Below are 53,871 nucleotides of genomic sequence, written 5' to 3'. Positions count from 1 at the left end.
TTGTCCGGCAGCGCGTTGCGCAGCGGGTCCGTCTTCTGGTCCCAGTGCTCGTTGCGGATCAGCACCAGCTGCTTCTTGCGCGTGTAGCTCTCGATCTTGTACGGACCTGAGGAGACCGGACGGTTGTCGTACGCCGTCTTGGTGTCCTTGGCCTTCGGGACCGGCGAGAAGACCTTCATGCTCGCGGTGCCGTCGAAGGAGGAGACCGGGCGGTTCAGCTTGAAGATGATCGTCTTCTCGTCCGGAACCTCGATCGCGGTGCAGCCCTTGCCACCGTTGTTGCCGGCAACGTACGGACCCTTGTAGCCCGGGCAGGCGAGGTACTCGTGCGCGTACGGCGCGCCCTCGGCCATGTCGGCGGAGAACGAGCGCTCGGCGTTGTACTTGATGTCGGCCGCCACGATCGGCGTACCGTCCTCGTACTTGAGCCCGTCCTTCAGCTTGAAGGTCCAGGTCTTGAAGTCCGGCGACGACTCGTAGCTGTCGGCGAGGTCCTTCTCCAGGATGATCTTCTTCGCCTTGGCGTCGTACCGGTAGTCCGTCAGCGTCCTGCCGATCAGCTTGCCGATCATCTGGGAGTCGGTCACGAAGTTCCGTGCCGGGTCGAGGTGCTCCACGTCGCTGACGTGGTAGACGGTGACGGTGCCCCCCTTGGCACCGGCCGTGTCCTGTCCGGATGGCGTGCCCGTTCCTTCATCCCCGCCGCAGGCTGCCGCCGTAAGGGTCAGAGCGAAGCCGAGGGCGATCGCCCCGGTTCGTTTGACGTGATGCATGGCCAGTATTCCTTCCTGTATGACGTTCGACGCCGGGTCACGGCGGCTTGGTGAGAAGTGCTCTCCGTCATGTCGCGGTCATCAACTCACGTATTCACAAAGGGGCGCAATGACAGTTCGGCCAGGTGACCGGATCGTGACCCCTATCAATGCCTTTCCGAAACCCACGGCTACTCTCAGTAGCCGTTAGATCACATCGCGTTCCTCCGGGAAGTGGCAGGCAGCCTTGTGTCCGGGGGCACCGATCTGCAGCAGCGGAGGCTCCTGCTGGGCGCAGATCTCCTGCGCCTTCCAGCAGCGTGTCCGGAACCGGCAGCCCGACGGAGGGTTCAGCGGGCTCGGGACGTCTCCGGTCAGCCGGATCCGCTCCCGATGGGCGGTGGCGTCCGGGTCGGCCTCGGGAACCGCGGACAGCAGTGCGTGGGTGTACGGGTGCCGGGCGTGGTTGTAGAGCTCGTCGCGATCAGCCGTCTCGACCACCTTGCCCAGGTACATCACCGCGACCCGGTCGGAGATGTGCCGGATCACCGACAGGTCGTGCGCGATGAACAGGTAGGCGAGGCCGAACTCGTCCTGCAGGTCCTCCAGCAGGTTCACGATCTGGGCCTGGATCGACACGTCCAGCGCCGACACCGGCTCGTCGCAGACGATCAGCTTCGGGCGCAGCGCCAGCGCCCGGGCCACGCCGATCCGCTGCCGCTGGCCGCCGGAGAACTCGTGCGGGTAGCGGTTGTAGTGCTCGGGGTTCAGCCCGACCCGCTCCATCAGCGCCTGGACACTCTGCTTCGTGGTGCTCTCGCGCTTCACCTTCTGGATGTCGAACGGAGCCGCGATGATGGCGCCGACCGTCTGCCGTGGGTTCAGCGACGAGAACGGGTCCTGGAAGATCATCTGGATCTCCCGCCGGTACGGTCGCATCTTGGCCCGGCTCAGGTGGGTGATGTCCTGGCCCAGAAACGTGATCTTCCCGCCGGTGGGCTCGTCCAGCCTGGTCACCAGGCGTCCGGTGGTGGTCTTCCCGCAGCCCGACTCGCCCACCACGCCGAGCGTCTCGCCGGCGTGGATGGTCAGGTCGACACCGTCGACCGCCTTCACCGCGCCGGTCTGCTTCTGGAAGATGATGCCGCGGGTGACCGGGAAGTAGCGCTGCAGCCCGCTCGTCTCGAGCAGCAGCTCGCCCTGCGAGGGCTGCTTGGCCGGCGCCTCTTCGGTCGATGTCGTCGTCACGATCGCTCCTCGCACGTCACAGGTTCGGCTTGATCTGCTCGGCGAACAACTGTTTGCGCTGCTCGGAGTCGATGTGGCACCGAACCCGGTGCCCGCCGGTGTCGATCTGGAGCAGCTCCGGCAGTTCAGCGGTGCACGAGTGCCCCTCGACGTACTGCTGGTAGTCGCAGCGCGGCTGGAACGGGCACCCCTTGGGCAGGTTGATCAGCGACGGCGGCGTGCCGCGGATCGACTTGAGCCGCGCGTCACCGCTGCGGTTCACCCGCGGGATCGAGCCGAGCAGGCCCCAGGTGTAGGGCATCTCCGGCCGGTAGAAGATGTCCCGGACGTTCCCCGTCTCGACGACCCGGCCGCCGTACATGACCACCACGTCCTGGGTCATCTGGGCGATCACACCGAGGTCGTGGGTGATCATGATGATGGCGGAGTTGAACTCCTTCTGCAGGTCCATCATCAGGTCGAGGATCTGGGCCTGGACGGTGACGTCGAGCGCGGTGGTCGGCTCGTCGGCGATCAGCAGCTGCGGATCGCACATCAACGCCATCGCGATCATCGCCCGCTGCCGCATACCGCCGGAGAACTGGTGCGGGTAGTCGAAGTACCGCTTGTCCGGCGACGGGATGCCGACCCGGTCGAGCAACTCGACGGCACGCTTCTTCGCCACCGACTTCGGGGCGTCGTTGTGCACCAGGTAGGCCTCGGTGAGCTGGTCGCCGACCCGGTAGAACGGGTGCATCGCCGACAGCGGGTCCTGGAAGATCATCGCGACCTGCTGCCCGCGCAGCCGGCGGATCTCCGGCACGGACATCGACACCAACTCGGCGCCGTCCAGCCAGATCTCACCGCTCACCTGCGCCCGGCTGCCCTTGTGCAGGCCCATGATGGCCAGACTGGACACGCTCTTGCCCGAGCCGGACTCGCCGACGATGCCCAGCGTCTTGCCGCGCTCCAGGGTGAAGCTCAGGCCGTTGACGGCCTTCACCACACCGTCGTCGGTCGGGAAGTGCACCTGCAGGTCCTTGACCTCCAGGAACGGCCGGCCGGTACTGGCGGCTGCCGGTGCGGTACTCGTCACGGACTCGGTCACTTGGTCTCCTCGCCGGGTCACGACAGCCGCACGCGCGGGTCGATGATGGCGTACAGGACGTCGACGATCACGTTCGCCAGGACCACGAAGATCGCGGCGAACAAGACGACGCCCATGATCGCGGGCAGGTCGTTGCTGAGCACGGAGTCGATCGCGAACTTGCCCAGCCCGGTGATGCTGAAGATCTGTTCGGTGATCACCGCCCCGCCGAGCAGTCCGCCCAGGTCCAGGCCGAAGATCGTCACGATCGGCGTCAGCGCGGACCGCAGCCCGTGCTTGAACACCACGGTGCGCTCACCCAGACCCTTGGCCCGGGCGGTGCGGATGTAGTCCTCGTTCATCGTGTCGATCATGTTGGCCCGGGTGAGCCGGGTGTAGAGCGCCGCGAACACCAGCGCGAGCGTGATCCAGGGCAGGATGTAGAACTGCAGCCATTTCACCGGGCCGACGGTGAACAAGGCCGCGTTGGCCGTGTCCGGGAACGGTATCCACTGGAGTTTGACGATGAACAGGAACAGCAGCAGGTAGCCGAACACGATCGTCGGGAAGGACACACCGAACAGAGCGACGCCGACGCTCAGCTTGTCCAGCGCCTTGCCCTTACGCAACGCCGCGAGCAGTCCCAGCATCACGCCGAAGAACAGCCACAGTACGGCGGCACCGGTGGCCAGCCACAAGGTCGCCGGGAACGCGTCCGAGATCGAGTTCCAGACCGGGATGCCGTTCTGGTACGACTCGCCGAAACACGGCCACGCGCACGTCCGCTCGCTGCCCTCGGAGCCGATCGTCCGGCCCCCCGGGCTCACCAGGCCCTGCATGTAGGTGCCGTACTGGACGATGAGCGGATCGTCGAAACCGTACGTCTCGTTGACCTGGGCAACCGTCTCGGCGTTGCAGTTCTTGCCGCAGATCAGCAACGCGGGATTCGCCGGGGTGGCCCAGAACAGGAAGAACGTGATCGCGCTGATCACCAGGAGAATGAGCACCGTCTGGAGCAGCCGGCGGATCAGATAGCGGCCCATCGGTCAGCCCCTTCCGGCACGCGGGTCGAGGGCGTCGCGGACCGAGTCACCGAGCAGGTTGAACGCCAGCACGGTGATGAACAGCGCGAGCCCGGGGAAGAACAGGTAGAGCGGATTGCTCTCGATCCAGTCCGACGCGTCGGCGATCATCCGGCCCCACGACGCGGTCGGCTCCTTGATCCCGACACCCAGGAACGACAGCGCCGCCTCGGCGGTGATGTAGTTCGGGATCAGCAGGGTCGTGTAAACCAGCAGCGTCGGGAGCAGGTTCGGCAGGATCTGCCGGAAGATCACGTAGATCGGACCGGCGCCGAGCGACCGGGCCGCCTCGACGAACTCCCGCTCGCGCAGCGACAGGGTCTGTCCCCGGACTATTCGGGCCAGGTACGCCCAGCCGAAGAAGCCGAGCACGAACATCAGCACGCCCATCCGAAGCTTGTTGTCGTCCGGGATGCCGAACAGGTCCTGGCCGCGGGAGGCGATCACCGGCGTCAGGGCCATGATGAACAGCAGGGTCGGGAAGCTCAGCATGATGTCCATCAAGCGGCTCAGCAGCGTGTCGACCCAGCCCTTGAAGTAGCCGGACACCATCCCGATCACGGTGCCGAGAATGACGGCGATGACCGTCCCGCCGAGCGCGACCAGCAGCGAGACGCGGGTGCCGTACACCAGCCGGGAGAACACGTCCCGGCCGTTCTGCGGCTCGACACCGAGCCAGTGCTCACTGCTCGTGCCGCTGCCCCACAGCCCACCGATCGGGATACCGCCGTCGCGGGTGTTCAGCAGCGGCTGACCGTCCGCGTCGGTCCGGTTGAACTGATCCGGCGGGAAGCCGTTCAGCTTGACGATCAGCGGGGCGAAGACCGCCACCGCGATGATCAGCAGGATCACGATCGCGCTGACGACCGCGATCTTGTCTCGCTTCAGCCGGGCCCAGGCGATCTGACCGAGCGACCGGCCCTCGATCTGCTTCGCCTCGGAGGTCTCGGCTAGCGCATCGGCCGGCAGACCGCCCTCAGGGGACTGCTGCGACTCGGATACCCCCAGCGTCATTACCTGTCACCAGTCCTTCGCGATGAGTGCACCCCGGCGCCACTCGGCTTTCCCGAGATGCCGGAACCCTATGCATCTCGAAGTATGGACGCCAAGGGTGCTGAAAAGCAGTCACCGAATCGTGACGGTTCAAGATTTCTTCGTCATCCGGTCCCGGACCGCCGCCAGGAACGGCCGGTCCGCGGGCAACCAGTCCAGCCCGCCGAGCTCGCCCGCGCCCACCCAGCGGATCTCCCGGTGTTCATGCGCAACCGGTTCGCCCGCGGCCAGCTCGGCGGCGTACACGCGGAGCGCGTACCGCTCGTTGATCGGTACGGCGGGACCGAGCGACTCCCCGACCACGACCTCCACGCCCAGCTCCTCGGCGAGCTCCCGGGCGCCGGCGACCTGCTCCGTCTCCCCAGGCTCGACCTTGCCACCGGGGAACTCCCAGCCACCGTCCGGCCCGTCCCTCAGTGCCGCGAGCACCTGGCCTCCCCGAACCACCGCGACCCCGATCACCACTTGCCGCTCGGTCATGGGGCCTCGCGGCCTGGACTGAGGAGCGTAGGGAGCGAAGCGACTGGAGCGACGAGGGAAGGCCGGGAGTCAAAGCCCCATGACCCGCCGCGCGGCAGCGCGGCAATGTGCACGGTCATGGGGCCTCCCGGCCTGGACTGAGGAGCGTAGGGAGCGCAGCGACCGGAGCGACGAGGGAAGGGCGGGAGTCAAAGCCCCATGACCCGCCGCGCGGCAGCGCGGCATTCAACACGGTCATGGGGCCTCCCGGCCTGGACTGACTGGGTTCATCCAGGCACTGTGCCAGAAGTGTCGGCGGACAGCGGGATGATCTGAGGGTGCCGTTGCAGAACCGGGTCCTGCCCACTCAGGAGATCGTGGCCGAGCCGGGCCGCGGCCTGCTGATGGGCAACCGCGGCACGCTGCACGGTCCCGATCGCCGCCTCGGCACCACCCGCTGGCGGTCGAAGGCGTGGATCTGCTGCGTCCTCGACTGGAAGGGCGTCAGGCGCGACCCGATGCCGCCGGGCCGCTGGACCGCACTGTTCTTCTTCGACGAAGCAGTCGCCCTCGCGGCCGGCCATCGCCCATGCCATCACTGCCGCCGCAGAGACTTCCTGCGGTACGCCGGTGCCTGGGCCACCGGCCGCGATCTCGACCAGCGGCCGCGGGCCGCCGCGATGGACGCACAGCTCCACGTCGAGCGCGTCGACCCGCGCACCAGACAGCAACGCACCACCATCCAGGACCTCGACGAGCTCCCCGACGCGGCGATGATCCGGTACGACGGTCGCCCCGCGCTGGTGCTCGATCACCGGGTGCTGCCCTGGTCCTGGGAGGGGTACGGCGATCCGGTCCGGCCACCCGGGCTGCACGAGGTCGCCGTACTCACGCCACCGGCGAATCTCGTTGTACTGAAGGCGGGATTCACTCCATTACTGCACCCGACCGCGCACAGCAACTGAGGCAAGCCTTACTAGAAACACGCCGTACCGAAGGGTCTTCCGTTGCGCGGCTGCCAGAGGCAAAGTGTGCGCATACTGACCGCTACAAAACAATCACTGGAGTCGGCATGGGTGCTGAGTTACACAGTGGGGGCAACAGCGGCGTTGCCGCGGTCGTCCGCGCGCTCGAGACGCTGCATGCGGCCGTCGGGAAACTCAGCCAGGAGTACGGTGACACCCTCGGCATTCGCCGGTTGGTGTCGGACGTGGCCAGGCTGAACGATGATCTGGCCGAGCTCGGCCCTCCCGACCCCCGCCACAGACCCGGACCGGTTCCGGAGGAACTCGAGGAGATTCCCGACGTGGAGTATGACGCGTCCATGTGGACAGACGCGGAGCAAGAAGGCTTCGGCGCGCCGGATCGGCACGCTCCCTGATGACGACTGGAGTGAGCGCACCCGGTCGCGCGCAGATCGGGGTCAAGACCGCACGAACCGACCGCTGGTGGCTGGCGCCGTTGCGGATCGGGGTGATCCTGGCCTTCTTCATCGTCTACGCGACGGTCCGGATCTTCATGAACAAGTGGTACTGGGTCGATCAGTACGAGTACCTCACGCCGCTGTACTCGCCCTGTATCAGCGATTCCTGTGTCCCCGGCTCCAGCCACCTGGGCACCTGGTTCCCCAAGTTCCCGGTGTTCCTGCCGTTGAGCATCATCACCTTCGTGGTGCTGGCCGGCTTCCGCGGCACCTGCTACTACTACCGCAAGGCGGGCTACCGATCGCTGTTCTTCGCACCGGCCGCCTGCGCCGTCCCCGAACCGCACAAGAAGTACACCGGTGAGCGCAAGTTCCCGCTGATCGCCCTGAACCTGCACCGCTACTTCTTCTACGGCGCGCTGGTCTTCGGTGTCCTCAACGTGTACGACGGCATCCTCGCCTTCCACGGCAAGGACGGCGGCTTCGGCATCGGCCTGGGCACGGTGATCATCTGGGTCAACCTGGTGATGCTCTGGCTCTACACGCTGTCCTGCCACGCCTGCCGGCACATCGTCGGCGGCCGGCTGAAGAACTTCTCCAAGCACCCGCTGCGCTACCGGTACTGGACCTTCGTGTCCAAGCTGAACCCCAAGCACGGCACGTTCGCGATGACGTCGCTGTTCACCGTGATCCTGACCGACGCCTACATCATGGCGGTCTCGGCCGGCTGGTTCTCCGACCTGCGCATCTTCAACTGAGCAGCATCTACTTCTTGGGACCTCTTCTCACATGACTGAGCTCGAACGACACACCTACGACGTCGTCGTGATCGGGGCCGGCGGCGCCGGCCTGCGCGCGGCGATCGAGGCCCGCGAACAGGGCAAGCGCACCGCGATCGTGTGCAAGTCGCTGTTCGGCAAGGCGCACACCGTGATGGCCGAGGGCGGCTGCGCGGCCGCGATGGGCAACGCGAACTCCAACGACAACTGGCAGGTCCACTTCCGCGACACCATGCGCGGCGGCAAGTTCCTGAACAACTGGCGGATGGCCGAGTTGCACGCCCAGGAGGCCCCGGACCGGGTCTGGGAGCTGGAGACGTACGGCGCCCTGTTCGACCGGACGCCGGACGGCCGGATCAGCCAGCGCAACTTCGGCGGTCACACCTACCCGCGGCTCGCGCACGTCGGCGACCGCACCGGCCTGGAGCTGATCCGCACCCTGCAGCAGAAGATCGTCTCGCTGCAGCAGGAGGACTTCCGCGAGACCGGCGACTACGAGGCCAACCTCAAGGTGTACGGCGAGTGCACCGTCACCGAGCTGCTCAAGGACGGTGACGCGATCTCCGGAGCCTTCGGGTACTGGCGCGAGTCCGGCCGATTCATCCTGTTCGACGCGCCGGCCGTCGTGCTGGCCACCGGCGGGGTCGGCAAGTCGTTCAAGGTCACCTCGAACTCGTGGGAGTACACCGGTGACGGGCACGCGCTGGCGATGCGGGCCGGCGCGACGCTGATCAACATGGAGTTCATCCAGTTCCACCCGACCGGCATGGTCTGGCCGCCGTCGGTGAAGGGCATCCTCGTCACCGAGTCGGTCCGCGGTGACGGCGGCGTACTGAAGAACTCCGAGGGCAAGCGGTTCATGTTCGAGTACGTGCCGGACGTGTTCCGGGCGCAGTACGCGGAGACCGAGGACGAGGCGGACCGCTGGTACAAGGACCCGGACAACAACCGGCGGCCACCGGAGCTGCTGCCGCGTGACGAGGTCGCCCGGGCGATCAACTCAGAGGTGAAGGCCGGTCGCGGTACGCCGCACGGCGGGGTGTTCCTGGACGTGTCGTCGCGGCTCCCGGCCGAGGAGATCACCCGCCGGCTGCCGTCGATGCACCACCAGTTCAAGGAGCTCGCGGACGTCGACATCACCGCCGAGCCGATGGAGGTGGGCCCGACCTGCCACTACGTGATGGGCGGCGTCGAGGTCGACCCGGACACCGCGCAGTCGAGGGTCCCGGGCCTGTTCGCGGCCGGCGAGGTCGCGGGCGGGATGCACGGGTCGAACCGGCTCGGCGGCAACTCGCTGTCCGACCTGCTGGTGTTCGGCCGGCGCGCCGGCATGGGTGCGGCGATGTACGTCGACGGTCTCGGCGCGGAGCGGCCGAAGATCTCCGAGGACGACATCGACGCGGCGGCGGCCGAGGCGCTGGCGCCGTTCGAGCTCGAGGGCGGCGAGAACCCGTACTCGATCCACCAGGAACTGCAGCAGGCGATGAACGACCTGGTCGGCATCATCCGCAAGGAAGAGGAGATGGAGCAGGCGCTCGGCCGGCTGGCCGAGTTCCGCGGCCGGATCGCGAAGATGACGGTGGAGGGCCACCGGCAGTTCAACCCCGGCTGGCACCTGGCGCTCGACCTGCGCAACATGCTGACCGTCTCGGAGTGCGTGGCGAAGGCGGCGCTGCAGCGGCAGGAGTCGCGCGGCGGTCACACCCGCGACGACTACCCGAGCATGTCGGCCGAGTGGCGGCGCAAGCTGCTGGTCTGCGTGCTGGACACCGACGGCGGGGTGAACGTGACCGAGAAGGAGCAGCTCCCGATGCGGGACGACCTGCTCGAACTGTTCGAACTCGACGAGCTGAAGAAGTACCTGACCGAAGAGGAGCTGCCGGTTCATGACTGAGCGGAGCGAAGGCATCATTGGGCACAGCGAGCTCTGCTCATCGGCGCCCGCAGCGAAGCGAGGACGCCGATGAGCTACAAGGGCAAGTTCCGTGTTTGGCGGGGTGACTCCGAGGGTGGTGAGCTCAAGGACTACGAGGTCGAGGTGAACGAGGGCGAGGTCGTCCTCGACGTCATCCACCGGTTGCAGGCGACCCAGGCCCCGGATCTCGCGGTCCGGTGGAACTGCAAGGCCGGCAAGTGCGGCTCCTGCAGCGCCGAGATCAACGGCATGCCGAAGCTGATGTGCATGTGCCGGATGAACACGTTCGACGAGGACGAGGTTGTCACGGTCACGCCGATGCGTACCTTCCCGGTGATGCGCGACCTCGTCACCGACGTCTCGTACAACTACACCAAGGCGCGCGAGATCCCGGCCTTCACGCCGCCGGCGGACCTGAAGCCGGGCGAGTACCGGATGCAGCAGATCGACGTGGAGCGCTCGCAGGAGTTCCGCAAGTGCATCGAGTGCTTCCTGTGCCAGAACACCTGTCACGTGATCCGGGACCACGAGGAGAACAAGGAGAACTTCTCCGGCCCTCGTTTCCTGATGCGGATCGCCGAGCTGGACATGCACCCGCTCGACGCCGCCGACCGGCAGCACGAGGCCCAGGAGCAGCACGGCCTGGGCTACTGCAACATCACCAAGTGCTGCACCGAGGTGTGCCCCGAGCACATCAAGATCACCGACAACGCCCTCATCCCGATGAAGGAACGCGTCGTCGACCGCAAGTACGACCCCCTGGTCTGGCTGGGCAACAAGATCCGCCGCCGCCCCGCCTGACCCACCCCTCCGGCCCCCTGGCCTCCCCCGTGAGCCAGGGGGCCGTCATTTGGCTGGCTGACCCACCAAGTGATGGGTTTGCCACCCTGATTCCGGGTGGCAAACCCCCTCTATGAGTGGTCTGCCAGCGAAACGATCCCAGGGGGCGTTCACTCGTGTGGGTGAGTCGGTGGGGGAATGCAGCGCCTAGGGTTCCGGGCATGGACGTCGTACTCATCGGGTTGATCAACATCGCCATCTTCATGGCTGTCTTCGTGCCGGTGGCCCAACGGCTGCTCGGGGTGCGGTTCGGCCTGGTCCGGCTGGCGGTCGGTACTGGGCTGACCCTCGCGCTGTTCAATCCGATCGCCGAGGGGCTGGTCGGGCCGCCGCCGTTCGAGGGGTCGAACGCGGCCGCGATGGCGTTGCTCATCCTCACCACACTCTGCTCGGTGCTGTCCGGCCTGATCTTCCTGGTCCTGGCCGAAGCGCTCGTCCCGACCGGTTCGTTGCCCCGGGCCCGCGACCTGCGGCGCGACCTGACCGGCCGGATCGCCCGGACCAAGCGCTACCTGCAGATTGTCCGGATCGCGATCAGGCACGGCCTCGGCCCGTACCTCCGCGGTCGTCGCCGTCCCGGTCGCGAGAACGCCGCCGGTCAGGCCGAGCTGGCCCGATCGCTGCGGCTGGCCCTCGACGAGGCCGGCGTCACGTTCGTCAAGCTCGGCCAGGTGCTGTCCACCCGCAGCGACATCATCCCCGCCTCGGTCGCCGACGAGCTGAGCCGCCTGCAGGACCAGGTCTCCCCGGCGCCGTGGCCCGAGGTCGAGGCCGTCCTCGCCGACGAGCTCGGTGCACCGCCTCACCAGTTGTACGCCGACTTCGACACCGAGCCGCTCGCCGCCGCCTCGGTCGCCCAGGTCTACACGGCCCGGCTGCCCGACGGACAGGGCGTGGTGGTCAAGGTCCAGCGACCCGGCATCGCCGCGGTGGTCGAGCGGGATCTCGACATCGTCCGGCGGCTCGCCCGGCTGCTGGAGCGGAACACCGACTGGGGCCGGGCGATGGGCGTCCGCGCCCTGGCCGACGGGTTCGCGGACGCGATGCGCGAGGAACTCGACTTCACCGTCGAGGCCGGCAACATGACCACCGTCGCGGCCGGCCGATCAGTTGCCTCGAACAACGAAATGGTCGTGCCCGAGCTCCACCCGCACGCCTCCACCCGCCGGGTCCTGACCATGCAGCGGCTGGACGGCATCGGCCTGGGCAACGCCGCCGGAGCGATCGCCGACCGCGGCCTGGACGCGGCCCGGCTCGGCCGCACGCTGTTCGACTGCTTGCTGGGCCAGGTCGCGATCGACGGTGTCTTCCACGCCGACCCGCATCCCGGCAACTTCCTGCTGCTGACCGACGGCCGGATCGGCATGCTGGACCTCGGCTCGGTCGGCCGGCTCGATCCGGCCACCCGGGAGGCGCTGCAGCGGTTCCTGCTCGCGATCGACCACGGTGACCCGGTCGCGGCGACCGATGCCCTGCTGGAGATCGTCTACCGCCCTGACGTCATCGACGAACGGAGTCTCGAGCGCGCCGTCGGCCAGTTCATGACCCGTCACCTCGCCGCCGGGGTGGCGCTGGGGCCGGCCATGTTCAACGACCTGTTCAAGATCATCACCTCGCACGATCTCGGCGTACCGCCGGAGGTGGCCGCGGTGTTCCGTGCCCTGGCCACCGTCGAGGGCACCATCTCGCGCATCTCCCCTGGCTTCGACCTGGTCGCCGCGTCCCGCCAGTTCGCCACCGCGCACGTGACCGACCGCCTCGCTCCCGACGCGTTACGCCGTACGGCGACCGAGGAGCTCGCGACGTTGTTGCCGATGTTGCGGCGGCTGCCGCGCCGGATCGACCGGATCGCCGCCGCGGCCGAGAGCGGCCGCCTGAACCTGAACGTTCGCCTGTTCGCCGACGACCGCGACCGCCGGCACGTCACCACGCTGCTGCACCAGGTCCTCCTCGCCATTCTCGGCGCCACCGCCGGCCTGATGGCGGTGCTGCTGCTCGGTACGCCGGGCGGTCCGCGGATCACCGACTCGATCACGCTGTTCCAGCTGTTCGGCTACAACCTGCTGGTGATCTGCGTCGTCCTGGTCCTGCGCGTCCTTGTACTGGTGTTCCGCCTTCCCGACAGCAGCAGGACTTGACTTGAAGCTGACTTGAACTTCAACGATATCCACCATGTCCTCGGTCAACGCGCCCGTCGCGCCCCCGCCCCGGCTGTTCAGCGGCCGCCACCTGCCACTCGTGCTCGGCGTGATCGGCCTGGTCACCCTCAGCGCGCTGGAGAACCGTGCCGTCGGTACGGCGTTGCCCACCATGGTGCGGGAGTTCGACGCGCTGGGCAGCTTCGGCCTGGCGAACGCGGCCCCGAACGCGAGCTTCCTGATCTCGCTCGCGATCGCCGGCCTGTGGTCCGACCGCCGCGGCCCGATCCCGACCCTGCGCACCGGCGCGATCGCGTTCACCCTGGCTCAGCTGCTGGTCGGCACCGCGTCGGCGATGCCGATGATCGTCGCCGGCCGGTTGCTCAGCGGCTTGGCCGAGGGGTTGCTCGACGTTTCCCTGATGGTGCTGGTCGCCCGCGCGCTGCCCGCCGTACTGCGGCCGAAGATGTTCTCCCTGTTCGCCGCGATGTGGATCCTGCCGTCGCTGTTCGGCCCGGTGCTGACCGGGGTGGTGACCGAGCAGTTCGGCTGGCGGTGGGTGTTCCTCGGCGCGGTCCTGCTGATCGTGCCGAGCTGGATGCTGCTGGGCCCGGCCATGCGGCAGACGCTGAGCACGCCGGCGCCCGAGCGCAGCGCTGAGGATGCGGCCGCGCTCGAGGCCGGGCGGGCGGCGCTGCCGTGGGCGCTCGCCGCCTCGGTCGCGCTGTTCTCGATGACGCTGGCCGGTGATCACCTCGAGGCGCATCCGGTGATCGGCGGGATCGCGATCGTGGTGGCGGTGGTGGTGCTCGGGTTGGCCGCCGTACGGGTGATGCCGCAGGGGACGTTCGTGGCGCGGCGAGGGTTCCCGGCCGTGGTCGCGGTACGAGGGCTCGGCAGCGCGGCGTTCGCCAGCGTCGGTGCGTACTTGCCGCTGCTGCTCACGCTCCAGCATCACTTCAGTCCGTCGCAGGCCGGCGTGACGCTGTCGATCACGGGCACGAGTTGGGCGTTCGGGTCCTGGCTGCAGGGCCGGGAGCACGGCATCCAGCGAGTGACCGTACTGCGCACGGGGCTCGCGTTGATGACCGGCGGACTGCTGGTCACCTCGCTGCTGGCGTGGACGGACGCGAGCACCTGGTTCGGGCTGATCGGCTGGGCCTTCGCGGGGATCGGCATGGGCCTGAACTCGTCGTCTCTGTCGGTGCTGACGCTGGATCTGTCCGACGCCGGCAACTCCGGTCGCAACAGCAGCGCGGCTCAGATGGCCGCCTCGATGAGCATCGCCACCGCACTCGCTGTCAGCGGCACCCTCCTCGCGCTGAACGCCTCGAACCCCCAGCCCTGGGTCTTCGGCGCCATCATCACCGCAGGCGCGGCCCTTGCCCTCGTCGCCTTGCTCACCGCTACCCGGGTACGGCGCCCGACATCAGCCTGACGATCGCCGCCTGTGATTTCTGGATACCCGGCGCCTCCTCAGAGAGTTCATCAACCGACGAGATCCGGCATAGAGGTGATGCTTGCTTGGATGAGCTAGAGTTTGCTTGTGCGAGCAAAACGGACGGTGACCGAGCAGGCGCGGCGGGCTCAGATCGTGGCGGCGGCGATCGAGGTGATCGCTGCGTCGGGATCGGCTCAGGCGAGTTTCAAGGCGATCGCGGAGCAGGCCGGGCTGAGTAGCACCGGGCTGATCTCATATCACTTCGCCAACCGGCAGGAGCTGCTCGAGGAGGTCGGCCGGGAGATCCTGGCGACCTTCGCCGGCTTCGTCCTCGAGCACACCGAGGGCGTCGAGGGGCCGGCCGAGGTGCTGCGCGGCTTCGTCGAGGCGAACATCGCGTTCCTTCGCACCCACCGCTCACACGCGGCCGCACTGGTCCGAATCAAGCAGGACGTGGTGCCCGCCGAGCTGGCGCGATCGGACCAGGACCGGTTGGCCGACGTACTGCGGCTCGGTCAGGAAAGCGGCGTACTCCGGGAGTTCGATCCGCACCTGGTTGCGGTGTTCATCCTGTCCGTCCGGGACGGGATCATCCGCCAGCTCGAACTCGAACCCGGTCTCGACCTCGATGCCGCCGGCCGGGAGTTCGCCGCGCTGGTCGACCGCACCACCCGGAAGGCCTGAGATGCGCGCGATCGCACTGACCCTGTCCCTCGTCGCGACACTAGTTGCCTGCAGCAAGGATGAGGCGCCTCGAGTGGCCAGCCAAGGCCCGGTCGTCCACACCGACACCGGCGACGTCCGCGGCACCGTGCACTCCGACCGCCGCGTCTTCCAAGGGATTCCGTACGCCGCCGCGCCGGTCGGCGAGCTCCGGTGGGCACCCCCGCAACCGGCGAAACCGTGGACCGGCGAACGCGACGCCACCAAACCCGGCAGCCCGTGCCCACAGCTGAAGAGCCCGATCGCCGACCTGTCCGGCACGAACGAGGACTGTCTGTTCCTCAACGTGACCACCCCGGCCAGGTCGGGCGAGAAGAAGCCCGTCATGGTGTGGATCCACGGCGACGGCGCGATCGGAGCCGGTCATTTGTTCGACCCGGCCCGGCTCGCGGCGAACGGCGAGGTCGTCGTGGTCACGTTCAACTTCCGCCTCGGCGTCTTCGGCGGCTTCGGCCATCCCGAGCTGAAGGACTCCGGCACGATCGGCCTGCAGGACCAGCGCGCCGTACTGCGCTGGGTCCAGCGCAACGCCGAGGCGTTCGGCGGTGACCCCGGCAACGTGACCCTGTTCGGAGTCTCGTACGGCGCCACGTCGACCAGCGCGCACCTGATGTCGAAGGCGTCGCACGGCCTGTTCGACAAGGTGATCATGCAGAGCGGCTTCACCCTGATGGACATGCCGGCCGGGGCCACCTACCCCGACTTGCCCGCCCTCCCCTGGTACGGCTGGACCACGACGAAGGACGCCCAGACCCAAGGCGTTGCCCTGGCCCAGCAACTAGGCTGCAAGGACCTGGCCTGTCTGCGCAAGGTCCCGGCCGCCAAGCTGCTCGCGGCGCCGCAGGTGATGAACATCTTCCAGCCGTATGCCCTCGGCAACGACCAGCTCCCCTCGGATCCGGCGCAAGCGCTGGCGAACGGCGACTTCGCGAGCGTCCCCGTGCTCTCCGGTACGACGCGTGACGAGCACACCACCTTCGTCGCCTTCTTCCGCGAGTTGGCCGGCAGTCCGGTCACGGCGGCGGCGTACCCCGGACTGCTCCGGACCGCCTTCGGCGACGCCGCCGTCGCCATCGAGAAGGAGTATCCGCTCACCGACTACGTCACACCGGCGGTGGCCTGGGCGGCTGTGATCACTGATCGGATGTGGGCCCAGGCCCAGCTGAAGCAGAACCAGTTGCTCTCGGCAAAGAATCCGCTGTGGTTCTACGAGTTCGCGGACCGCAACGCGCCGCTGGACATCCCGTTCCCGAAGGGGTTCCAGGCCGGCGCCTGGCACGCGGGCGACGTACAGTACCTGTTCCCCAGCGGCACGACCGGGATGACGCAGGACCAGCTCGCCCTGTCCGACGCGATGATCGGCTACTGGACCAACTTCGCCCATCGCAGTGACCCGAACGGCGACGGGTTGCCGGCCTGGCCGAAGTTCACCACCCCGGACACGGTCCAGTCACTCGCTCCGACTGCGATCCGTCCCGTCGACTACGAGAAGGAGCACCGCCTCGCCTTCTGGAAGGCGCTCGGGTAGGAAGGGTCTAGAGTGTGGCGCATGGCTGAGCTGCTGACCGACGACCAGATCGACCAGGCGATCCGTGACCACCTGCCGCAGTGGAAGTTCGCGGACAACGCGTTGGTCCGCAGCGTCAAGCGGGAGACGTTCCTGGACGGGATCCGCCTGGTCGCCACGGTCGCCCAACTGGCCGAGTCGATGAACCACCACCCGGATATCGACATCCGCTACACCACCATCACCTTCCGGGTCACCAGCCACGACGCCGGCGGCATCACCGACGACGACCTGGTCCTGGCCCGCCACATCGACACCGCCGCCGGCTGACCTCACACCGACTGACGCACTCCACCAGGGTGCCGTCGGGATCACGGACGTACGCGAGCCGTCCAACCCCAGGAAGCTCCTGCGGATCGCTCGCAGCGCTCCCACCCGCATCGGCGACCGCAGCCAATGTCGCGTCCAGATCGTCGACCTCGACCCAGGCGATCGCCGGCTGCTGCTGGTACTGCCGGCTCATGATCGCCCCGTCGATCCCGTCACCCTCCCCGGTCGACGCGACCAGATACCCGCCGATGAACGGCGAAGCTTCCGTCGTCCACCCGAACGCCTTGGCGTAGAACACCGCCGTCCGGTCGACATCGGTCGAGGTCAGCTCGACATGGATGATCCGTCCCACTGATCTTTCTCCTTCGCTCACGAGGTTGTGCCCTCAGCCTGACTCGGCCGACCTCGTGGCGTCTTGCACAGATCTCTCATGCATCAGCGCCGCGATCCCGTGCTGCACCTCTCGGAACGACGACGCGCTCACCCCGGTGTACCGCTTGAAGTCCCGGGCCGCATGCGCCTGGTCGTAGTACCCGTGCAGCGCGGCCAGCGTCGCGGCGGCATCCGAAGGTCCGCCGAGCAACCCGCCGGCAACCCCGAGCGCCGCAACTCCCCACGGCTTGAACTCCACCCCCGCATAGCTCGACGGACCGGACTGGGTGAGAACGTGCGGCCTGGTCATGATCCCGAAGAGCGACGCGTCGTTGATCCACTCGGTCCCGGTCACCGGGTCGTGCCGCCGACCGGGCTCCGCCAGCGCGATCGCAAGCGCGGGGCGACCGTTCGGGATGAGGATCTCCCGTCGTACGTCGGCCGACCCGGGAGCCTCGACCATCCAGTAGTGCTCGACGACATCACGCTGCTCGTCGGGCGGAGGAACGCGGAGGTAGGCGACCACGACCTCACGATATGACCGCCTCACGTCATGCCGTGGGTCCGCCACCGGATGCGCCGAGGAGCGGTAAGTCTCTGCCTCGTGCGGATCGGATACCGTTGGCGAGTGACGACTGCCGAGGAGTACTGCCTGCTGGGGTTCAGCGACGAGGACCGCCAGGCTGCCGAGGCCTTCGAGGCCGACCCGGTCGTGGTCAAGGACCTGGCCGACCAGCTGCGGGCGGAGCTCGGCAAGCTCGGCAGCGAACCGCAGCTGCGGATGCCCGAGGACCCACGCAACTCGGTCCAGGCCTTCCTCGACACGCTCCCCGACGTACGGCGCTTCCACGCCGAGCGAGGGATCCCGGACGAGATCAGCTGGGCGTCACTCGCCGACCTCGGCCAGCAGCTGAAGGTGCATCGCCGGACCTTCGGCGAGTACGGCCTGGAGACGCACTGGTGGATGACGATCCACTGGACCGGCCAGCTCTACGCGCTCGGCCGGCTGCAGTTCCTGCTCCACCAGGTGCCGGACGACAACCCGGTGCCCGGGACCGAGCCGGGCGAATGGGTGATCGGCGTACACATCCCGGAGACCGGCCCGCTGACTCCCGAGCTGGTCGACGACAGCTTCGCGAAGGCCCGCGAGTTCTTCCCGCGCTATTTCCCGGAGTATCCGGTGAAGACGGCGACACTGTGGTCCTGGCTGATCGATCCGTACCTGCTCGACAACCTTCCGCCGGAGTCGAACATGGTCCGCTTCGGCCGCCGCTTCACGCCGTACGGGACACCGAACGACAGCCAGGACAGCGCGATCTTCTTCACCTTCCGTACGCACGGCCTCGACCGGCTGGACGAGCTGCCGCAGGACACCACGCTGCAGCGACTGGTGGTCGGCCGGATCAAGGCCGGCGGCACCTGGCAGAGCGCGTACGGTTACCTCCGCCTTTGACCTAGAGCCTCCTCTAGCATCTAGCGTCGGTCGTATGACGGTCACGCTGATCACCGGCGGCTCGAGCGGCATCGGCGCCGCCGCGGCCCGGCAACTGCTCGCACTCGGTCACCGGGTCACGGTCACCGGCCGGGACAAGTCCCGTCTCGACGCCTTCGCGGGGAGCGCCGGCAGTCCGGCCGAACTGCTGACCGTGGTCGGCGACGCGGCCGAGCCCGCGGCGGCTGAGGACGCCGTGAACCGGACGGTCGAGGCGTACGGCCGGCTGGACAGAATCGTCGCCAACGCCGGCTACGCGACCCATGACTCGATCGGCGACGGTGATCCCGAGGGTTGGCGGCACATGATCCTGACCAACGTCCTCGGCCCGGCCTCGCTGATCCACTACAGCCTGCCCGCGCTACGCGAGAGCCGTGGGCGGATCGTGCTGGTCGGCAGTCTGGCCGGGCATGTGCACACCCCCGGCAACATCTACGGCGCGACGAAGTTCGCCGTCACCGGGCTCGCGGAGAACGTCCGCCAACTCGTCACCGGCGACGGAATCGGCGTCACGCTGGTCTCGCCAGGCGCGGTCGAGACCGCGTTCTCCGATCCTGTCGGCGGCCTGGAGCCCGGCCGGCCGCGGATCAGCGCCGAACAGCTCGCGGCCACGATCGTGTTCGCGTTGACTCAACCGGCCGAGGTCGACCTCAGCACGCTCATCGTCCGGCCGATCGGCTCCGCGAGATAGGGACCGAACGACTGAGCTTCCGGGAGTTAGCGCAGTACGACTTCGCCGAAAGGAACGTCGAGTGGTGCCTGCGGTTGTCGCCGCAGTGCTACAACACCGAGGCGGAGCTGGACCTGGTCGCCACCGCGATCGGCGAACTCGCTACCCGGTGGTGACCTTGGCGGCGCGGCGCTTGAGCGCGATCCGGCGGGAGGTCTCGATCACCAGGCCGATCAGGAACGCCAGGCTCAGGCTGAAGCCGAGTGCCTTCAGCGAGTCGTGCGCGAACGCGTCACCGCCGATGTACCCGAGCAGAGCGACGTACGTGTAGGCGACGGTCACGCCGGCGAAGGTGAACACGAAGAACTTCTTGAACGAGTAGCGGGTCGCCCCTGCGGTCAGGGTGGCGACCATCCGCGCACCCGGGATGTAGCGGACCGTCATCAGGATCAGCCCGCCGCGGGAGTGCAGCGCGGCCGACACCTTGTCGTACACAGCCTGTCTGCGCTCCTGGCGCTTCATCCACCGATGCAGCGCCGGGCCGGAGCCACGGCCCATCAGGTAGCAGACCGACTCGCCGATGACCGAGCCGAGCATCGCCAGCACGATCACGAGCAGCAGGTTCTGGTGGCCCGCGGCGGCGGCCATCCCGGCCGTGACCACCAGGCCCTCGCTCGGGATCACCGGGAACACGGCGTCGATCGCGGCCGCCAGGAACAGAACGAGCAGCAGCCAATGTGAGGCCATCGCGACACTGAGCAGCTGTCGCGCCGCCTCCATCAACTCTGTCACCCGGAAAGAATGCCATCCGAAGTCAAGTACGCCGCAATCCCATCGCTGTGATTCAGCCCGGATTCACCGGATGTTCAGCGCACTTCGGCCTCGCGTGCGGTGACGGCGACGCTACGTGCTGTGCGAGCTCGGTGCGCGAGTGGATGCCTGCCCGGCTCCTGGCTGATCTGCTGTGAGCCCTTGACAGACACTTAACCAGTTGGTGAAGTGTTCTCCGTGCTGACGACGACCTTCGGAGCGCTGGCGGATCCGACCCGACTGGCGATCGTGAGCCGGCTGAGCCGGGGCGACGCGACCATGGGCGAGCTCGCCGAGCCGCACCGGATCACGCTGCCGGCGATGACGAAGCACGTCGGGGTGCTGGTGGACGCCGGGCTGGTGACCCGGCGCAAGGTGGGCCGGACGGTGGTCTGCACGATCCGGCCGGAGGCGTTCGCCGAGGTCGAGGACTGGCTCGGCGACGTCACGACGTACTGGAACAGCACTTTCGACCGGCTGGAAGAGTTGCTGCGAGGAGGTGGGGATGGGACCTGACTTTCGGATCGTCAGGGTGCTGCCGGCACCCATTCGGAAGGTGTACGACGCATGGACCCGGGTGGAGCTGCTCACCCAGTGGTACTGCCCCAACCCGGACCTGGAACTGAAGGTCCAGGCGGACGTCCGGGTCGGGGGCGACTACGTGGTCGAGATGGGTCCACACGTTGTCCGCGGCACCTACCTCGAGGTCGAACCGCCCTACCGGCTCGCCTTCAGCTGGAAGTGGGACGGCGGGGATGACGAGGCGACCCGGGTGGAGGTCGAGCTGACCGAGGTTCCCGAAGGCACCCGAATGCTCCTCACCCACACCGGCTTCGCCACCGACGAGGACGCGGCCAACCACCGCCAGAGCTGGGAGCCGGAGCTCACCCGACTGGCCGCACTGCTCAACGCTCAGCAGCCCGACCCCGCAGCCGGTCGTGGCTGACGTCCAGGGCGAGGCTCGCGGTCTGCGGGCTCACCGACAACAACGCGAGCCCGTCACCTGACAACACCTCGCGCAGATGCCGGGTCAGGACCTCAACCCCCGACCGCTGCCACCCGGGTGATTCCTAGCGCAACCACCCCGACCGGCCACGGCCGCGCGACGGGGCATACCGGGCCCGGGGCTGCCCGGAAAGAGTCGAGCCCCGGGCGGCAACCCGGGGCTCAGGCGGATGGATGGACAGTTGGCGGAATCAGCTGCCGGACTTGCGCCGGAATTGGCGCCTCTGCTTGTCGTTGTGCGCCTCGCCGACGCCCTCACGCCGCGACCCGGACCCCGGGTGCGCGGTGTGATGCGCGTTCTTCTTCTCGAGCGCTTCACGGAACTTCTTCTGCAGATCGTCCGCCGGCTTGCTGGACTTGTCGCTCATACCGTCTCCTTCACAAACCGTCAGGCGTACACCCCCAACCTAGCCGCCCGTGACCCCCACCCGCGACCCGATTACCCACGACCCGTCTCACGCCCGGGAAATTCCCAGCCGGTGACGCCGCGGATTGTTAGGTTCGAGTCCGACGAAAGGGGATGCGCGTGCTGGTCAGTGGTGAGGCAATGCTCGGAATCGCGCTGGTCGAACTCGGACTGGTGATCATTCCCGGGCCCAACATGATCTACCTGGTGTCGCGATCGGTCGCGCAGGGCCGCCGCGCCGGGCTGATCTCGCTGGCCGGCGTCGGCGTCGGCTTCCTGGTCTACCTGCTCGCCGCCAGCGCCGGCCTCGCCACCCTGTTCGCACTGGTCCCCGAGATCTACCTGACGCTGAAGCTTGCGGGTGCGGCGTACCTGCTCTGGCTCGCCTGGAACGCCTTCCGTCCCGGCGGCAGCTCGGTCTTCGCGACCCAGGAATTGGAGCCCGACCGGCCGCGGAAGCTGTTCGGCATGGGCCTGCTCACCTGCCTGCTGAACCCGAAGATCGCCATCCTCTACATCTCGCTGCTGCCCCAGTTCCTCGACCCGTCGCGCGGCCACCTCGGCGCCCAGAGCCTGATCCTCGGCCTGGTCCAGCTCGCCGTCGGCGTCGCGGTGAACGCGATCTTCATCATCACGGCCGGCTCGATCGCGATCTTCCTCGCCCGCCGCCCGACCTGGATGCGCATCCACCGCTACCTCACCGGCACCGCCCTCGCCGTCTTCGCCATCCGCCTGGCAACCGACCGAGCCAGGCCCCTCGCCACCCACTAGCACGACGACTTGGCCTAGTACGACGACCTGTCGGCCTATCCGCCTGGTGTGACGACGTGTCGGCCTGGTGCGATGACCTGTGCTGTCGGCCAGTGCGACGACCTGTCCTGTCGGCAGTGCGACGACTTGTCGGCGCGGACCGCGAGCGTCGACTGCGCGGCGTGCGCCGGCCCTGCTCGTCTAATTGGCATGCGGGGTGACGATCGACTCCCGGATACTGCTGGGCGTGCCGATGCATCCTGGACAGTTGGACGTGACCACCGATCTCGTGACGCGGCTCGTTCGGTCACAGTTCCCGGCGTGGCGCGGCCCCACGATCAGCCCGGTCCGCTCGCACGGCACGGTGAATGCCCTGTTCCGGATCGGCGATGACCTGGTCGCACGATTCCCGATCCAGCCCGGTGACCCGGCCGCGACGCGCAAAGACCTCGACGACGAGGCTGACGCCGCCCGCCGGCTGCACGCGATCTCGCCGTACCCGACGCCGCAGCCGGTCGAGATTGGCGAGCCCGGCGAGGCGTACCCGCTGCCGTGGGCCGTCTACAGCTGGCTCCCGGGAACGATCGCGTACGACGCCGACGTCGCCGGCTCGATCGGATTCGCCGAGGACCTGGCGACGTTCGTGCGCGCGCTCCGCGCTGTCCCCACCGAAGGCCGCGTATTCACCGGCTCGTGGCGTGGCGGCGTACTCACAACTCACGACGGCTATGTCGCCGAGAGCCTGGAGCGCAGCCGCGGGATGATCGACGTCGACGCCCTCGGAGGCCTCTGGGCAGACCTCCGGACGACGCCGCGAACCGAACCGGACGTCTGGGCCCACCGCGACCTGATGCCCGGCAACCTGCTCGCCGAGAACGGCCGCCTGGTGGGCGTCATCGACGTCGGCACGTTCACCGTCGCCGATCCGGCCATCGACCTCGCCCCGGCCTGGAACCTCCTCGACACCGACGCCCGCGCCGCGTTCCGATCGGCTCTCGGTAGCGACGACGACGAATGGCGCCGCGGCATGGGCTGGTCCTTCGCCCAGGCCATCGGCTGCCTTTGGTACTACGTCGAGACCAACCCGGTCATGTCCCGCACCGCCCACGACACCCTCACGGCGCTGCTCACTGCTTCGAGCTGACGAACACGAACTCCTTTCCCGGCCGATCCGGCGCCTCCCGTACGTCGTCCACCACGAACCCGACGGTCTGCAGCGACTCCTCCACCTCCGACCGCTCCCGGAACCGCAGGGTCGAGTCCGACGTCACCACCGCACCATCCGAGGCGAACACGTAGGTGCCCCTGAACGACACGAACGGCAGCTTCACCTCGACCAGATCTGACCACCGCTCGACCTCACCGACACCGGGCAGCTCCGTCACCATGTGCGTATGCTCGCGGGTCCACTCCTCCCACGCCCGCCGCGCCGGATCCCGCGTCTCGAACACGAACCGTCCCCCGGGCCGCAACGCAGCCCATACGCCGCGCAGCGTCGCCAGCCAGTCCTCGTCGGTGAGAAACACCTGCGCCACGTTCCCCGTCATCACGGCCAGGTCGACCTCGAGCGGCGGCAACGTGGTCGCGTCGCCGTGAATCCATCGCACCTGATCTGCAAACTCCTTGCCCTTAGCAACCTCCAACGACGCCTCGGCCGGATCCACCCCGACCACCTCGACCCCGAGCCGACCCAGCAAGCAGGCCAACTCCCCAGTCCCACACCCGACATCCAGCACCCGCGACGCCCCGAACTCCCCCACCATCGCGACGTAATGCTCCAGATCCCCGCGATCCGCGTCCATCGCGTCATAGATCGCAGCCAACCGAGGCATCCCGAACAACGCATCCACCATGCCCCGACCCTAGGCCGCCCCCTCCGCCACCTGCCACGCAATTTGTGGACGCTACGAAACAGCGATGGCGAGCAACTGCCGGAGGGATGTGCAGGTCATGGGGTGGTTGAGGAGGTCGATGGACTCGCGTTCGGCAAAGTTGGCGCGGTCGGGGTCGGCGGGGTCGATGGCTTCGCAGATCGCGTTGTACGTCCAGTTGAGCCAGCTGGTCACCGCGGTGGCGAAGGAGGACAACGTGAGATCGGGCCAGCGGCCAGTTGTCTGGAGGTAGCCGTCGCGGAACGCCGCGATCGCGGTGGGATTGATCGACGGACGCCAGGCCCAATGCGTGAGCGCCCAGGCGACTTCGAACTCCGGCGTGAGTGATCCGGCGAAGTCCCATTCGGTGACCACGAGTTCGTCGTTGTGGCTCAGGCGGACGTGTTCGGGGTTGAGGACCTGGTTGCAGAGAATGAACTCGGCCCCGTCGACGTCGGCCGTGATCGTCTGCAGGTCCTGGATCGTTGGGAGGAGCGCGGCGAGTTGGCCGGCCCACGGCTTGTCCGCCGCCCGCGCCCGCCGAATGAGTTCCGCCCACTCGGCGTCCGGCCTCCGCCACGTGACGTATGGGTGAAGCGGCGCCTCACTCGGGATGGCCAGCGAGTGCAGGACGCCGAAGATCTCCCCCACCCGACGAGCCACGCCCTTCGGCGTCGGACTCACCGGCGACGGACCGACCTCGATCCACTCGTGAACTCGCCAGTTCTCTCCCCGCACGTTCTCGATCAGCCGGCCTTCCGGACTGCGAACCGGAGTCGGAGCAGTGATCCCCGCAGCGACCGCCGCATCACGAAGCCGTGCACCGATCTCGGCCTGATCCGCGGTGATCCACGGATATACGGTGACGGCCAACCACCGCCCGCGATCAGTACTGATCGACCAGCACCGCCCCATCAAATTGAACGAGACCGGCGCCGCCGCCGCGGTCACCCGACCAAGCCCGAACGCGGCAGCCAACGCCTCCGCAAGCCGATCAGGTACGACGGGCGCCGCCGCGGCCCGACGTTCTGCCTCGGACTTCAGCTCAGCCCAATCACGCAGCCCGTACTCAACAGCCAACGTCCGTTGCGCCTCCGCCAACGACGCACCGGGATTCGACTCACGCAGCACGGCCAGCAAATCCTTGGCCTCTTGACGCAGAAACCCCACACTCGGGCTGTCAGGCAGATGTCTCACGACGTGTCCTCTCAGACCCGGACTCGCACAGGCCAAAGAAGAACGCCAATCTCAGGGTGGCTTCCAGCCTTCCGGCGAGTCTCGACGCAGCCCCAACCACGCACCCCGAACCTACCCGCCCCACCACACCCCAAGCAACGACCAAATGGTCACGCACTCCAGCCCGGCGAAATCCGGTGCGCGAAGTCCCCAGCGCAAGGATTCCGGCGGCGGCCCACCTCACTCAGTGTGGTTCCTGCCAGGCGACGTAGCCGGGTGTGCGGTGCGCGATCTCATCCAGCACAGCAGCCGGCACGTTGTCAGGCATACCCCAGCCGATATCCGTGAACTCGGCTGGCCCATGAGGCGTGCCAAGGCGCTCCGCCGCTGTCCCACTGGCGATACATCCGAAATAAACCTCGTCCGCCTGGCGACCGAAGACGGAACCCACATAGCGGAATCCCGTCAGTCACCACAGAGGTCACAGGGGGATTCGCTCGCCTCGGCAGATCCGGTACCGACCGGATCTGGGTGGTACCGGAAGCCGGGGACTGTCGTCACAGCTCGATTCTCGGAGACCTGTCAAGCCGCAGGGGTCACACGTTGAACCTGAACTCCACCACGTCGCCGTCTTGCATGGTGTAGTCCTTGCCCTCCATGCGGACCTTGCCGGCGGAGCGGGCGGCGGTCATGGAGCCGGCTTCGAGCAGGTCGTCGTACGAGACGATCTCGGCCTTGATGAAGCCGCGCTGGAAGTCGGTGTGGATGACGCCGGCGGCCTCGGGTGCGGTGGCGCCGCGCTTGATGGTCCAGGCGCGGGCTTCCTTCGGGCCGGCGGTGAGGTACGTCTGCAGGCCGAGGGTCTCGAATCCGACCCGCGCCAGCACGTCCAGGCCGGGCTCGTCGATGCCCATCTCGGCGAGCATCTCGCGGGCCTCGTCCTCGTCGCCGAGCTCGACCAGCTCCGCCTCGAACTTCGCATCCAGGAAGATCGCCTCGGCCGGCGCGACCAGGTCCCGCATCTGCTGCTTCAGCGGCTCGTCCGACAGCTCGTCGGCGTCGCAGTTGAAGACGTACAGGTACGGCTTGGCCGTCATCAGCATCAGCTCGCGGATCGCGTCGCGGTCCACGTCGGTGGCGATGATCGGCGTACCGGCCTCGAGGTGCTTCTGCGCGGCCCGGACCGCCTCCAGCACGACCGCGCTCTCCTTCTTCAGCCGGGCTTCCTTCTCCAGCCGCGGGATCGCCTTCTCGACGGTCTGCAGGTCGGCCAGGATCAGCTCGGTCTGGATGGTGGAGATGTCGTCGGCCGGCGAGACCTTGCCGTCGACGTGGGTGACGTCGTCGTCGCGGAACACCCGGGTGACCTGGCAGATCGCGTCCGACTCGCGGATGTGGCTGAGGAACTTGTTGCCCAGGCCCTCGCCCTCCGACGCACCGCGGACGATCCCGGCGATGTCGACGAACTGGACCGTGGCGGGGATCACCTTCGCGGAACCGAACAGCTCGGCCAGCTTGCCCAGCCGCGCGTCCGGTACGCCGACCACACCGACGTTGGGCTCGATGGTCGCGAACGGGTAGTTCGCCGCGAGCACATTGTTCTTGGTGAGCGCGTTGAACAGGGTGGACTTGCCCGCGTTGGGGAGCCCGACGATTCCGATGGTGAGTGCCACGGGCGTCAAGGGTACGCGGCCTACCCCGCCGTACCCCAATCCGCGGTCCGCCGAGCGGTTCGCCGGTCAGATCAGGAACGCCTCGAGCTCTGCGCCGTACCAACGGCTCGTCCGGCCCAGCGGGCGCATCCCCAGACGGCGGCAGACCGCCAGCGATGCGGTGTTGTCCGGGCGGACGACCGCGTAGATCTCCTCCAGACCGCCCTTGAACCCGTGCGCGATCGCGCCGCGGGCGGCCTCCGTCGCCAGGCCGCGGCCCCAGGCGTCGGGATGGAGGTGCCAGCCCACCTCGGACTCGCCCTTGCCCTCGGTCCCGTCGGAGGGATCGGGCAGCGGGACGAGCAACACAGTCCCTGCGACCGTGGCCGTCGACCGCTCCTCCACCGCCCAGATGCCGTACAGCGGATCCTTGTTGCGCTCGTTCCAGCGCTCGATCGTCCGGGCCGCGGCATCGCGAGCCGTCATCACCCGGGGCTCGGCTCCGAGCCAGCGCGACACCTCCCAGCGCCGGTAGATGTCGAACACCCGGTCCTCGTCGGTGTCCACCCAGTCGCGCACGACGAGCCGTTCCGTCTCGTAGATCACCCTTGGATCCATCCCGGCACCTCCCCATCGCTTGCCGTTGATCTATCCGTCCGAACCGGCCGAGGGCAAGCGACGTCTCCAGTCTGTGACCAGTTGGAGAGTTCGCACCGCCCGTCGGACACGCTTCGTGACCGGTTGCTTGCAGTTCCTGCGGTTCGGGTGGCTCGAGGCGGTCTCCTGTCTGTTTCCGATCTGTCTGTTCGCCGGCCTCGCCGTCAGCAAGTACGTCGACCTGCCCATACCTCGGTATGACGCTCTGCTCGTGTACTGCCTCGGCCTGACGCTGCTGTTCTGGGTGGTCGGGCTGGAGACGTGGCGCGAGGTGGCGGTGATCTTCGGGTTCCATCTGGTCGGGCTCGGACTGGAGTTGTTCAAGGTCCAGGTCGGGTCGTGGCAGTACCCCGGCGAGGCGTACACGAAGATCGGCGGGGTCCCGCTGTTCGCCGGGTTCATGTACGCCGCGGTCGGCAGCTACATCTGCCAAGCGTGGCGGCGTCTCGATCTGCGGGTGAGCGGCTATCGGCCGGTGCTGACGACCGTGCTCGCGGTGCTGATCTACGCGAACTTCTTCACTCATCATTGGATCGTTGACCTCCGCATTCCGGTTGCGATCGGGTTGCTCGTCGCACTGCGTCGTACCTGGGTCTTCTACTCGGTCGGCGAACGGCGGTACCGGATGCCGCTCGCGGTCTCGTTCGGGCTCATCGGTTTCTTCCTCTGGGTCGCGGAGAACTTCGGCACGTTCCTGGACGCGTGGAACTACCCCGACCAGGTGGACGTCTGGCGACTGGTGCATCCGGCGAAGTTCGGCGCCTGGGCGTTGCTGGTGAGCATGAGCTTCGTCCTGGTCGCGAGTGTGAAGTCGCTGGAGGGCCGGCTCTATCACCGCGGCGCGCCGGCCACCGTCGCGACGCCGCGGGCGACCGACGTCAACACGGCCGAGATCTCACCGCAACATGAGAACGCCAACCAGATCAGGTGATCACGCGTCTCCTCTGATGTCCGGCACAGCATCTTCGTCGCTGAGGTGTGGGGCTCCTGAGGGGGAGCGACCGGGGTACATCCGCCTGATCTGCAAGGGAGCATCATGTCCCGTAGGTTCGCCGCGTTCGTCGCGGCCGGGACGGCGCTGGCCGTTCTTGTCATCGGTTCGCTGATCGCCATCGCGCTGGGGCAAGCGCAGCCGCCCAAGCCTGCCGTCGCGTCGACGTCATCGTCGGCCACACCATCGGCGACGCCGACGAAGACACCCAACGTCAATGCGCCCACCACAGCCAAGCGACCGGTCCCGAACCCGACCGCTGCGTTTGCCGCAAGCAACAAAAAGGTGCTGTTCTTCAGCTTCGACGACGGCCCGGATCCGGTCTGGACGCCCAAGATCCTGCAGGTGCTGGCCAAGCACGGCGCGCACGCGACGTTCTTCGAACTCGGCGGCATGCAGGCGGCGCACCCGGGTCTGCGTGACCAGGTGCTTGCCGCTGGCAACACGATCGGCAGCCACTCGATCACCCATCCGCAGCTGACCGCGCTGTCTGCAGCCAAGCGCCACCACGAGATCTTCGACGGACCCCGGTCGACCTGCTTCCGCCCGCCGTACGGCGCCACGAACGCGAAGGTCCGTGCCGACATCAAGGCGGCCGGTATGGTGCAGGTTCTCTGGGACGTCGATCCGCGGGACTGGTCCCGGCCCGGCACGCAAGCGATCGTTCAGAACATCCTGACCAACGCTCACCCGCGCAGCATCATCCTGCTGCACGACGGCGGCGGGGATCGCTCGCAGACTGTCGCCGCTCTGGACAAGGTGCTCCCCCTTCTGAAGGCGCAGGGGTACTCGTTCCCCGCGATGGATTGCTGACGTCAAGTCTTCCTCGCAGGTTCTGACCACACCCGGCACTCTTCGAGCACTTTTCCGGCATTCTTCCGGCACTCCGCGGGGATTCAGCGGAAACTGTCGGCGGCGTTGGGCACTATCTGTCACATGACCGGTACGACGGTGTTGTTGCTGCTGCTGTTCCTCGTGGTGGGGTTGCTCCTCGGGGCTGTGTTCGGCGTGCTCTGGGTGCGCGGGCGGGATGGCGCCCAGCTCGCGCGAGTGACCGCCGAGCGGGACGCGGCCGAGGATCGGGTCGTCGAGCTGACGCAGGAGCGGACCGCTGTCGGCCAGCAGATGTCAGGGCAGGCCGTGGTGAAAGAGGCGCTGGATCGCCTGCACGCGCAGCTCAACCAACTCGAGCAGGGGCGCGCGGCCTGGCAGAGCCAACTTCATCAACAGGTCAACGAAGTGCGGATGAGTGGCGAGGCGTTGCGGCGGGAGACGGCAGCTTTGTCCACCGCCTTGCGGAAGCCGCAGGTGCGCGGGCGATGGGGGGAGCTGCATCTACGGCGTACGGTCGAGCTGGCCGGCATGGTCGCGCACTGCGACTTCACCGAGCAGACGACGACCGTTGGCGAGGACGGTCTGCTGCGGCCGGACCTGGTGGTCAGACTTGCCGAGGGCAAGAATCTGGTCGTCGACTCGAAGGTTCCGCTGGCCGCGTTCCTCGAGGCGGCCGAGTCGGACGACGCTGCCTTCCGTGAGGAGCGGTTGCGCGCGCACGCCCGGCATTTACGGACCCACGTGGACCAACTGGCGTCGAAGGCTTACTGGACCAGGCTGTCGCCGTCGCCGGAGTTCGTCATCCTGTTCGTGCCCGGTGAGTCCTTCCTGTCAGCGGCGCTCGACGTCGAGCCGTCCTTGCTCGAGTACGCCGCCGAACGCCGCGTGATCCTGGCGACGCCGACGACACTCATCGCGACCTTGCGCGCCGCGGCGTACGCGTGGAACCAGTCGGCTCTCACCGAGTCCGCGCAGCAGGTGTTCGAGCTCGGCCGCGAACTGTACGAACGCCTCAGCACCATGGGCGATCATCTCAGCCGGGTCGGCCGTTCGCTGACCTCCGCCGTCGAGGCGTACAACGGCACGGTGGGGTCGTTCGAACGGCGGGTGTTCATCACGGCCCGAAAGCTCAGAGACCTCCACGTCACGGAGGCGGAACTGACCGCGATGGAGTCGATCGAAGCCTCCGTGCGACCGCTCACCGCCCAAGAGTTCCTGGCCGTCGAAGACACCAACCCCACCCGCCGCTGGCCACCCACCCGGCCGACTGATATCCCTACCACCCACCCAAGGTCCCTGGACGCCTGACCCGGCCGCCCTCGAGCGGGAGGACCATTCACGGCGGTGCTGGGGTGGGTCAACCCGTCGCGGCCAAGCCGGGGTGGTCTGGGGCAACCCGTCGCGGCCCTGCCGGGGTGGTGTGGGGGCCACCACCCCTCGCGGCGATGCCGGGGTGGGGCAACCCGACGCGGCGCTGCTGGGATGGGTAATCCCTTGCGGGGTGCTGGGCGAGGCAACCCGTCGCGGCAGTGCTGGGGCGATGCAAACCCGACGTGGCAGTGCTGGGATGGGGCCGGGGGTGCTGGGGTGGAGGACTGTGCTGAGAACCATGCGGTGTCGGCCTGGTTGAGCTATGCGATGCGACGGCGGTCTCGGCTTAGCTGAACCGTGGTGGGTTGCCGGACGGTCGGCGGCACGAACTCGTTGCGTGGGGATGTCGGAAAGCCGACAGGGGTGGGGCATTGACAGGGGTAGGCGGGTCACCAACGATGAGAGCGCTCTCACCTGGTCGTTCGACGGTCCACCGTCCCTCGTCGTTCGGACCTGAGCGCCGGTTCGCGGGGCTGGTGCGCCCTGGTAACGCAGCGGCTCGGCCGGCCGGCGCCTCGCCTTCTCGTACGGGACAACGTGAGGAGGAACTGTGCGCATCAAACATCACCTGCTGGCGATCGCCGTCGCCGCCGCGAGCATCGCCGGCGTACTGACAGCCACCAATGACACTCCGGCGGCGGCCGTCCCCGCGACCATTCCGCTGAAAATCACCAACAAGTCGGGCCGCGCGGACCCCGTCTACATCTACAACCTCGGTACCAACCTGGCCACCGGGCAACAAGGCTGGGCCGATGCCGCAGGCAACTTTCACGCCTGGCCGGCCGGCGGCAACCCGCCGACATCCGCGCCGGACGCGGCGATCGCCGGTCCGGCCAACGGGCAGTCGCTCACCATCCGGATGCCGAAGTTCTCCGGCCGCGTGTACTTCTCGTACGGGCAGAAACTCGTCTTCAAACTGACTACCGGCGGCCTGGTGCAACCCGCCGTACAGAATCCGAGTGACCCGAACCGCAACATCCTGTTCAACTGGTCCGAGTACACGCTCAACGACTCAGGCCTGTGGATCAACAGCACTCAGGTCGACATGTTCTCGGCCCCGTACGCCGTCGGAGTGCAGCTCGCGAATGGGAGCAGCAAGTCCACCGGACACCTGAAACCCGGCGGCTACAACGGTTTCTACAACGCACTCCGTGCTCAGCCCGGTGGCTGGGCGAACCTGATCCAGACAGCGCCGAATGGGACCGTACTGCGGGCACTTTCACCCCTGTACGGCGTAGAGACCGGCGCTCTGCCGGCCAATGCGATGGACGACTACGTGAACCGGGTGTGGTTGAAGTACAGCTCGCAGACGCTGACGGTCACACCGTTCGCGGACCAGCCGAGCATCAAGTACTACGGCCGCGTCGCCGGCAACCTCATGAACTTCACCAACAGTTCGGGCGCGATCGTCACGTCGTTCCAGAAGCCCGACTCGGCCAGCATCTTCGGTTGCTTCAAGTTGCTCGACGCACCGAACGACCAGGTCCGCGGCCCGATCTCACGCACCCTCTGCGCCGGGTACAACCGATCCACCCTGCTGGTGAACCCGAACCAGCCCGACGCCAATTCCGCCAACTTCTACCTCGACAACGTCACCAACCACTACGCGCGCAAGATCCACGCCCAGATGGCCGACGGCAAGGCCTACGCCTTCGCCTTCGACGACGTCGGCAACCACGAGTCGCTGGTCCACGACGGCAATCCCCAGCAGGCCTATCTCACCCTCGACCCCTTCAACTAGCCCGATCCGCCTCGGACCCACCGCCCCCGCCGCCAGGCGGCGGGGGCGGTGGACTGACGGACGTACGGCGTGAGGTCTTGACGAGCCGATTGGTTAGTGGCAACTTACCGTTCGTGGGGACTTACGGATTGCTGGAGACTGCAGCCCCAGTGCTGGATGCGTTGGGGGATCCGACGCGGCGGGCGATTCTGGAGACGCTGCGGCGTGAAGGGCCGAGCTCGGTCGGGGCGCTGGCTGACCGGGTGCCGGTCAGCCGGCCGGCGATCTCACAACACTTGAAGGTGCTCGGGGCGGTGGGACTGGTGAACCACGAGTCACGCGGCACCCGGAACATCTACCGGGTCGACCGGTCCGGGCTCGACGAGCTGCGCGCCTGGCTCGACCAGTTCTGGGGCGACGCGCTGGAGGCGTACGCCGACCACATCCGCCGGACCGAGGGGCGGCATACCGAGGAGGAACGATGAACATCGGGCAAGAGCTTGCGCCGTTGGTGAAGAAGGTTCGAGTGCCGGTGGGGCCGGAGCGGGCGTTCGAGGTGTTCACGGCGGAGATGTCGGCGTGGTGGCCGTTGGCAACACATTCGGTCGCCGAGGAGAAGGCTCGGGAGGTGCGGTTCGAGGGGGCCGTGGGTGGGCGGATCGTCGAGTACGACGCGGACGGCGAGGTCGGCTCATGGGGAACTGTGTCGGACTGGGACCCGCCGAAGTCGGTCAGCTTCACCTGGCATCCAGGCACTGATCCGCAGCAGGCCGGACAGGTGACGGTCACCTTCACCGCGGTCGACGACGGCACCGAGGTCGAACTCGTCCACACCGGCTGGGAGCGCCGGCCAGACGGCGCGCGCGCCCGAACCGGCTACGACATCGGCTGGGCCTACGTCCTCGCTCAGTACGTGGCGGGCACTCAATAGCAGCCGCTCCGACATGCCGGTTGGTCGACGGCGGGTGGGGTTACGGCTGATAGTGGGCGAATGGTGAACGCTCCGGTTGATCCTCGCGGGTTGGAGGCCTCGCTGCGGCCGCATGGGGAGTCGGTGATGCTGCCGCAGGAGGCGTACACCGATCCCGCCGTACTCGCGTGGGAACGGCGGCACTTCTTCGCCGGGAGTTGGAGCTGTCTCGGCCGGGTCGACGAGTTGGCTGCTGGTACGACGCAGCGCGCGGTGAACGTGGGCGATATCGCGGTGGTTTTGACATTCGGGGATCGGCCCCGCGCGTTCGCCAACACCTGCAGGCATCGTGGGCACGAGTTGCTGCCGTGTGACGACGCGAGTGATCGGCGGTCGGTGGTCTGCCCGTATCACGGGTGGTCGTACGAACTCGACGGCACCGTGAAGGCTGCACCGCGAATGGGTGAGGGGTTCGACCCCACGCCGTACAAGCTGGTCGAACTGCCGGTCGAGGTCTGGCACGGTTGGCTGTTCGTGAACGCGACCGGTACGGCGGGACCGTTCGCCGAGCACCTTGGCGGGCTCACCGAACTGGTCGCGCCGTACGCGCCGGAAACGCTTGTGCTGAAGGCGCGGCATCAGTACGACGTCGCGTCGAACTGGAAGACGATCGTGGAGAACTACCACGAGTGCTACCACTGTCCGCTGATCCATCCCGAGTTGTGCAGGGTGTCACCGCCGAACTCAGGTGACAACTGGAACCTGCCGGGCGCCTGGGTCGGCGGACTGATGGACCTGCGATCGGGCGCGGAGACGATGTCGCTCGACGGACGGTCGGGTGGGGCGCCGTTGCCGGGGGTGGATCCGCGGCGGGTGAACTATCTCGGGCTGTTCCCGAACCTGCTGATCTCGCTGCATCCGGATTACGTGATGACGCATCGCCTGGAGCCGCGCGCTCCGGGAGTGACGGCGATCGAGTGCTCGTGGTACTTCCCGGCCGAGGTGAGCGATTCGTCGTACGCCGTGGAGTTCTGGGACGTGACCAATCGCGAGGATTGGGCGGCGTGCGAGTCTGTGCAGCGCGGGGCCGAGTCGCCGCATTTCCGGCCCGGGCCACTGGCGCCGGCGGAGGATGCGGTCTATCAGTGGGTGACGATGATCGCACGCGGGTATTGGGGCAAGCCGCTCAGTAGCTGAATGGCCGAACCGCCCCGGCAGGGTAGCTGCCGGGGCGAGAACACCAACCGCCGTCAGGGGTCAGTAGCCGAGGGTGAAGCGACGGCGGTTGTGGGCCGGGGTTTCGATCTCGTCGACGAGGGCGACGGCGAAGTCTTCGGCGGAGATCTGGGTGCCGATGGGTTCGTCGAGGCCAAGCTGGAACGTGCCGGTGCGCTCGCCGGGGGCGATCACGAAGGCCGGGGAGAGCATCGTCCAGTTGACCGAGTCGTCGGTGGCGCGGAGGTCGTCGAGGGCCTGGGAGACGGTCAGTGCCTCGGGCTTGTACTCGGCCGGGAAGTCCGGGCCGTCGACGACTCGGTTGCCGTTGACAACCAGGCTGCCGGCGCCGCCGACCACGAGCAGGCGGGTCTCGGTGCCCTGTACGGCGGCGACCAGGTTGGCGATCGCGTCCAGGTAGTCCTGGTGGGCCCCGCCGGTGCGGCTCGGGCCGATCGCCGCGACCAGCACGTCCGCTTCGGCCGCGATCTCCTTCGCCGAGGCGATGTCGTTCGCGTTGCCCTGCACGGCTCGTACGCCGGCTGGCAGGTCGCCACCCGAGCGGGTGACACCGATCACCTCGTGACCCCGGTTGACCGCCTCGGCCGCCACCCGGCTGCCGACCATGCCGCTCGCGCCGTAGATCGCGATCTTCATCCTGTCGCACTCCCATCATTTGAGTGAACTCTCAACTTTTTCCGATAGTATCCATTGGTAATTGGCTACTTCAACGTGCTATAAGTACCTGGTGGTTACTAATGGGCGCGGTGACGTGTTCGATCCGAACTGCCCGACCCGCGTGATCCTCGACCGGATCGGCGACAAGTGGACGGTTCTGGCCGTACTGCTGCTGCGGAACGGCCCGCTCCGGTTCACCGAGCTCCGCGACGGGATCGGCAGCGTGGCGCCCAAGGTGCTGACCCAGACCCTGCGCCGGCTCGAGCGCGACGGCCTCGTCACCCGCGAGATCTTCGCCGAGGTCCCGCCCCGCGTCGTCTACAGCCTGACCCCGATGGGCGAGTCGCTGATCAAGCCGATCACCGCCGTCAGCGAGTGGGCCGAGGAACACCTGCCGGCGATCACCACAGCCCAGCAGCAGTACGACGCCACCCGCTGAGCCGAACGCCGCAGGCCGCACGCCGAGCCGAAGGCCGTACGCTGAGCCGCCCAGGCAGGAAATACCCGCGACTCGCGGCTCAACCTTTCGCTCTGGTCCGGTCATCGCACATCTGACCGAGTTGGATGAGATGGGGGTTGGGATGGATCCAGGACGCGACCACGAGTTCGCCGAATTCGTGGATGGGCGGTTCACCGCGCTGCAAAGGTTCGGGTACCTGCTCACCGGAGAATGGCATCTGGCCGAGGATCTGGTGCAGACCTCGCTGACCAAGGTGTGGTTCCACCGGAACTCGCTGCGCAGCGGCAACGCGCTGGAGAGTTACACCCGGACGGTGATGGTGAACACCAGCACCCAGTGGTGGCGGCGGAAGTGGCGGGGTGAGACGCCGACCGAGCAACTGCCCGAGCCGCACGCGCGGGAGCAGTACGGCACCGTCGACGATCGCGACCTGTTGCTGCGGGCACTCGCCACACTCCCCCGCCGTACCCGCGCGACATTGGTACTGCGGTACTTCGAGGATCTGCCGGAAGCCGAGATCGCCCAGATCATGAACTGCTCGATCGGCACCGTGAAGTCGAACGTGTCCCGCGGACTCGCCAAGCTCCGCGAACACGAACTGATCACCGCAATCCCCGCCACGGTCCAGAAGGAGGGCTGACCATGACTGACGATCTCAAGGGCCGGTTCGAGCAACTCGTCGCCGATCCGCCACCGCCGAGCGGGGTGCCGAGCGAGGCCGTGTTCGCTCGGGTTCGTTCGGTACGGCGTCGTCGTGCCGCCGGTGTGGTGACGCTGGCCGCGGCCGCGGTGGTCGCCGTCGCAGTTGCTGCAGGCAACCTCACCGACATCAACAGCAGCCCGCCGGTGACCGGCACCCCCGGCGTGTCGAGGACGGTCGTCACGGGACCGCCGACCATCACTCCCAGCTCGCCGACACCGTTCGTGACAAAGACCCCGGAGGTGCCGAAGACCGGAACCACAGCCGGCATCACCGCGGGGTCGACCACCGGGCCGAAGACCGGAGCCGAGGCGACGACGACGACCCCGGCAAACACGCCGGCCCGGCCTCAGCTCGATGTCAGCGTCGCGCTGAAGCCGACCATCAGTGGCCGGGCCGTCACCATGAACGTCACGGTCTCGGGCACTGTGCTCGTACCGATCGCGGAGGGGAAGAATCTGCCGGCCGATACATCGTTCCTCAACCTGTCCGGCGGAACGGACTACACCTGGGGCGACGGCGGACAGAGTGGTTCGGACGCCGGCGCGGTCACCTGCGAGAAGGCGACGAAGCGGACCACCGGCCGCGAAACGTACCTGGCGGAGACCCACACCTACACCAAGCCGGGCACGTACACCTTCCGCTACACGGTGCGGTACTGCGGCACCGACGGATGGTTCGAAACCAGCAAGACCGCCAAGCTGGTGATCAAATAGTCCAGGCGTGATCCGAGGTGCCGGTGGTCGGCAGGCCGGCCGCCTTGAGGTCACTGCGGAGCTCCCGGGGCAGGGCGAACGTCAGGCTCTCCTCGGCCGTGGTGACCTCTTGGACCTCGGCGTACCCGCGCTCGGCCAGCCAGCGCAGGACGTCCCGGACCAGCACCTCGGGCACGCTCGCGCCGCTGCTGACGCCTACCGAGTCGACGCCCTCCAGCCAGGCCTCGTCGATCTCGGCGGCGTAGTCGACCAGGTGGCCGGCCTTGGCGCCGTGCTCGAGGGCGACCTCGACCAGGCGTACCGAGTTCGAGGAGTTGCGGGAGCCGACCACGATCATCAGGTCGGCCTCGGGGGCGAGCTTCTTGACCGCTGCCTGGCGGTTCTGGGTGGCGTAGCAGATGTCGTCGCTCGGCGGGTCCTGCAGGTTCGGGAACCGCTCGCGCAGCCGGCGTACGGTCTCCATCGTCTCGTCGACGGACAGGGTGGTCTGGGACAGCCAGACGACCTTCTCGGGGTCGCGGACCGTCACGTTCGGTACGTCGCCCGGGCCGTCGACGAGGTGGACGTGGTCCGGCGCCTCGCCGCTGGTGCCGATGACCTCCTCGTGGCCTTCATGGCCGATCAGCAGGATGTCGTAATCGGTGGCGGCGAACCGCTTGGCCTCGTGGTGGACCTTGGTCACCAGCGGGCAGGTCGCGTCGATCGTCTTCAACTGGCGCGCGGCCGCCTCCTGGTGCACCACCGGGGCGACGCCGTGCGCGGAGAAGATGACGGTCTCGCCCTCGGGCACCTCGTCGGTCTCGTCGACGAAGATCGCGCCGCGCGCCTGCAGGGTCTGTACGACGTGCTTGTTGTGCACGATCTCCTTGCGCACGTAGACCGGCGGACCGTACAGGTCGAGCGCCTTCTCCACCGCCACGACCGCCCGGTCCACGCCGGCGCAGTACCCGCGTGGCGCGGCGAGCAGCACCCGCTTGGTTTTCACCGCGGTTGTCGTGGAGGTGTTCTCAGGCTGGGCAGTCACGTTCCCCATGGTACGGGCCGGATTCAGCGCCGTCGGAGCCGTACTACGTACGAACCGGCCAGCCGAGCGTGCGGACCGCGACCGCCGGGCGGCATCACCAACCAAAGTGAGCTCGGGCCGCGGTGACCCGATCCCGGTTTTGTGAGCAGCATCACGACGGGAACGCCGCGAGTACGGCCGGAGGCGACGGGTGGCGCACCCAACCCAGCTCGATCACCACACGTCTCCCCTGGCGTCGTAGCGTCGAAGGACAGCACGGGGTTGTGCGGAGGTGGTACCAGGGGCCGGGATCGAACCGGCGACCTCACCCTTATGAGGGGTGCGCGCTGACCGACTGCGCCACCCTGGCCTGGAAGTTGCGCACAGCAACGAACGTGTCGAGGAGCCGTCCGCCCTGTCCGGACGGCTCCCCCGGGAGGTGTTTCCAGTACCTCAAGGATGCGGCCGAAACGCCTTTTCCGCAAAGGAATTTCGGACCGCCCAGGCACGGATCGCCGCGAAGTCGGCCGCGGTCAACCCGGTCCGCGCATCCACGCAGTGCACCAGCTGATGATCCCCGCCGAAGAACAACTGGTCATCCCGGCCTACCTCGTCGTCCACCCAGACGAACGGGCGCTCCCCCACCCACTCCGCGACGTACGCCGTCTTCCACGATCCCCGCCGTACCGGCGCCCGGGCCGGCCAGACGATCACCGGCAGCTCGGGGAGGCCGAGACGAGGCGCCAACAGGCGGTTGGCACCGTGCTCCCACGAGGTCGCCCACACCAGATCGAACACCTCCGCGAGCGCGTTGAGCTCGACTCCGTGCCGCGGATTGAGCAGCACCGCCCAGCTCCTGGCCCCCTCGACGATCTCGTGCTGGTCGTAGCCCACCGGAATCCCCTGGGCCCGATGGGGATTCAGCGGGCCGTCGAAGTCGAGTAGCAGGAGCGGACGCATCGTGTCAGGCCTTGCGATAGGTCAGTACGGCGACGCCGCTGTCGTAGACCTGGTGATCGGTCAGCGCCAACCGTCGTACGGCGAAATCGGCGCCGTCGAAGAGCTTGATGCCGGTACCGATCACGACCGGGTTGACCTTGACGATCAGGCGGTCGATCTCCGGCCAGAGCGTTTCGGCCAGGCCGCCGCCTCCGCACAGCCAGATGCCGAGGCCGTCCTCCTGCTTGAGCTCGCGGACCTTGGCGACCGGATCGGTGGAGACGAACTCGACCGTAGGGTCCGGGCTCTCGGTCAGGCTCCGGGAGAAGACGTAGTTGCGCAGCCGCGGGTAGCTGTTGGTGTTGCCGAGCGCCTTGCCCAGCTCCCAGGTTTTGCGGCCCATCAGGACAGTGTCGAAGACCTTGTTCGGCCCGTCGAGACCGAGCACGTCGCGTACGGCGCCCGGCAGCGTCTCGGGGTACGCCGTCAACAGCGGCTCCGAGTGGTCGCCTTGGGACAGAAAGAACCCGCCCGGACTGACGTCAGTCGGGTCGCCGCCGCTCGGGTCCGCGACGTAGCCGTCGAGTGTGGACGCGATGTAGTAGGTCAGCTTTCGCATGGTCGGCGCCTCCCTTGAGTAAACCACTCCGATCACAGTACTCTGCTTGTAGTGGTTTACCAAAGGAGAAGGGCATGCGAACCAATCCGGAGCGGCGGACGGCGCTGGTGGACGCCGCGATCGAAGTGCTCGCGGCCGACGGCGCGCGCGGGCTGACGTTTCGATCCGTCGACGTGGCGGCCGGTGTGCCGAACGGGACGACGTCGAACTACTTCGCCAACCGCGACGACCTCCTGCTGCAGGCCGGTCTGCGCATCCACGACCGCCTCGGCGCCGACCCGGCCCACCTGGATCAGCCGCCGTCCACCGAGTTCCTGACCTCGCTGCTTCAGCTGTTGCAACAACGCCTGACGAAGGATCGAACCGGTTATCTGGCCCTCCTCGAGCTGAGGCTCGAGGCCACCCGGCGGCCCACACTCCAGGAGGCGCTCACCAAGAAGGTTCGGGAGAACCTGGACGAGAACATCCGGCTCCACCAGGAGCACGGCCTGCCCGGCGATCCGCTGCTGCTCTACCTGACCGTGGGCGGATACATGCTCGAGCAGCTCACTCTTCCCGGCGTACTCCCGGACGGACTGCTCGAGAAGGTGATCCGGCAACTCGCGGGATCCACGCCCGTGTGAGGGTTTGTCGGTGCGGGGTCGTAGGGTCTGGGCGTGGCTTTGGAGACCTCGCCGGATGCGCCTGCAGCCGTTCGCACGATCGCGAACGGTATTGCCAGCTGGATCAACCAGCTCGGCGCGGTGTGGGTCGAGGGGCAGCTGACCGACGTGTCGATAGGGCGTGGGACGACGACGGTGTTCGGCACGTTGCGCGACATCGACGCGGACATCTCGCTGCGGTTCACCTGCAACCGCCGGGTGTTCGAGGCGGTCGACCCGCCGGTCACCGACGGCTCGCGCGTGGTGGTGAACGCGAAACCCAACTTCTTCGCCCGTCGCGGCACCCTCGCGCTCGCGGTCAACGAGATCCGGCACGTCGGCATCGGTGAGCTCCTGGCCCGGATCGAGCGGCTCAAGCAACTACTCGCCGCCGAGGGTCTGTTCGCGTCGTACCGGAAGAAGGCGCTGCCGTTCCTGCCGCACACGATCGGGCTGATCTGCGGACGCGACTCCGCGGCCGAGCGCGACGTACTCGAGAACGCGAAGCGGCGGTGGCCGGCTGTGGCGTTCCGGGTGGAGTACGCGTCGGTGCAGGGGCCGGCGGCGGCCGGTGAGGTGATGACCGCGCTGCGGAAGCTCGATGTGGACGAGTCGGTCGAGGTGATCGTGATCGCGCGCGGCGGTGGGTCGCTGGAGGATCTGCTGCCGTTCTCGGACGAGGGCCTGATCCGCGCGGTGTCCCAGGCGCGTACGCCGGTGGTCAGCGCGATCGGCCACGAGCCGGACTCCCCCTTGCTCGACCTGGTCGCGGATCTGCGCGCCTCGACGCCGACGGATGCGGCCAAGCGGATCGTGCCGGACGTGCGTGAGGAGCTGGACGGCGTGCGACTGCTGCGGGAGCGCGGGCTGCGGGCGATCACGGGCTGGCTGGAGCGGGAGCGGCACGCGCTGGCGGCGATTCGGAGCCGGCCGTCCCTCGCCGCGCCGGTCACGGATCTGCAGCGGCGCTCCGACGAGGTCGCGGCTCTGGTCGACCGGAGTCGCCGGACGTTGACACACCGGCTGGACCGGGCGAGTGACGACATCACGCACCGATTGGCAAGCGTACGGGCGTTGTCCCCGAAGGCGACGTTGGAGCGGGGGTACTCCGTGCTACAGCTGGCTGACGGGACCGCCGTACGGGAAGTGGCGCAGGTGGCGCCCGGCGACCTGCTGCAGGCGCGGGTCAGCGACGGCCGATTCGCTGTCGAAGTCAAGTCCGAGGAGAACACGTGAGCGGCGACCGTCCGGAGATGACCTACGAACAGGCCCGGGAGGAGCTGGTCGAAGTGGTCCGCAAGCTCGAAGCCGGCGGCACCACCCTCGAGGAGTCCCTCGCCCTGTGGGAGCGCGGCGAAGAGCTGGCCGCCACCTGCCAACGCTGGCTCGACGGCGCCCGCGAACGCCTCGCCAAAGCCCAGGCCGCCCACGAGGAGAAATCCAGCTGAGCATCACGGTCCGGGCTGCCCAGCCAGAGGATCTGTACGGCGCCGCAGTCGCGCGCGTCGCGAGCTGGCGGGGCGCATTCACCGGGCTGGTCCCGCAGGACTTCCTCACCGCCATGGATCCGGACGCCATCGCGTCGTCCTGGAGCGAAAGCCTCGCGGCGGGACGTTCCCGCCTGCATGTCGCCAGCGTCGAGGGCGACCATGAACAGATCGTCGGGTACGCCGGAGTCGGACCGGAGCGCGATCCGGCCGCTCCCGCCGGGACCGGCGAGCTGTACGCGCTCTACGTCCACCCGGACCACTGGGGCGTAGGAGCGGGTAGGGCGTTGACGGACGCGGCGGTGGCGGATCTGCGTTCCGCCAGGTGTACGGCGGTGTGGCTCTGGGTGCTCGAGGCCAACACTCGCGCCCGGCGGTTCTACACCCGGTACGGCTTCACCGAGACGGGCGGCCGGACGACGTCGTCGCTCGGCAACCTGCCGGAGATACGACTCGGGCTCAGCCTTTGACGGCGCCGAGGGTGAAGCCGGCGATGAAGCGGTTGAGGAAGAGGTTGAAGATCAGGGCGATCGGGACGGCGACCAGGATCGTGGCGGCCTGCAGGGACTGCCAGAAGAAGACGTCGCCCCGGACCAGTGCGGTCGGTACGCCGGTGCTGATCGGCTTCTCGCCAGACGGTGAGACGAAGGCCAGCGCGTAGATGAACTCGCTCGCGGTGAGCGTGAACGCGAAGACCACCACCGCCACCACGCCGGGAAACACCAGCGGTACGACGGTCCGGACGAAGGCACCGAGCCGGCTGTAGCCGTCCACCATCGCCTGTTCCTCGATGTCCTTGGGAATCGAGCGCAGGAATCCCATCAGCAGCCAGACCGAGACCGGGATCGTGATGGTCGGGTACACGAGCACGAGCGACCACGTCTTGTCCTGCAGGCCGGCGGCCACGACCACCCTGGACAGCGACAGGAACAACAACGACGGCGGCACGAGGTAGACGAAGAAGATCGCGATCGCCATCGGCCCCGACCACGGACGGTCCAGCCGGGCCAGGCTGTACGCCGCGGGCAGCCCGAGCCCGAGCGTGATCGCGGTGACGAGCAGGCCGACCCACAAGGTGTTCCACACGAAGGTCGGGAACTCGGTGCTGCTGAACAGATAGTCGACGTGTTCGGCGGTGGGGTTCAGGTTGAACAGGAACGGGTTGTTGCTGCGCCGGTAGAGATCCCGGTTCTCCTTGAACGCGGTGATCCCGGCCCAGAGGAACGGCCCGGCCGCACCGAGCGATGCCAGGATCGCCAAAAGATAGACGAGGACGCGCGAGGCCACGTGATGCCGACGTGCCCGGCGGCGTTCCTGATCGACCTCGGCGGCCTTCACGAGATGTCCATCCGCCGTACCGCCCGCAGGATCGCGATCGCCGCGGCGAGCAGCAGTGGGAACAGGAACAAGGCGATCGCCGCACCCTGGCCGACGTCCCCGCCCTCGATGCCGCGGAAGAACGCCCAGCTGGCCAGCACCTGGGTGGAGTTGGTCGGGCCGCCCCGGGTCAGCACATAGACGACCGCCATGTCGGTGAAGGTCAGGATCGCCCCGAACAGGGCCGCCACCGCGATGATCGGCATCGTCAACGGGATGGTGATCTCGAACATCCGCCGCCAGAACCCGGCCCCGTCCACCGAGGCCGCTTCCTGGACGTCCTTCGGGATGGCGATCAGCCCGGCCATCATGATGACCGCGGCCAGCGGGACCAGTCGCCAGACGTGCACCAGGATGACCGATCCGATCGCGAGGTCCGGCTTGCCGAGCCAGTACATGTTCGCGTCGATCACGCCCAGCTCGCGCAGCACCCAGTCGATCGGCGAGAACACCGAGTCGAGCAGCCACAACCAGGCGATCGTGGACAGCGCCACCGGCGTGGTCCAGGGCAGCAGGACCAGGAAGCGGACCAGCCACTTGCCGCGGAAGTCGGCGACCAGGATGTTCGCGAGCACCTTGCCGAGGACAACGATCAGTGCCATCGAGACAACCGTGAACACGATCGTGTTCCGCAGCGACCGCCAGAAGACCGGGTCGTCGAAGATGTTCTGGTAGTTCCGCAGCCCGGCCCAGTCGAAACTCGGATCCCCGGCGGTGACATCGCTGAAGCTGAACGCGATCGCCAGGAAGAACGGGATCGCGACCAGCGCGACGATGTACCCCACCGAGGGCAGCAGGAACACCCACGCGAGCAAAGGGTCCCGGTCGGCGAACCGTCGCCGTTCCCCCAGATCGACCGGCGGTGACACCTCCGGCCGGACGTCGGTCAGCTCACCGGATCCGGAGGGCGCGCTCATGAGCCGGTCCGCACCGACATGGGCTCGGTGCGTTCCCCACTGTCCGCGTCGAAGAACCGCAGACGGTCCGCGTGTACGGCGAACTGATGCTCCTGCCCGGGCTCGACCTCCGATGTCACAGTCACCGGGAGCCTGGCGATCACCCTGGTCTCGGCACCCAGCCCGCGAATGGTGCCGTAGAGATGCCGGTCACCGGACAGGTGCTCGACCCGGTCGACCTGGAACGGCACCACCAGCCGATCGTCGCCGTGCACCAGCGACTCGGGCAGCAGGTGCTCGGGCCGGAAGCCGACCAGTACGCCGTCACGCGGGACGAGGTTCATCGGCGGCGACCCGAGGAAGGTGGCGACGAAGATGTCGGCCGGGTCGTCGTACACCTCGACCGGCGGACCGAGCTGCCGGATCCGGCCGGCGTCCATGACCGCGAGGCGATCGCCCAGGCCCATCGCCTCGACCTGGTCGTGGGTGACGTAGATCGTCGTGGTCCGGATCCGGCGCTGGAAGCGTTTGAGCTCGTCGCGCGCACTCGCCCGCAGCTTCGCGTCGAGGTTGGACAGCGGTTCGTCGAGCAGGAAGACACTCGGCTCCCGGACCAGGGCCCGGGCCAGTGCGACCCTCTGCCGCTCACCGCCGGACAGTTGGCGTGGTCTGCGGTCGAGCAGCGGACCGATACCCAGCAGTTCGGACGCCCACTCGGTCTTCTTCGCCTGTTCGGCCTTGTCGATCCCCTGGGCCCTGAGCGGGAAGACGATGTTGGCGCGCACCGTCTTGTGCGGGTACAGCGCGTAGCTCTGGAACACCATGGCCACCCGGCGAGCCCGTGGTGGCAGCTCGTTCACGACGTGCCCGCCGATCCAGACCTCTCCGTCAGTTGGTTGCTCGAGGCCCGCGATCGTCCGGAGCAGCGTGGTCTTCCCACAGCCCGACGGCCCCAGCAGCACCAGGTACTCGCCCTCGGTCGTGGCGAGGTCCACACCGTCGACCGCGTTCACCCGGCCGTGGGCGCCGCGCCGGCGGACCCGGCCGCCGTCGAACACCTTGCGCAGATGACGGACCTCGACGACAGCCACGCGACCTCACCTACACTCCGCCGACCAGACCGCGCTGCCGCCACTTGTCGAAGATCGGTTTGATCTGCCGCTCCGCGTCCGCGACCGCCTGCTCCGGGTTCAGCTCGCCACGGGCCGCCTTGGCGAACATGTTCGGGATGATGAATGTCGCGAAGACCTCGCCGATGGCCGTGTTCGCCGGGCCCGGGTGCCCGATGTTCGTGCTCCACTCGATCGCGTTCTTGAGCACGCCCAGCTTGTTCGCCGGCTGCGCGCCGAACGGGTCGCGGTCGAGCCAGCCGTGCAGCTGCGGCACCAGCTTGGGGAACGCCGGCAGGTCGTAGAGCTTCGAGTGGTACGTCGCCGAAGGCCAGTTGGCCGTGTAGTGCAACAAGAACTCCTTCGCCGCGTCGACGTTGCGCGCGTGGCTCGGGACGATCCAGTTGTACATCACGTGCTGAGCGGCGAGGGCCTCCTTCGGCCCCTTCAGCGCCCGGGTGAAATAGATGTCGTCGGCAACTTCGGGGTTGGCTTCCTGGGCGGTGCGCCAGGCCGAGATCGAGTTCAGGATGTACGACATCTGCCCCGCGATCAGGCCCTGGTTGTTCGATGCCGGGTTCCAGGAGAAGACCTCGTTCGTCATCGTGTCCTTGAACAGTCGCTGCATGAACTCCACCGCGGCGACCGTCTCGGGCGAGTTGATCACCACCTCCTCGTCCTCGTTCTGGATCGAGGCGCCGTACGACCACATCAGCGCCCGGCCGGCCATGTTGGAGTCGATCTCCTGGGACATGCCCAGGCCCATCTGGATGTTCTTGGACTTCTTGATCTCGGCACCGCCACGGAGCAGGTCGTCCCAGGAGGTCGGGCCGTCGGGCAACCCGACCGACTCCCACAGGCTCTTGCGGTAGTCACCCGGGTCGGGCACCCACCCCGGTGCGTACGCGTAGTGCTTGCCGGTGGCCGGATTCTGGCTGGACTTGCCGCACAGCTCCAACTGCTCGCCGAACCGGTTGGTCGCCTCCTCGGCGACGTCTTTCAGGTCGACCACGCTCGGCTCGAACTGCGACAACGGCGCGATGTACTGGATCAGGTCATGACCCTGCCGGGCCTGGATCTCGGCCGCGGTCCGGGCCACGATCTCGGTGTTGTTGATGTGGTCGACGGTGACGTTCACGCCGACCTCCTTGCCCCAGTTCTTCGCGAACGGGTCGAACCACTTGTCGTGGCTCGGCACGAAGTGGCTCCAGAGCAGGATCTTCAGGTCACCGGACAGCTTCGACGACGGTGACGCCATGGTCGGGCTCGGCGCCGGGACGGTCGCCTCCGGCACGGCTGCATCATCGCCGGCATCACCACAGGCCGCGGCGGTGGCAGCGACGGCGGTCAGCCACAACAGGCTCCGGCGGGACATACGAGTCGGCTCGTCCATCACGAACCTCCAGCACGAGACTCTTCTCTCCAGCCTGTTCTCGCGAATCCTGTCCAGTCAACTTTTCGAGGGTCCCAAGAGGGTCTCGGTGGCCGAGCGGAGTCCGGTCTTGAGGCGGTTCAGGCCGAAACCCGAGGTGCGCAGGGCGTGGTGGAGGTCGGCCGCGAGCGGCGCCAGGAACAGATGGGCGGTGTATTCGGCGTCCAGGGCGGGGCGGGCCTCTTCGATCAGCAGGGCCAGGTGGCGATGCCAGAGGTGATAGGAGCCAATGCGGTAACGGGCGCCGTCGGAGGCGTTCTCGCTGTCCATGAACAACTCGACGTGACGGTCGAGGAGGTCCAGGTAGGCGTCCAGGAACGCCGCAATGCGGTCGACCGCGGGAGCGCCGGGTCCCAGCGGCGGCGGGCCGGTCAGGATCCTGGCCTGGAGCTCCTGCTCCCGCTCGTCCAGGAGCGCGACCGCCAGGCCGGCCCGGTCACCGAAGCGGCGGAACACCGTGCCCTTGCCGACGCCGGCCTCCGCGGCGATCGCGTCCAGTGACACGTTCTTCACGCCGTGCTGGGTGAACAGGCGGTCCGCCGCTTCCAGCACCCGCAGCCGGTTCCGCCGGGCGTCCGCGCGTTCCGGGCGCGGCTGGCCTACAACCGGAAGACTCTGTTGTGAAGCGGACTGCGGTCCGGTACTGTCGTTCATAAGACGGACTGTAGTCCGCTAAAGACTCTGGAGGAAGTATGAGCAACACGTCCGCCCGGATCGCGATCGCGTATCACTCCGGGTATGGCCACACCGCCAAGCAGGCCGAGGCGGTCGCCGCCGGTGCCTCGTCCGTACCCGGTGCCGTCGCGGAGCTCGTCCCGCTCGACGAGCTGACCGAGGACGTCTGGGACCGGCTCGCCGCCGCGGACGCGATCGTCTTCGGCGCCCCGACGTACATGGGCAGCCCGAGCGCGGTGTTCAAGAAGTTCGCCGAGGAGAGCGTGCGCGCGTGGGCCGACGACCTGGCTTGGCGGGACAAGATCGCCGCCGGGTTCACCAACTCCAAGGCGATGTCCGGCGACAAGCTCAACAGCCTGGTCGACCTCGCCGTGTTCGCCGCGCAGCACGGGATGATCTGGGTCGGCCTGGACCTCTACCCCGGCTGGGCCGAGAGCACCGCGAGTATCGAGGATCTCAACCGGCTCGGTAGCTGGCTCGGCGCGATGGCGCAGTCCGACGCCGACCTGTCCGCGGAGAAGGCGCCGCCGGCAACAGATCTGCGGACCGCCGAGGCGCTCGGCGTCCGGGTCGCGACCGTGACACTGCGGCACCTGCGAGGAGCACTGGCGGCCTGATGGCGTGGTTGGTTCTGCTCGCGGCGGCCGCGTTCGAGATCGCGTTCGCGCTCAGCCTCAAACCGAGCGAGGGATTCAGCCGACTCTGGCCGACCGTCGGCGTCCTGGTCTTCGGCGTCACCTCCGTCGTCCTGCTGGCGAAGACCCTCGATCGCCTTCCGGTCGGTACGGCGTACGCGGTGTGGACCGGCCTCGGGTCGATCGGTGTCGTCACGCTCGGCATCCTGCTGTTCGACGAGCCGATCACCCCCGCCCGGATGGCCTGCATCGCGCTGATCGTCACCGGCGTCGTCGGACTACGCCTGGCGGGCGCCGAGTAGCGGACCGCCAGCCCATCACAATTGGTCGGCTGCGTACGCGCGCCCGCGTGATGCCGCCGGGGAGCTGGATTTGTGATGGCCTGGCGGTCCGCCGAGTCAGGGTGCCGCGCGGTGGCGGCGGTGCGGGGCGGCGCGGGTGGGCAGGGGCGTGGGGTGCGGCGAGTCGTCGAAGGCGCCCGGTGTGAAGGCGCCGCGAGCGGGGCTGTAGCCGGAGACGAGGTTACGGTAGTCGTCCCAGGTCTCGACCCGCAGCGGAACGTTGCCGATGGCATCGACTTGGGTGACCGGGTACTGACCGAGCTCGATCACTTCCCACAGCTCGGCGTCGCTGCGCAGCCGCCGCAGCTCACCGAACAGCTCCCGGCCGAACCAGCACGGGTGCCCGCGACCGTTGTCGTACCGGCTGACGCCGATCGGGGTGGCCGGCCCGGCGACCTCGGCGACCAGCGACCACACCGTAGCCGACGTCACGCCGGGCTGGTCGCCGAGCAGCACCACGATTCCGTCGGTCCGGCGGTCGACCGCATCCAGCGCCGGCACGATCGACGAGCTGCCGGTGTCCGCGTGCGGCGACTCGACCACCCGGACACCGTCGAAGGTGATCCGGTCGCGGATCTGCGCCGACGCCGCGCCGAGCGTCACGACCAGCTGGTCGAAACCACACGCGCGGGCGGTGTCCAGCGCCGCGGCGAGCAGCGTGTCACCGTGGTAGGCCAAGAGTTGCCTGGGTACGCCGAGGTGCGGAGAACCCTCCGCGGCGAGCAAGAGTCCGGTGACGAACATGCTCGCCTCAACCCTTGACCTGGGTGGCCGAAATCACTGCAGGCTCCCTCTGCCGATTTCTCCGAGCACATCAAACGAAGAATCGATGGAACCGCGCGGCTACCCGGCGTGTCAACGACCGTCCGGAACGTGGTCAGGAAATGCTCAGCGCAGCACCGAAGCAAACGCTTCAAGGGCGGGATAGCCGGCATTTCCGACCACGATCGTGGTGACACCCGAACCGACCAGCACCAAGGCGTTCTCACCCTTGCGCTCCTGCAGCACCTTGCGCTGCCAGGTCACGCCCGCGACGTTCGACGTACCGTCGTCGGTGGTCTTGCCGAGTTCCTCGTGCTGGAATTTCTCGCCGGTCACGTTCGATTGTTCCAGGCCGACGTATTTCTTCTCGTTCGTGACAATGCCCAGGTGCCAGGTGATCGGGCTCTGTTCCGGCGTACGGAATTCCACGCTGGTGGCGGTCCAGCCGGCAGGCATCGGGGCCGGGCCGCGGACCCAGGGTGCGACCTTCTTCGCGTCCTCCAGCTGGGCGGTGTACGGGACCGCCTTGATCCGCTCCTCCTTGGGCCGCCAGGTCACGACCATCAGGAACGCGACCACGACGAAACAGGCCAGCAGCGCCCAGACCATGTTCTTCAAGGTGCGCGCCTTGGCCCGGTCCCGGCGGTACTGCTCCCGGTAAGCGATCTCCTCGGCTCGGGCCCGGGCCTTCTCCCGGGCTTTCGCCGCCGCCCGCGCGTCGTCCGTCGCCGCGGGGGCACCGTTGTCGGAAGGGCCCTGACCTGTGGAACTCATGGGAACAGTGTCTCGCGGGGCCGAATCCGCCCGAACACCCAGGTCGTGCCTGGTGATCCCGCGCCGCCGCGCAGTAGGCGGGGGATCACCAGGCACGACCTATCGAGGGTTGGCTACGATCCGTTGGCATGAGTGATCCGAGCACGCCACCTGCCCACCTCGAGGTCGAGGCGGACGCGCCCGACCGGAACCTCGCCCTGGAACTGGTCCGGGTCACCGAGGCCGCGGCGATGGCGGCGGGCCGCTGGGTCGGCCGCGGCGACAAGAACGGCGCCGACGGCGCGGCCGTGAACGCGATGCGCACCCTGATCGGCACGGTCGGGATGAACGGCACGGTGGTGATCGGCGAGGGCGAGAAGGACAACGCCCCGATGCTCTACAACGGCGAGCAGGTCGGCTCCGGCGACGGCCCGGAGTGCGATGTCGCGGTCGACCCGGTCGACGGTACGACGCTCGTCGCGAAAGGCATGAACAACGGCATCGCGGTGATGGCGGTGTCGGCGCGGAACTCGATGTACGACCCGTCCGCGGTGTTCTACATGGAGAAGCTCGTGGTCGGCCCGGAGGCCGCCGACGTGGTCGACATCCGGCTCCCGGTCGCGGAGAACATCCGCCGCGTCGCGAAGGCCAAAGGCTCGACGGTCGACGACGTCACCGTCGTACTGCTGGACCGGCCGCGGCACGAGGACTTGGCGACCCAGATCCGGGCCACCGGCGCGCGGATCAAGTTCATCAGTGACGGTGACGTGGCCGGCGCGGTCGAGGCGGCCCGGCCCGACACCGGTCTGGACATGCTGCTCGGTATCGGCGGTACGCCGGAAGGCATCATCGCGGCCTGTGCGATGAAGTGCCTGGGTGGGCTGATCCAGGGCCGGCTCTGGCCGCGGGACGACGATGAGCGGCAGAAGGCGATCGACGCCGGTCACGACCTCGGCAAGGTGCTGACCACCGACGACCTGGTCAGCGGTGACGACTGCTTCTTCGTCGCCACCGGGATCACCGACGGCGAGCTGCTGCGCGGTGTCCGGTACGGGCGGTCCACCGCGCGGACCCACTCGCTGGTGATGCGGTCGCGCAGCGGCACGATCCGCAGCATCGAGAGTGTGCACCAGCTGGCCAAGCTGCGTGCGTACTCCGCCATCGACTTCGAGCACGCCCGATGAGGGTGCTTTCGGCCGGGCCTCCGGCGCGGCGGGTCATGGGGCTTCTACTCCCGGCCTTCCCTCGTCGCTTCAGTCGCTTCGCTCCCTACGCTCCTCAGTCCAGGCCGGGAGGCCGCATGACCGGGCTCCCTACAGTCTTCAGTCCAGGCCGGGAGGCCCCGTGACCGTGCCCGTCCTCGTCGTCGGCGAGGCTCTCGTGGACATCGTCAGCACCGTCCAGAAGACCAACCGCAACGGCAACGGGAAACCGAAGGCGACCCCGGGCGGCTCGCCTGCCAATGTCGCGGTCGGCTTGGCGCGGCTGGGCGTACCGACCCAGCTCGTCACGCGTTTCGGCACGGACGCGTACGGCGACCAGCTCGGGGCGCACCTGTTCGGGAACGGGGTCCAGCTCGCGCCCGGCTCGGTGGATCCGGGGTTCCGGACCAGTACGGCGACCGCGACGCTCGACGCGGCCGGGGTCGCGTCGTACCAGTTCGACATCACCTGGGAGCCGCCGGCGCTCTCGCTGACGCGGGGTTGCCCGGCGATCCACACCGGCTCGATCGCGACCGTCCTGGAGCCAGGGGCGAAGGCGATCCACGCCTTCCTCAAGTCGATGACCGAGCAGCCGGTCACGGTGACGCTGGACCCGAACGCGCGGCCGACGATCACGCCCGATCCGGTGTCGACGTGGGCCGCCGTACGTGAACTGGCCGCGTTGTCCGACCTGGTGAAGCTGAGCGACGAGGACTGTGAGTTCCTGCGGCCCGGGCAGTCCGTGGACGAGATCGCGGCGGAGTTGCTGACCGTCGACCGGACCCGGTGCGTGGTGATCACCCGCGGCGGGGACGGCGCGATCGGGATCACCAGGGACGCGCGCGTCGAGGTGACCGCGCCGGCGATCGAGGTGGTCGACACCGTCGGCGCGGGTGACTCGTTCATGGCGGCGTTGATCGCGGGCCTGCACGCGCGCGGCTTGCTGGGTGCGACCCGGCTGGAAGGGCTGACGTCCGCGGACCTGCGAGAGGTCGTGGATTACGCGGTGAAGGCCGCCGCGATCACGTGCACGCGGCACGGCGCCGACCCGCCGACGGCCTCCGAACACGTCGCGACCTGGGGTGCTTGATGTCGGCTGACACCTGGACCGCCGAGCTCGAGCGCAAGGGCAGCGTCGTGTTCCCGCCGCGGCGCGGGCGGCTGGCGATCCGGCTGAGCGGGTTCGCCCTGCTGATGGTGATGTCGGCGTGGACAAATCTCGACCATCTGCGCAACGACGACATCTCCGGGACTCTCGGCGTACTGCGCCTCACCGCGCTGGCCGCGTTCGTGTACGGCACCGGCCTCACCCTGTGGCAGCTGGTCACGAACCGGCCGGTGGTCACCGTCGACGCGGAAGGCATCACGCGTGGCCGCAGCCTGCGGTGGTCCGGCATCACCAGCATCGACGACCCGACCGGCTTGCCGGGCATCCGGACCGTGCAGATCCGCCCGGCGGATCGTCGTACCCGGCCGTTGAGCATCCCGCAGGACAACGTGTCGGACCTGGATGCGTTGACGACTTGGCTGCGCTCACTGCACAACCGGCACCGGTCTTAGGCCGTGTCTGGCAATTCCCCGCCTACTGCGCGGAATTACCAGACACGACCTAGGACACAATGCTGCGGACTGCGCTGAGGTGTTCTCTCGCGCGGGCCGCGGCGAGCTCGGGTTCGCGGTCCCGGATCGCGTCGGCGATCGCCTCGTGCGCCGCCTGGTCGTGGCGGTGCCGGTGGACGTGGTCGAGCTTCAGCATGTCCAGCATGGCCCGGCGGATCCGCGGCACGAAGGTGTCGAAGAGCTCGGTCAGTAGGGCGTTGTGCGCGGCCGTGATCACAGCCCGGTGGAACGCCAGGTCGGCCTCGACGTACCAGTCGTCCGGTGACTTCTCGGACGCCTTCTTCCGGTCCGCCAGCGTGTAGCGGAAAGTCCTCAAGTCGGCCGGCGTACGACGTGTCGCCGCCAGCCGGGCCGCCTCCGTCTCGATCGCGAGCCGTCCCTCCAGGACCTCGGTGATGTCGGCCTTGCGGAGGACCTGGTCCCAGTCCTCGGCGGCCTGGTACGCGATGACGAACACCCCGGAGCCCTGCCGGCTCTCGAGCACCCGGCGGCCGGCCAGCTCTCTGACCGCCTCGCGGATCGTCGACCGGCCGACGCCCAGTTGCGCGGCCAGGTTGGTCTCGCCGGGCAGCTTCTGGCCGAGCTGCCACTCCCCGCTGCCGATCCGGCGGAGCAGTTCCTCGGCCGCCTGCTCGGCGAGTGGGTGACGGCGGATCATGGGCACAGTCTAGGGCTGCCGAAGTTCTCAGCTTGTCTGAGGAGTTGGTTTCGGGTTAGCGTGATCCGCATGTCCTGGAGCCTCCTCCTTCTTGGCCGCCACGGCGGGAGCTGATTCGACCGGCACCCCACCGTGGAGTGCTGTCGCCTGCCGGTCTCTCAGACGCGAGCCGAAGGAAGAGATCGATGGACTGGAACCGCCAGCAGCCCTCCCCCATGCCCAGCCACCGCTACCGCGACATCTTCGCGAAGGTGCCGGTCGCCGCGGTCGACCGCGAATGGCCGGACCGCCGGATCGACACCGCACCGCTGTGGGTGCCGGTCGACCTCCGCGATGGCAACCAGGCGCTGGCCGACCCGATGGACCCGCTGCGCAAGCGCCGGTTCTTCGAGCTGATGGTTGCCATGGGCTACAAAGAGATCGAGGTCGGCTACCCGTCGGCCTCGCAGACCGACTACGACTTCGTCCGGCTGCTGGCCACGTCGGACCTGGTCCCGCCGGACGTCACGA

64 protein-coding genes and 1 tRNA gene (2 of these 65 only partly in view) are annotated in these 53,871 nt (G+C 67.9%); 36 read left to right on the top strand and 29 right to left on the bottom strand.

Going from position 1 to position 53,871, the window contains the following annotated elements; genetic code table 11:
- The 6 genes from AB0F43_RS14970 to AB0F43_RS14945 all read right to left on the bottom strand — a co-directional run.
- Positions 1–773 carry the start of an ABC transporter substrate-binding protein gene (locus AB0F43_RS14970; protein WP_360475650.1) on the bottom strand. The gene continues 925 nt to the left of window position 1, outside the view, so 773 of the gene's 1,698 nt are visible here — the first part of the coding sequence; its start codon is at positions 771–773; its stop codon lies off the left edge, out of view.
- Positions 774–959: 186 nt separating this feature from the next.
- Positions 960–2,000 (bottom strand): dipeptide ABC transporter ATP-binding protein, encoded by a 1,041-nt coding sequence (locus AB0F43_RS14965; RefSeq protein ID WP_360475647.1) that lies wholly within the window; start codon positions 1,998–2,000, stop codon positions 960–962.
- A gap of 16 nt (positions 2,001–2,016) precedes the next feature.
- Entirely contained in the window at positions 2,017–3,087 is a 1,071-nt protein-coding gene (locus tag AB0F43_RS14960) for an ABC transporter ATP-binding protein (protein WP_360475644.1), read from the bottom strand.
- 17 nt (positions 3,088–3,104) lie between these two features.
- The gene (locus AB0F43_RS14955) at positions 3,105–4,109 is read right to left on the bottom strand and encodes an ABC transporter permease (RefSeq protein ID WP_360475641.1); all 1,005 of its coding nucleotides are present in this window, start codon (positions 4,107–4,109) and stop codon (positions 3,105–3,107) included.
- Positions 4,110–4,112: 3 nt separating this feature from the next.
- Positions 4,113–5,162, bottom strand: coding sequence for an ABC transporter permease (locus AB0F43_RS14950; RefSeq protein ID WP_360475638.1), 1,050 nt, complete (start codon positions 5,160–5,162; stop codon positions 4,113–4,115).
- Positions 5,163–5,291: 129 nt separating this feature from the next.
- Entirely contained in the window at positions 5,292–5,681 is a 390-nt protein-coding gene (locus AB0F43_RS14945; RefSeq protein ID WP_360475635.1) for a (deoxy)nucleoside triphosphate pyrophosphohydrolase, read from the bottom strand.
- Positions 5,682–5,998: 317 nt separating this feature from the next.
- On the opposite strand from AB0F43_RS14945, the gene AB0F43_RS14940 reads away from it, so the two are divergent.
- The 10 genes from AB0F43_RS14940 to AB0F43_RS14895 all read left to right on the top strand — a co-directional run bounded on the left by AB0F43_RS14940 (position 5,999) and on the right by AB0F43_RS14895 (position 16,756).
- The gene (locus tag AB0F43_RS14940) at positions 5,999–6,625 is read left to right on the top strand and encodes a hypothetical protein (protein ID WP_360475632.1); all 627 of its coding nucleotides are present in this window, start codon (positions 5,999–6,001) and stop codon (positions 6,623–6,625) included.
- Positions 6,626–6,732: 107 nt separating this feature from the next.
- Positions 6,733–7,041 (top strand): hypothetical protein, encoded by a 309-nt coding sequence (locus AB0F43_RS14935; protein WP_360475629.1) that lies wholly within the window; start codon positions 6,733–6,735, stop codon positions 7,039–7,041.
- Entirely contained in the window at positions 7,041–7,841 is an 801-nt protein-coding gene (locus AB0F43_RS14930; protein ID WP_360475626.1) for a hypothetical protein, read from the top strand. Before AB0F43_RS14935 ends, AB0F43_RS14930 begins: the two co-directional genes overlap by 1 nt.
- Positions 7,842–7,872: 31 nt before the next feature.
- Positions 7,873–9,756, top strand: coding sequence for a fumarate reductase/succinate dehydrogenase flavoprotein subunit (locus AB0F43_RS14925; protein WP_360475623.1), 1,884 nt, complete (start codon positions 7,873–7,875; stop codon positions 9,754–9,756).
- Positions 9,757–9,825: 69 nt separating this feature from the next.
- Positions 9,826–10,578, top strand: coding sequence for a succinate dehydrogenase/fumarate reductase iron-sulfur subunit (locus AB0F43_RS14920; RefSeq protein ID WP_360475620.1), 753 nt, complete (start codon positions 9,826–9,828; stop codon positions 10,576–10,578).
- Between the two features lie 200 nt (positions 10,579–10,778).
- Positions 10,779–12,755, top strand: a complete 1,977-nt coding sequence (locus tag AB0F43_RS14915) for an AarF/UbiB family protein (protein ID WP_360475618.1) — start codon at positions 10,779–10,781, stop codon at positions 12,753–12,755.
- 34 nt (positions 12,756–12,789) lie between these two features.
- Complete coding sequence (locus AB0F43_RS14910) at positions 12,790–14,193, top strand: MFS transporter (RefSeq protein ID WP_360475615.1); 1,404 nt, start codon at positions 12,790–12,792, stop codon at positions 14,191–14,193.
- 108 nt (positions 14,194–14,301) lie between these two features.
- Entirely contained in the window at positions 14,302–14,880 is a 579-nt protein-coding gene (locus tag AB0F43_RS14905) for a TetR/AcrR family transcriptional regulator (RefSeq protein WP_360475612.1), read from the top strand.
- Between the two features lies 1 nt (position 14,881).
- Positions 14,882–16,447: a carboxylesterase family protein gene (locus AB0F43_RS14900; RefSeq protein WP_360475608.1), complete on the top strand. Its 1,566-nt coding sequence runs from the start codon at positions 14,882–14,884 to the stop codon at positions 16,445–16,447.
- Between the two features lie 21 nt (positions 16,448–16,468).
- The gene (locus tag AB0F43_RS14895) at positions 16,469–16,756 is read left to right on the top strand and encodes a 4a-hydroxytetrahydrobiopterin dehydratase (protein WP_360475605.1); all 288 of its coding nucleotides are present in this window, start codon (positions 16,469–16,471) and stop codon (positions 16,754–16,756) included.
- Here AB0F43_RS14895 and AB0F43_RS14890 read toward each other — a convergent pair.
- Together AB0F43_RS14890 and AB0F43_RS14885 are read right to left on the bottom strand one after the other, a co-directional pair.
- Positions 16,704–17,108, bottom strand: coding sequence for a VOC family protein (locus AB0F43_RS14890; RefSeq protein ID WP_360475602.1), 405 nt, complete (start codon positions 17,106–17,108; stop codon positions 16,704–16,706). The genes AB0F43_RS14895 and AB0F43_RS14890 overlap by 53 nt on opposite strands.
- 33 nt (positions 17,109–17,141) lie before the next feature.
- A complete protein-coding gene (locus AB0F43_RS14885) occupies positions 17,142–17,654 on the bottom strand; it encodes a DUF6597 domain-containing transcriptional factor (RefSeq protein ID WP_360475599.1) in 513 nt (170 codons plus the stop codon).
- Between the two features lie 102 nt (positions 17,655–17,756).
- On the opposite strand from AB0F43_RS14885, the gene AB0F43_RS14880 reads away from it, so the two are divergent.
- Positions 17,757–18,581 carry an acyltransferase domain-containing protein gene (locus AB0F43_RS14880; RefSeq protein WP_360475597.1) on the top strand — a complete coding sequence of 275 codons (825 nt, stop codon included), beginning with the start codon at positions 17,757–17,759 and terminating at the stop codon, positions 18,579–18,581.
- Positions 18,582–18,615: 34 nt separating this feature from the next.
- A complete protein-coding gene (locus tag AB0F43_RS14875) occupies positions 18,616–19,311 on the top strand; it encodes an SDR family NAD(P)-dependent oxidoreductase (RefSeq protein ID WP_360475595.1) in 696 nt (231 codons plus the stop codon).
- Positions 19,312–19,452: 141 nt separating this feature from the next.
- Here the strand turns inward: AB0F43_RS14875 and AB0F43_RS14870 are convergent, their stop codons facing one another.
- The gene (locus AB0F43_RS14870) at positions 19,453–20,082 is read right to left on the bottom strand and encodes a DedA family protein (RefSeq protein ID WP_360475592.1); all 630 of its coding nucleotides are present in this window, start codon (positions 20,080–20,082) and stop codon (positions 19,453–19,455) included.
- Between the two features lie 216 nt (positions 20,083–20,298).
- Here AB0F43_RS14870 and AB0F43_RS14865 point away from each other — a divergent pair, with 216 nt between their 5' ends.
- The gene (locus tag AB0F43_RS14865; protein ID WP_360475589.1) at positions 20,299–20,616 is read left to right on the top strand and encodes a metalloregulator ArsR/SmtB family transcription factor; all 318 of its coding nucleotides are present in this window, start codon (positions 20,299–20,301) and stop codon (positions 20,614–20,616) included.
- Positions 20,606–21,046 (top strand): SRPBCC domain-containing protein, encoded by a 441-nt coding sequence (locus tag AB0F43_RS14860; protein ID WP_360475586.1) that lies wholly within the window; start codon positions 20,606–20,608, stop codon positions 21,044–21,046. Before AB0F43_RS14865 ends, AB0F43_RS14860 begins: the two co-directional genes overlap by 11 nt.
- Before the next feature lie 250 nt (positions 21,047–21,296).
- On the opposite strand, the gene AB0F43_RS14855 is transcribed toward AB0F43_RS14860, so the two are convergent.
- Positions 21,297–21,473 (bottom strand): DUF5302 domain-containing protein, encoded by a 177-nt coding sequence (locus AB0F43_RS14855; protein WP_360475583.1) that lies wholly within the window; start codon positions 21,471–21,473, stop codon positions 21,297–21,299.
- 152 nt (positions 21,474–21,625) lie between these two features.
- Between AB0F43_RS14855 and AB0F43_RS14850 the strand changes: the two genes are divergently transcribed.
- Together AB0F43_RS14850 and AB0F43_RS14845 are read left to right on the top strand one after the other, a co-directional pair.
- A complete protein-coding gene (locus AB0F43_RS14850) occupies positions 21,626–22,282 on the top strand; it encodes a LysE family translocator (protein WP_360475580.1) in 657 nt (218 codons plus the stop codon).
- A 232-nt stretch (positions 22,283–22,514) separates the two neighbouring features.
- Positions 22,515–23,405: an aminoglycoside phosphotransferase family protein gene (locus tag AB0F43_RS14845; protein WP_360476796.1), complete on the top strand. Its 891-nt coding sequence runs from the start codon at positions 22,515–22,517 to the stop codon at positions 23,403–23,405.
- On the opposite strand, the gene AB0F43_RS14840 is transcribed toward AB0F43_RS14845, so the two are convergent.
- The 6 genes from AB0F43_RS14840 to AB0F43_RS14815 all read right to left on the bottom strand — a co-directional run bounded on the left by AB0F43_RS14840 (position 23,389) and on the right by AB0F43_RS14815 (position 27,578).
- Positions 23,389–24,114, bottom strand: a complete 726-nt coding sequence (locus AB0F43_RS14840; protein ID WP_360475577.1) for a class I SAM-dependent methyltransferase — start codon at positions 24,112–24,114, stop codon at positions 23,389–23,391. The two genes, AB0F43_RS14845 and AB0F43_RS14840, sit on opposite strands and share 17 nt — an antisense overlap.
- A gap of 51 nt (positions 24,115–24,165) precedes the next feature.
- Positions 24,166–25,329 carry a hypothetical protein gene (locus AB0F43_RS14835; protein ID WP_360475574.1) on the bottom strand — a complete coding sequence of 388 codons (1,164 nt, stop codon included), beginning with the start codon at positions 25,327–25,329 and terminating at the stop codon, positions 24,166–24,168.
- 223 nt (positions 25,330–25,552) lie between these two features.
- Positions 25,553–25,759 (bottom strand): CbrC family protein, encoded by a 207-nt coding sequence (locus tag AB0F43_RS14830; protein ID WP_360475571.1) that lies wholly within the window; start codon positions 25,757–25,759, stop codon positions 25,553–25,555.
- Positions 25,760–25,773: 14 nt separating this feature from the next.
- Positions 25,774–25,869, bottom strand: a complete 96-nt coding sequence (locus AB0F43_RS14825; protein WP_360475568.1) for a CbrC family protein — start codon at positions 25,867–25,869, stop codon at positions 25,774–25,776.
- 35 nt (positions 25,870–25,904) lie between these two features.
- Complete coding sequence (ychF, locus tag AB0F43_RS14820) at positions 25,905–26,981, bottom strand: redox-regulated ATPase YchF (protein WP_360475565.1); 1,077 nt, start codon at positions 26,979–26,981, stop codon at positions 25,905–25,907.
- 66 nt (positions 26,982–27,047) lie between these two features.
- The gene (locus AB0F43_RS14815) at positions 27,048–27,578 is read right to left on the bottom strand and encodes a GNAT family N-acetyltransferase (RefSeq protein WP_360475562.1); all 531 of its coding nucleotides are present in this window, start codon (positions 27,576–27,578) and stop codon (positions 27,048–27,050) included.
- 115 nt (positions 27,579–27,693) lie between these two features.
- Here AB0F43_RS14815 and AB0F43_RS14810 point away from each other — a divergent pair, with 115 nt between their 5' ends.
- The 7 genes from AB0F43_RS14810 to AB0F43_RS14780 all read left to right on the top strand — a co-directional run bounded on the left by AB0F43_RS14810 (position 27,694) and on the right by AB0F43_RS14780 (position 34,640).
- Positions 27,694–28,548, top strand: coding sequence for a DUF817 domain-containing protein (locus AB0F43_RS14810; protein ID WP_360475559.1), 855 nt, complete (start codon positions 27,694–27,696; stop codon positions 28,546–28,548).
- Between the two features lie 105 nt (positions 28,549–28,653).
- A complete protein-coding gene (locus AB0F43_RS14805) occupies positions 28,654–29,421 on the top strand; it encodes a polysaccharide deacetylase family protein (RefSeq protein ID WP_360475557.1) in 768 nt (255 codons plus the stop codon).
- Between the two features lie 123 nt (positions 29,422–29,544).
- Positions 29,545–30,750 carry a DNA recombination protein RmuC gene (locus tag AB0F43_RS14800; protein WP_360475554.1) on the top strand — a complete coding sequence of 402 codons (1,206 nt, stop codon included), beginning with the start codon at positions 29,545–29,547 and terminating at the stop codon, positions 30,748–30,750.
- A 613-nt stretch (positions 30,751–31,363) separates the two neighbouring features.
- On the top strand, positions 31,364–32,554 hold the full coding sequence (locus AB0F43_RS14795) for a glycoside hydrolase family 64 protein (RefSeq protein ID WP_360475551.1): 1,191 nt from the start codon (positions 31,364–31,366) through the stop codon (positions 32,552–32,554).
- Between the two features lie 113 nt (positions 32,555–32,667).
- Positions 32,668–33,018 carry a metalloregulator ArsR/SmtB family transcription factor gene (locus AB0F43_RS14790; protein ID WP_360475548.1) on the top strand — a complete coding sequence of 117 codons (351 nt, stop codon included), beginning with the start codon at positions 32,668–32,670 and terminating at the stop codon, positions 33,016–33,018.
- The gene (locus tag AB0F43_RS14785) at positions 33,015–33,464 is read left to right on the top strand and encodes an SRPBCC family protein (protein ID WP_360475545.1); all 450 of its coding nucleotides are present in this window, start codon (positions 33,015–33,017) and stop codon (positions 33,462–33,464) included. Before AB0F43_RS14790 ends, AB0F43_RS14785 begins: the two co-directional genes overlap by 4 nt.
- Before the next feature lie 60 nt (positions 33,465–33,524).
- The gene (locus AB0F43_RS14780; RefSeq protein ID WP_360475542.1) at positions 33,525–34,640 is read left to right on the top strand and encodes an aromatic ring-hydroxylating dioxygenase subunit alpha; all 1,116 of its coding nucleotides are present in this window, start codon (positions 33,525–33,527) and stop codon (positions 34,638–34,640) included.
- A gap of 60 nt (positions 34,641–34,700) precedes the next feature.
- On the opposite strand, the gene AB0F43_RS14775 is transcribed toward AB0F43_RS14780, so the two are convergent.
- Complete coding sequence (locus AB0F43_RS14775; protein WP_360475539.1) at positions 34,701–35,315, bottom strand: NAD(P)H-binding protein; 615 nt, start codon at positions 35,313–35,315, stop codon at positions 34,701–34,703.
- Between the two features lie 91 nt (positions 35,316–35,406).
- Between AB0F43_RS14775 and AB0F43_RS14770 the strand changes: the two genes are divergently transcribed.
- The 3 genes from AB0F43_RS14770 to AB0F43_RS14760 all read left to right on the top strand — a co-directional run bounded on the left by AB0F43_RS14770 (position 35,407) and on the right by AB0F43_RS14760 (position 37,212).
- Complete coding sequence (locus tag AB0F43_RS14770) at positions 35,407–35,775, top strand: helix-turn-helix domain-containing protein (protein WP_360475536.1); 369 nt, start codon at positions 35,407–35,409, stop codon at positions 35,773–35,775.
- Between the two features lie 142 nt (positions 35,776–35,917).
- Positions 35,918–36,436, top strand: coding sequence for a SigE family RNA polymerase sigma factor (locus AB0F43_RS14765; RefSeq protein ID WP_360475534.1), 519 nt, complete (start codon positions 35,918–35,920; stop codon positions 36,434–36,436).
- A gap of 2 nt (positions 36,437–36,438) precedes the next feature.
- Positions 36,439–37,212, top strand: coding sequence for a hypothetical protein (locus AB0F43_RS14760; protein WP_360475532.1), 774 nt, complete (start codon positions 36,439–36,441; stop codon positions 37,210–37,212).
- On the opposite strand, the gene AB0F43_RS14755 is transcribed toward AB0F43_RS14760, so the two are convergent.
- From AB0F43_RS14755 to AB0F43_RS14740, 4 genes are all read right to left on the bottom strand, one after another.
- The gene (locus AB0F43_RS14755) at positions 37,205–38,245 is read right to left on the bottom strand and encodes a 4-hydroxy-3-methylbut-2-enyl diphosphate reductase (RefSeq protein ID WP_360475529.1); all 1,041 of its coding nucleotides are present in this window, start codon (positions 38,243–38,245) and stop codon (positions 37,205–37,207) included. The genes AB0F43_RS14760 and AB0F43_RS14755 overlap by 8 nt on opposite strands.
- Before the next feature lie 263 nt (positions 38,246–38,508).
- A tRNA-Met gene (locus tag AB0F43_RS14750) sits at positions 38,509–38,585 on the bottom strand.
- An 83-nt stretch (positions 38,586–38,668) separates the two neighbouring features.
- Complete coding sequence (locus AB0F43_RS14745) at positions 38,669–39,175, bottom strand: HAD domain-containing protein (RefSeq protein WP_360475526.1); 507 nt, start codon at positions 39,173–39,175, stop codon at positions 38,669–38,671.
- A 4-nt stretch (positions 39,176–39,179) separates the two neighbouring features.
- Positions 39,180–39,773, bottom strand: a complete 594-nt coding sequence (locus tag AB0F43_RS14740; protein WP_360475523.1) for a dihydrofolate reductase family protein — start codon at positions 39,771–39,773, stop codon at positions 39,180–39,182.
- Positions 39,774–39,847: 74 nt separating this feature from the next.
- Between AB0F43_RS14740 and AB0F43_RS14735 the strand changes: the two genes are divergently transcribed.
- The 4 genes from AB0F43_RS14735 to AB0F43_RS14720 all read left to right on the top strand — a co-directional run bounded on the left by AB0F43_RS14735 (position 39,848) and on the right by AB0F43_RS14720 (position 42,371).
- On the top strand, positions 39,848–40,396 hold the full coding sequence (locus AB0F43_RS14735; protein ID WP_360475521.1) for a TetR family transcriptional regulator: 549 nt from the start codon (positions 39,848–39,850) through the stop codon (positions 40,394–40,396).
- Positions 40,397–40,429: 33 nt separating this feature from the next.
- Complete coding sequence (xseA, locus tag AB0F43_RS14730; RefSeq protein WP_360475518.1) at positions 40,430–41,650, top strand: exodeoxyribonuclease VII large subunit; 1,221 nt, start codon at positions 40,430–40,432, stop codon at positions 41,648–41,650.
- A 17-nt stretch (positions 41,651–41,667) separates the two neighbouring features.
- The gene (locus AB0F43_RS14725) at positions 41,668–41,862 is read left to right on the top strand and encodes an exodeoxyribonuclease VII small subunit (RefSeq protein WP_360476793.1); all 195 of its coding nucleotides are present in this window, start codon (positions 41,668–41,670) and stop codon (positions 41,860–41,862) included.
- A gap of 113 nt (positions 41,863–41,975) precedes the next feature.
- Positions 41,976–42,371: a GNAT family N-acetyltransferase gene (locus tag AB0F43_RS14720; protein WP_360475515.1), complete on the top strand. Its 396-nt coding sequence runs from the start codon at positions 41,976–41,978 to the stop codon at positions 42,369–42,371.
- Here the strand turns inward: AB0F43_RS14720 and AB0F43_RS14715 are convergent.
- Genes AB0F43_RS14715 through AB0F43_RS14695 form a run of 5 tightly spaced genes read right to left on the bottom strand, consistent with a single transcriptional unit; the run spans position 42,361 to position 47,369 of the window.
- Positions 42,361–43,239 carry a carbohydrate ABC transporter permease gene (locus tag AB0F43_RS14715; RefSeq protein WP_360475512.1) on the bottom strand — a complete coding sequence of 293 codons (879 nt, stop codon included), beginning with the start codon at positions 43,237–43,239 and terminating at the stop codon, positions 42,361–42,363. The genes AB0F43_RS14720 and AB0F43_RS14715 overlap by 11 nt on opposite strands.
- Positions 43,236–44,195: a sugar ABC transporter permease gene (locus tag AB0F43_RS14710; protein ID WP_360475509.1), complete on the bottom strand. Its 960-nt coding sequence runs from the start codon at positions 44,193–44,195 to the stop codon at positions 43,236–43,238. Before AB0F43_RS14710 ends, AB0F43_RS14715 begins: the two co-directional genes overlap by 4 nt.
- On the bottom strand, positions 44,192–45,265 hold the full coding sequence (locus tag AB0F43_RS14705; protein WP_360475507.1) for an ABC transporter ATP-binding protein: 1,074 nt from the start codon (positions 45,263–45,265) through the stop codon (positions 44,192–44,194). Before AB0F43_RS14705 ends, AB0F43_RS14710 begins: the two co-directional genes overlap by 4 nt.
- Before the next feature lie 10 nt (positions 45,266–45,275).
- Positions 45,276–46,676, bottom strand: a complete 1,401-nt coding sequence (locus AB0F43_RS14700) for an extracellular solute-binding protein (RefSeq protein ID WP_360475504.1) — start codon at positions 46,674–46,676, stop codon at positions 45,276–45,278.
- A 57-nt stretch (positions 46,677–46,733) separates the two neighbouring features.
- A complete protein-coding gene (locus tag AB0F43_RS14695) occupies positions 46,734–47,369 on the bottom strand; it encodes a TetR/AcrR family transcriptional regulator (protein ID WP_360475501.1) in 636 nt (211 codons plus the stop codon).
- A 38-nt stretch (positions 47,370–47,407) separates the two neighbouring features.
- Between AB0F43_RS14695 and AB0F43_RS14690 the strand changes: the two genes are divergently transcribed.
- On the top strand, positions 47,408–48,007 hold the full coding sequence (locus AB0F43_RS14690; protein ID WP_360475497.1) for a flavodoxin family protein: 600 nt from the start codon (positions 47,408–47,410) through the stop codon (positions 48,005–48,007).
- The gene (locus AB0F43_RS14685; protein WP_360475494.1) at positions 48,007–48,327 is read left to right on the top strand and encodes a multidrug efflux SMR transporter; all 321 of its coding nucleotides are present in this window, start codon (positions 48,007–48,009) and stop codon (positions 48,325–48,327) included. The genes AB0F43_RS14690 and AB0F43_RS14685 overlap by 1 nt, the downstream gene beginning before the upstream one ends.
- 96 nt (positions 48,328–48,423) lie before the next feature.
- Here the strand turns inward: AB0F43_RS14685 and AB0F43_RS14680 are convergent, their stop codons facing one another.
- Both AB0F43_RS14680 and AB0F43_RS14675 read right to left on the bottom strand, forming a co-directional pair.
- Positions 48,424–49,110: a nucleotidyltransferase family protein gene (locus AB0F43_RS14680; RefSeq protein ID WP_360475491.1), complete on the bottom strand. Its 687-nt coding sequence runs from the start codon at positions 49,108–49,110 to the stop codon at positions 48,424–48,426.
- A gap of 144 nt (positions 49,111–49,254) precedes the next feature.
- Complete coding sequence (locus AB0F43_RS14675; protein WP_360475488.1) at positions 49,255–49,902, bottom strand: DUF4245 domain-containing protein; 648 nt, start codon at positions 49,900–49,902, stop codon at positions 49,255–49,257.
- Between the two features lie 128 nt (positions 49,903–50,030).
- On the opposite strand from AB0F43_RS14675, the gene glpX reads away from it, so the two are divergent.
- From glpX to AB0F43_RS14660, 3 genes are all read left to right on the top strand, one after another.
- Positions 50,031–51,065, top strand: coding sequence for a class II fructose-bisphosphatase (glpX, locus tag AB0F43_RS14670; protein ID WP_360475485.1), 1,035 nt, complete (start codon positions 50,031–50,033; stop codon positions 51,063–51,065).
- Between the two features lie 160 nt (positions 51,066–51,225).
- The gene (locus AB0F43_RS14665; RefSeq protein WP_360475482.1) at positions 51,226–52,173 is read left to right on the top strand and encodes a carbohydrate kinase; all 948 of its coding nucleotides are present in this window, start codon (positions 51,226–51,228) and stop codon (positions 52,171–52,173) included.
- On the top strand, positions 52,173–52,643 hold the full coding sequence (locus tag AB0F43_RS14660) for a hypothetical protein (protein ID WP_360475479.1): 471 nt from the start codon (positions 52,173–52,175) through the stop codon (positions 52,641–52,643). Before AB0F43_RS14665 ends, AB0F43_RS14660 begins: the two co-directional genes overlap by 1 nt.
- Before the next feature lie 49 nt (positions 52,644–52,692).
- Here AB0F43_RS14660 and AB0F43_RS14655 read toward each other — a convergent pair whose 3' ends face one another.
- A complete protein-coding gene (locus AB0F43_RS14655) occupies positions 52,693–53,361 on the bottom strand; it encodes a FadR/GntR family transcriptional regulator (RefSeq protein ID WP_360475476.1) in 669 nt (222 codons plus the stop codon).
- Between the two features lie 185 nt (positions 53,362–53,546).
- On the opposite strand from AB0F43_RS14655, the gene AB0F43_RS14650 reads away from it, so the two are divergent.
- Positions 53,547–53,871 carry the beginning of a 2-isopropylmalate synthase gene (locus AB0F43_RS14650; protein WP_360475473.1) on the top strand. The gene runs 1,016 nt beyond the window's last position, so only the first 325 of its 1,341 coding nucleotides appear in the window; its start codon is at positions 53,547–53,549; its stop codon lies off the right edge, out of view.

Source organism: Kribbella sp. NPDC023972 (assembly GCF_040639075.1).
GTDB lineage: Bacteria > Actinomycetota > Actinomycetes > Propionibacteriales > Kribbellaceae > Kribbella.
The sequence above is the reverse complement of the archived record's forward strand: the minus strand, read 5'-3'. Positions and strand labels throughout refer to the sequence as shown.

Excerpts from the sequence above, each read along its gene's own strand:
- AB0F43_RS14955 (WP_360475641.1), bottom strand. The coding sequence starts at position 4,109 with ATGGGCCGCTATCTGATCCGCCGGCTGCTCCAGACGGTGCTCATTCTC.
- AB0F43_RS14950 (WP_360475638.1), bottom strand. The coding sequence starts at position 5,162 with ATGACGCTGGGGGTATCCGAGTCGCAGCAGTCCCCTGAGGGCGGTCTG.
- AB0F43_RS14945 (WP_360475635.1), bottom strand. The coding sequence starts at position 5,681 with ATGACCGAGCGGCAAGTGGTGATCGGGGTCGCGGTGGTTCGGGGAGGC.
- AB0F43_RS14935 (WP_360475629.1), top strand. The coding sequence starts at position 6,733 with ATGGGTGCTGAGTTACACAGTGGGGGCAACAGCGGCGTTGCCGCGGTC.
- AB0F43_RS14930 (WP_360475626.1), top strand. The coding sequence starts at position 7,041 with ATGACGACTGGAGTGAGCGCACCCGGTCGCGCGCAGATCGGGGTCAAG.
- AB0F43_RS14925 (WP_360475623.1), top strand. The coding sequence starts at position 7,873 with ATGACTGAGCTCGAACGACACACCTACGACGTCGTCGTGATCGGGGCC.
- AB0F43_RS14920 (WP_360475620.1), top strand. The coding sequence starts at position 9,826 with ATGAGCTACAAGGGCAAGTTCCGTGTTTGGCGGGGTGACTCCGAGGGT.
- AB0F43_RS14915 (WP_360475618.1), top strand. The coding sequence starts at position 10,779 with ATGGACGTCGTACTCATCGGGTTGATCAACATCGCCATCTTCATGGCT.
- AB0F43_RS14910 (WP_360475615.1), top strand. The coding sequence starts at position 12,790 with ATGTCCTCGGTCAACGCGCCCGTCGCGCCCCCGCCCCGGCTGTTCAGC.
- AB0F43_RS14900 (WP_360475608.1), top strand. The coding sequence starts at position 14,882 with ATGCGCGCGATCGCACTGACCCTGTCCCTCGTCGCGACACTAGTTGCC.
- AB0F43_RS14895 (WP_360475605.1), top strand. The coding sequence starts at position 16,469 with ATGGCTGAGCTGCTGACCGACGACCAGATCGACCAGGCGATCCGTGAC.
- AB0F43_RS14875 (WP_360475595.1), top strand. The coding sequence starts at position 18,616 with ATGACGGTCACGCTGATCACCGGCGGCTCGAGCGGCATCGGCGCCGCC.
- AB0F43_RS14860 (WP_360475586.1), top strand. The coding sequence starts at position 20,606 with ATGGGACCTGACTTTCGGATCGTCAGGGTGCTGCCGGCACCCATTCGG.
- AB0F43_RS14855 (WP_360475583.1), bottom strand. The coding sequence starts at position 21,473 with ATGAGCGACAAGTCCAGCAAGCCGGCGGACGATCTGCAGAAGAAGTTC.
- AB0F43_RS14850 (WP_360475580.1), top strand. The coding sequence starts at position 21,626 with ATGCGCGTGCTGGTCAGTGGTGAGGCAATGCTCGGAATCGCGCTGGTC.
- AB0F43_RS14845 (WP_360476796.1), top strand. The coding sequence starts at position 22,515 with ATGCATCCTGGACAGTTGGACGTGACCACCGATCTCGTGACGCGGCTC.
- AB0F43_RS14840 (WP_360475577.1), bottom strand. The coding sequence starts at position 24,114 with ATGGTGGATGCGTTGTTCGGGATGCCTCGGTTGGCTGCGATCTATGAC.
- AB0F43_RS14815 (WP_360475562.1), bottom strand. The coding sequence starts at position 27,578 with ATGGATCCAAGGGTGATCTACGAGACGGAACGGCTCGTCGTGCGCGAC.
- AB0F43_RS14805 (WP_360475557.1), top strand. The coding sequence starts at position 28,654 with ATGTCCCGTAGGTTCGCCGCGTTCGTCGCGGCCGGGACGGCGCTGGCC.
- AB0F43_RS14800 (WP_360475554.1), top strand. The coding sequence starts at position 29,545 with ATGACCGGTACGACGGTGTTGTTGCTGCTGCTGTTCCTCGTGGTGGGG.
- AB0F43_RS14785 (WP_360475545.1), top strand. The coding sequence starts at position 33,015 with ATGAACATCGGGCAAGAGCTTGCGCCGTTGGTGAAGAAGGTTCGAGTG.
- AB0F43_RS14780 (WP_360475542.1), top strand. The coding sequence starts at position 33,525 with ATGGTGAACGCTCCGGTTGATCCTCGCGGGTTGGAGGCCTCGCTGCGG.
- AB0F43_RS14775 (WP_360475539.1), bottom strand. The coding sequence starts at position 35,315 with ATGAAGATCGCGATCTACGGCGCGAGCGGCATGGTCGGCAGCCGGGTG.
- AB0F43_RS14765 (WP_360475534.1), top strand. The coding sequence starts at position 35,918 with ATGGATCCAGGACGCGACCACGAGTTCGCCGAATTCGTGGATGGGCGG.
- AB0F43_RS14760 (WP_360475532.1), top strand. The coding sequence starts at position 36,439 with ATGACTGACGATCTCAAGGGCCGGTTCGAGCAACTCGTCGCCGATCCG.
- AB0F43_RS14755 (WP_360475529.1), bottom strand. The coding sequence starts at position 38,245 with ATGGGGAACGTGACTGCCCAGCCTGAGAACACCTCCACGACAACCGCG.
- AB0F43_RS14745 (WP_360475526.1), bottom strand. The coding sequence starts at position 39,175 with ATGCGTCCGCTCCTGCTACTCGACTTCGACGGCCCGCTGAATCCCCAT.
- AB0F43_RS14740 (WP_360475523.1), bottom strand. The coding sequence starts at position 39,773 with ATGCGAAAGCTGACCTACTACATCGCGTCCACACTCGACGGCTACGTC.
- AB0F43_RS14735 (WP_360475521.1), top strand. The coding sequence starts at position 39,848 with ATGCGAACCAATCCGGAGCGGCGGACGGCGCTGGTGGACGCCGCGATC.
- AB0F43_RS14725 (WP_360476793.1), top strand. The coding sequence starts at position 41,668 with ATGACCTACGAACAGGCCCGGGAGGAGCTGGTCGAAGTGGTCCGCAAG.
- AB0F43_RS14720 (WP_360475515.1), top strand. The coding sequence starts at position 41,976 with ATGGATCCGGACGCCATCGCGTCGTCCTGGAGCGAAAGCCTCGCGGCG.
- AB0F43_RS14710 (WP_360475509.1), bottom strand. The coding sequence starts at position 44,195 with ATGAGCGCGCCCTCCGGATCCGGTGAGCTGACCGACGTCCGGCCGGAG.
- AB0F43_RS14700 (WP_360475504.1), bottom strand. The coding sequence starts at position 46,676 with ATGGACGAGCCGACTCGTATGTCCCGCCGGAGCCTGTTGTGGCTGACC.
- AB0F43_RS14695 (WP_360475501.1), bottom strand. The coding sequence starts at position 47,369 with ATGAACGACAGTACCGGACCGCAGTCCGCTTCACAACAGAGTCTTCCG.
- AB0F43_RS14690 (WP_360475497.1), top strand. The coding sequence starts at position 47,408 with ATGAGCAACACGTCCGCCCGGATCGCGATCGCGTATCACTCCGGGTAT.
- AB0F43_RS14685 (WP_360475494.1), top strand. The coding sequence starts at position 48,007 with ATGGCGTGGTTGGTTCTGCTCGCGGCGGCCGCGTTCGAGATCGCGTTC.
- AB0F43_RS14680 (WP_360475491.1), bottom strand. The coding sequence starts at position 49,110 with ATGTTCGTCACCGGACTCTTGCTCGCCGCGGAGGGTTCTCCGCACCTC.
- AB0F43_RS14675 (WP_360475488.1), bottom strand. The coding sequence starts at position 49,902 with ATGAGTTCCACAGGTCAGGGCCCTTCCGACAACGGTGCCCCCGCGGCG.
- glpX (WP_360475485.1), top strand. The coding sequence starts at position 50,031 with ATGAGTGATCCGAGCACGCCACCTGCCCACCTCGAGGTCGAGGCGGAC.
- AB0F43_RS14660 (WP_360475479.1), top strand. The coding sequence starts at position 52,173 with ATGTCGGCTGACACCTGGACCGCCGAGCTCGAGCGCAAGGGCAGCGTC.
- AB0F43_RS14655 (WP_360475476.1), bottom strand. The coding sequence starts at position 53,361 with ATGATCCGCCGTCACCCACTCGCCGAGCAGGCGGCCGAGGAACTGCTC.